This window comes from Streptomyces sp. NPDC054813, assembly GCF_053611365.1.
Genome location: NZ_JBSHAF010000008.1, coordinates 64,218 through 119,924 on the forward strand (window position 1 = coordinate 64,218; position 55,707 = coordinate 119,924).

The window sequence follows — 55,707 nt, forward strand, 5'->3', positions numbered from 1 at the left end:
GGGGGGGGGGTGGGGGGGGGGGGGGCTTCGGGGTCGCCGCCCCCCCCCCGGGCCCCCCCCCGCCCGCCGCCGCCCGCCCCCGGGACTCTATCGATATGCGGCTTCCGCCGCGTGGGCGCGACCAGCCACTGCATCGCCGCACCCGAACGACGACCGAAGCGGCTTTTTTCGGCGACCGGCGTCAGTCAGCCCTTCGTGCCGCCGGTGGTAAGCCCGGTCACCAGGTTCTTCTGCACCAGGTAGAAGAACACGGCCACCGGTATCGCGATCAGCACGGCCGTCGCGGTCATCAGGTTGCGCTGCGCGTCGTGCTCGCTGATGAAGCTCTGCAGCCCCACCGCGAAGGTGTACTTGTCGTCGCTGAGCATGAACGTGGACGCGAACGCCACCTCGCCGAAGGCGGTCAGGAAGTTGTAGAACGCGGCGACCGCGAGACCCGGCTTGGCGAGCGGCAGGATCAGCCGGGCGAAGGTGCCGAAGGGCGAGAGCCCGTCGACCCGGCCGGCCTCGTCGATCTCGAAGGGGATCGTGTCGAAGTAGCCCTTGAGCAGCCAGGCCGTGTAGGGGACGACGGTGGTGCAGTAGACCAGCATCAGGCCGAGGTAGCTGTCGATGAGGCCGAGCCGCGACAGGATCTGGTACATCGGCACGATCAGGACGGCGATCGGGAACATCTGGGTGACCAGCAGCAGCCACATGAACTTCCGGTAGCCCGGGAAGCGCATCCGGGAGACGGCGTAGCCGGTGGTGGAGGCGAGGATCAGCCCGATGACCGTCGTACCGCCGACGACGATCATCGTCGTCCTGAACCAGTCCCAGAAGCCGGTGTGCTGGAGGACGAAGGAGTAGTTGTCCAGCGTCATCTTGTGCCAGATGCCGCTCGGATGGAGGTAGTCGTCCTTGTCCGGGCCGAGGGACAGGAAGATCAGCCAGCCGACCGGGAAGAACGCGATCAGGCTCGCGACACCCAGGATGCCGTGGGTGACGGCGGTGCCGAGGGGGCCGCGCTCACCCCGGCGGCGGACACGGGGACTGCTGGTCACGGGGGCCTCCTCGGCGACCTGGGCGGAGGTCTCGACAGTGGTCGTACTCATGGAAACTCCTGCCTCAGATCGCGAGCTGCTGGTCGTTGCGGTTGAGCCAGCGGCGGTAGAAGGAGGTGAAGACGATCAGGACGGCCAGCAGCAGCATGCCGTAGGCGGCGGACTGGGCGAAGTCACGCGGCTGCTGTCCGAAGCCGAGGTAGTAGGCCCAGGTGACCAGGATCTGTGCGTCCGGGGCGGTGTTGCCGAAGAGCAGGAAGATGACGGCGAACTGGTTGAACGTCCAGATGATGCCGAGCAGGACGACCGTGGAGCTGACCGACCGCAGCCCCGGCAGGGTGACGTACCGGAAGCGCTGCCAGGCGCTCGCGCCGTCCATCTCGGCGGCCTCGTAGAGCGTGCCGTCGATGGCCTGGAGGCCGCCGAGCAGCGAGAGCATCATGAACGGCACACCGCACCAGGTGTTGACGAGGATGGCGGCGGTCCGCTGCCAGAAGGTGTCCTCCAGCCAGTCGGGTTGCGGCAGATGGAGGAAGTGAAGCGTCGCGTTGATGATGCCGCCGTCGGCGAGCATGAACCGCCAGCCGAACACGGTGACGAAGGTCGGCACCGCCCAGGGCAGCACCAGGACCATGCGGTAGAAGGTGCGGCCGCGGAACTTCTCGTTGAGCAGCAGGGCGAGGCCCAGACCGATGGTGTAGTGCAGGGTGACGCAGAGCGCGGTCCAGACGATCGTCCAGACGAAGTGCGACCAGAAGCGGTCGTAGGACGTCGGGCCGAACAGGATGTCCTTGTAGTTGTCCAGGCCGATGAACTTGTAGGTGGCGTCGATGTGGTTGACGCCGATGGTGCGGGCGGTGTTCAGGCTGTTGGCGTCCGTCAGCGTGAGGTAGAAGCCGTACACCAACGGGTAGATGACGAGTGCCCCGAGCACGACGGCCACGGGGGCGATCATCGCGTAGGCGTACCAGTACTTCTGGTAGTTGTTGCGGATCCGCCGGCCCAGCCCGGGGCGGGGCGCGCGGTCTCCGTGGCGCTTGCCGGTCGCGCGGTCGATGGCGACTGTCATGGTTCGACACCTTCTGGGTTTTCCGTGATCGGGCTGGGCACAGGCCGGTGGCCGCCGGATCCCTCCCCCCATGTCTCAGGGGGATCCGACGGCCACTCGGGGCTTACTTGCTGAAGTCGGGGACGAGCTTCTCGATCCCGAGTTCGGCGTTGCCCAGCCCCTTGTCGAGGGACTCCTTGCCGCCGGCGATCTTGGTCAGCTCGGTGCCGACCGGACCCCACAGGGAGGAGTACTCGGCGAGCGCCGGGCGCGGCTGCGCGGAGGAGAGGACGGCCTGGTAGCCGGCGATGCCCGGGTCGGCCTTGACCTCGGCGGTGTAGGCGTCGGAGCGGGTCGGCAGGGTGGAGTTCTTCAGGGCGATCTCCGTCTGGGACTTCGCGGAGGTCATGAAGGCGACGAGCTTCTCGGCGGCTTCCTGGTGGGCCTTGTCGATGCCGGCGTAGATGGAGAGGTTGTGGCCGCCGGTCGGGGCGCCCGCCTTGCCGGTGGAGCCGGCCGGGACGGTGGTGATGCCGAGGTTGGACTTGTCGCTGAACGCGGAGCCCTTGTAGAAGTTGGTGATCTCCCAGGGGCCCTCGATGGTCATGGCGACCTTGCCGTTGACGAAGGCGTCCTGGCGGTGGGCGTAGGCGTCGGCGGTGGTGTCCGCCTTCTGCAGGCCCTTGCCGGAGTAGAGGTCCAGCCAGGTCTGGTAGCCCTTCTTGGCCGCCGCCGAGGTGATGGTGATCTTCTTGGCGGAGGCGTCGACCATGTCGGTGCCCTCGCCGTAGAGGAAGGGCTGCGTGTAGTACGCGGCCTCGGGGCCCCAGTAGCCGGTGACCTTGGCCTTGGCCTGGATCTTGGCGGCGTCGGTCTTCACCTCGTCCCAGGTCTTGGGAGCCTCGGCGATGCCGGCCTTCTTCAGCAGGGCCTTGTTGTAGACGAGCGCGAGGGTGTCGGTGACCAGCGGGACGCCGTAGGTCTTGCCCTCGTACTGGGCCTGCGTCATCAGGCTGGACTGGAACTTGTCCTTGTCCGCGAGCGCGCTGGTGCCGTCCAGCGGCAGGAAGTAGCCGGCCTTGGCGAAGGCGGGGGTCCAGCCGACCTCGGAGCGCAGCACGTCGGGGGCGCCCTTGCCGGACTGGGCCGCCGTGTCGAACTTGTTCTGCGCCTGGTCGAACTGGACGTCGACGTAGTTGACCTTGATGTCCTTGTTCGCGGCTTCGAACTCCTTGACCAAGGCCTTGTACGTCGGTGCCTCATTGGTGGCGTTGGAGGTGTCCCACCAGGTGATGGTGACCGGGCCGTCCGACTTGCTGTCGCTGTCGCTCCCGCCGCACGCCGTCGCCGTGAGGGCGAGGGACGCCACCAGCGCGGAGGCCGCTATGCCACGCCGCATGAGTTCTCCTTGAGGGTGAAAAGCCCGAGTGATGCGAGGCGGCCCCGTCCGCCGTCCTCGCCGTCGTGCCGACAGCGCCGTTGCGGCGGCCGGGCGTCAGGGAACGTAACAGCGATGTAAGCGCGACGAAAGACCTTGCAGCAAAAAAGTGCAAGAGATCTCCGAAGTTATCCGGGCGTGACCTGTCGGCGACCACCGTGAGACGCTTGCTTGCTGCTTGTTTACGGCGGTAGAGCGCTACGACGGCCACTTGTGCAAGACTCTGCAAGCTCTTGCCATCACGTTTCACGAGGGAGTGCGATGACGCAGCAGCCCGCACCGGGCCGCCCCCCAGGCCGCATCAGGCGCCCGATCGGTGTGCAAGGGGACATACGGCCGGTACAGTCCAGTGCCGTGACCACACGGCTTGCCGACATCGCAGCGCAGGCGGGGGTGAGCGAGGCGACCGTCAGCCGGGTCCTCAACGGGAAGCCGGGCGTCGCCGCCACCACCCGCCAGTCCGTACTCGCCGCGCTGGACGTGCTCGGCTACGAGCGTCCGGTACGGCTGCGGCAGCGCAGCGAGGGGCTGGTGGGGCTGATCACCCCCGAGCTGGAGAACCCGATATTCCCGGCGCTGGCCCAGGTCATCGGCCAGGCCCTGACCCGGCAGGGTTACACCCCCGTGCTCGCCACCCAGACCCCCGGCGGTTCCACGGAGGACGAGCTGACCGAGATGCTGGTGGACCGCGGGGTCGCGGGCATCATCTACGTCTCCGGCCTGCACGCGGACACGACGGCCGACATGCAGCGCTACGAGCGGCTACGCGCGCAGGACGTGCCGTACGTCCTCGTGGACGGCTTCTCGCCCAAGGTGCAGGCGCCGTTCATCTCCCCCGACGACCGGGCGGCGATGACCCTGGCGGTCACGCATCTGGTGTCCCTGGGGCACACCAGGATCGGACTCGCCCTGGGCCCGAAGCGCTTCGTCCCCGTGCAGCGCAAGATCGAGGGCTTCGTGCGGGCCATGCAGGACCAGCTGGGGCTGGCGGCCGAGGTGATCGAGACCGAGCTGGTCCAGCACTCCCTCTACACCCTGGAGGGCGGTCAGGCGGCGACCACGGCGCTCATCGACCGCAACTGCACGGCGATCGTCTGCGCCAGCGACATGATGGCCCTCGGCGCAATACGGGCGGCCCGGCAGCGGGGACTGGACGTCCCCAAGGACATCTCGGTGGTCGGTTTCGACGACTCCCCGCTGATCGCGTTCACCGACCCGCCGCTCACCACGATCCGCAAGCCGGTCCCGGCGATGGGACAGGCCGCGGTGCGCACCCTCCTGGAGGAGATCGGCGGGACGCCGGCTCCGCACAGCGAATTCGTTTTCATGCCGGAATTGGTGGTACGCGGTTCCACGGCGGCGGTGCCTGGGAAGTAGTCGCCCCGCCGTAGAACATGCACCGTGAACCCAACCTTGGGATGATCTGTCGGAGACTTCTTTTCTGGCAGACTCTGTGCCTATGAGTGACTCGACCGTGACAGAGCCGGAAGGTCGCGCACAACAGACCCTTCCGCGGACCGTCACGGGCGAGGGAGAACAGGGATTCCTGCGGCGGCTGCGCACGCCGCGCCGGCCCCGGCTCTGGTTCGAGATCCTGCTGATTGCGGTGAGTTACTGGACCTACTCGCTCATCCGCAACGCGGTCCCGGAGCAGAAGGCGCAGGCGCTGCGCAACGCGGACTGGATCTGGCGCGCCGAGCACCATCTGGGGATCGCCGTCGAGGAGTCGGTCAACCACGCCGTGAACTCGGCGACTTGGCTGATCATCGGGATGAACTACTACTACGCGACACTGCACTTCGTGGTGACGCTGGGTGTGCTGGTGTGGCTCTACCGTAGCCATCCCGGCCGCTACGCGGCGGCCCGCCTCGCCCTCTTCGCCACGACGGGCGTGGCCCTCCTCGGCTACTACCTGTTCCCGCTCGCCCCGCCGCGGCTGATGAACGGCGGCGGCTTCATCGACACGGTGACGGTCCACCACACCTGGGGTTCGATGGCCTCCGGCGACCTCAAGCACATGTCCAACCAGTACGCGGCGATGCCGTCCATGCACATCGGCTGGTCCCTGTGGTGCGGCCTGACGATCTTCGCGCTGGCGTCGGTGCCATGGGTACGCGTCCTGGGCCTCCTCTACCCGACGGCGACCTTGCTGGTCATCGTCGCCACGGCCAACCACTTCTGGCTGGACGCGGTGGGCGGCATGCTGTGCCTGACCTTCGGCTTGACGCTGGCCCGCCTGTGGTACGGCGCGCTGCCCTACGCCCTGCCGAGACGGACGTAGCGCTGCGGGCTGCCCGGCCGGGGCCGACTCGGCCGGCAGCCCGTCGGTGTCGGGCACGCCGGCTCCCCGCTGTGACCGCACGGCCGGTCGCCGCCCTCTGGGGGCTGGTTCCCACGGCCGGCCGAGGCCCTGGCGGCGGTGGCGGACCGCCGCGCGGACCGGGCCTCGAGGTGGGTCCGGCAGGGCTCATGAACCACGCGCGGGCCATGCTCATCACCTGGCGGCCGCCGCCCGCAGCGCGTCGAGGAACGCCTCCCGTGCGGGCTGCGGCGGCGCGGTCTCCCGTACCGCCGCGTGGATCGCGCGCACCGGCACGGGGTCGCGCACCTCCCGTACGACCACCCCCGGATGCCGGCTGCCGAGCCCGAGCCTTGGCACCAGGCTCACCCCGAGCCCGGCGGCGACGAACCCCTGCGCGGTGACGTAGTCCTCGCTCTCCACGACGAACCGGGGCCGGAACCCGGCGGCCTGGCAGGCGTCGAGCTGTGCGTCCAGACAGGGGCCGGGCCACTCGCTGCCGACGAACGCCTCGTCCGCCAGCTCGGTCAGCCGTATGCTGCGCCGCCCGGCGAGCCGGTGCCCGCGCGGCAGCACGGCGAGATAGGGGTCGTCGAGCAGCCGCACCAGCCGTACGCCGGTCTCCTGCCGTCCCTCGGCCCGCACCAGGAGCGCCAGATCCGCCCGGCCCTCCTTCACGTCGGCCAGCGGCTCGTCCGCGTCGCGGGACAGCCGCAGTTCGATCCGCACACCGGGGTGCTCCGCGCGCAGCCGGGCGACCGCCGGGGCGACCAGGGCCGCCCCCGCCGTGGCGAAGTACCGCACCGACAGCCGCCCGGTGCGCCCCGCGAGCAGGTCGGCCAGGGCGGTCTCGGCCTCGGCGACCTGCCGGGCCACCGTGTCGGCGTACTCGGTGAGCAGCAGCCCGGCGGCGGTGGGCCGCACCCCGCGCCCGACCCGCTCCAGGAGCGCGGCCCCGGCCTCCTTCTCCAGCGCGGCGATCTGCTGGCTCACCGCGGAGGGCGTGTAGCCGAGGGTGGCCGCCGCACCGGTCACCGATCCGTCGGCCACCACGGCCCGGAGCACCTGCATCCGTCGCACATCCATCATGCAGTACATCTTAACGGTGCGTGCACAACCTTTCACTTGTCCTGATGAGTCGGTGCGGGCACGGTGGAGCCATGCCGCTCGCCTCGACCGTCCGGATGACCGCCCTTGCCCTGCTCTGGGGTTCCGGATTCCTCTGGATCAAACTCGCCCTGAACCACGGCCTGTCCCCCGCCCAGATCACGATCGTCCGCTGCGCCCTTGGCACCGCCGTCCTGGCCCTGCTGGCCCGCAGGGCCGCCCAGCGCATCCCCGGCTCCCGCGCCCTCTGGGGCCACCTGGCGGTGGCCGCCCTGTTCTGCAACGCCATCCCCTTCGCCCTGTTCGCGCTGGGCGAGCGGTCGGTCGACTCGGGCATCGCGGGCGTCCTGAACGCCACGACTCCGCTGTGGTCCCTGCTCATCGGCCTCGCCGTCGGCACCGACCGCGGCCTGTCCCGCACCCGCCTGACCGGCCTCCTGCTGGGCTTCGCCGGTACGGTCCTGATCTTCGCCCCCTGGCACCGCTCGGGCCTGCTGAGCTGGGGTGCGCTCTCCCTGCTCGGGGCGGCGGCGAGCTACGCGGTGGCGTTCGCGTACATGGCCCGCCGTCTGACCGGCCGGGGCGCCCCGTTGGCGGTCTCGGCCGCGCAACTCCTGACGGCGACGGCGTGGAGCACGCTGGGGCTGCCGTGGGCGGGCCCGGTGGACACGGACCTGACCGGCGTGCTGGCGGTCACCGCCCTCGGCGTCCTGGCGACGGGCGTCACCTTCTACCTCAACTACCGCCTGATAGCGGACGAGGGCGCGACCAGCGCGGCAACGGTCGGCTACCTGCTACCGGTGGTGTCGGTGGCCCTGGGCGCCCTGATCCTGGACGAACACATCGGCCGGCGGGTGGTGACAGGCATGGCGGTCGTGTTGACCGGGGTGGCCTTGACACGCCGCCAGCTGGAGCGCCCCGAAGGGGCGCGGGGCCGTATACATCAGCGGCTCCGCCGCGGGGCGCGACCAGCCCCAACGGCGCCGCACCCGAAACACGACCGGACTCCCCCTGGCACAACCCCTCAAGCCCCGTAGAAAAGCTCCTCCACAACCACCCGAGCCCGCCGCGCAGTCCGCCGGTACGCATCCAGCATGTCCCCCGCATGCCCGTCCCCGTACCCCAGGTACCGGCCCACCGCAGCCAACTCCCGGCTCTCCGGAGGAAACGTGTCGCCGGCCCGCCCCCGCACCAGCATCACCGCGTTCCGCACCCGGGTGGCCAGTACCCACGCCTCGTCCAGTATCGAGGCCTCCTCGGCCCCCAGCAGCCCCGCCGCGCACGCCGCGGCCAGCGCCTCCCGGGTCCGGGTGGTCCGCAGTCCCGGCTCGGCCCAACCGTGCCGCAGCTGCAGCAGCTGCACGGTCCACTCGACGTCGGACAGCCCGCCCGGCCCGAGCTTGGTGTGCAGCTTGGGGTCGGCCCCGCGCGGCAGCCGCTCGGACTCCATACGGGCCTTCAGCCGCCGGATCTCGCGGACCGCGTCCTCGCCGAGCCCCTCCGCCGGATACCGCAGCGGATCGACCAGGTCGATGAAGCGGCGCCCCAACTCCTCGTCCCCGGCGACCGGTTCGGCCCGCAGCAGGGCCTGCGACTCCCACACCAGCGACCACCGGCGGTAGTACGCCTCGTAGGCCTTGAGCGTGCGCACCAGCGGCCCGGACTTGCCCTCGGGCCGCAGGTCGGCGTCGATCAGCAAAGGCGGGTCGGCGCTGGGGATCTGGAGCAGCCGCCGCATCTCGGAGACGACCTTGTTCGCCGCGTCGGCGGCCTCCCGCTCGGCCACGCCCTCCTGCGGCTCGTGCACGAACACCACGTCCGCGTCGGAACCGTAGCCCAGCTCGTGGCCGCCGAACCGGCCCATGCCGATGATCGTGAACCGGGTCGGCAGGGTGTCGCCCCAGCCGTCGCGGACCACCGCCCGCAGGGTGCCGGCCAGGGTCGCCGCCGTCAGGTCGGAGACCGCGCCGCCGACCCGGTCCACCAGGGCGCCCTGGTCGGCCTCGGCGGGATTGGTCTCGGTGCCGTAGGAGTCGACGATGTCGGCCGCGGCGGTACGGAACAGCTCGCGGCGGCGCACGCCACGCACGGCCCGCACGCCGTCCGCGGCGTTGTCTGCGCGGCCGACGGCGGCGAGGATCTCCCTCTCCAGCGGGGCGCGTTCGCGGGGTTCGAGGCCGCCGGAGCCGCCGCCCTCGCGGGCACCGTCGCCGTCGCCGAGCAGGGCGACCGCCTCGGGGGCGCGCATCAGCAGGTCGGGGGCGAGCCGGCCGGCCGACAGCACCCGGGCGAGGTTCTCGGCGGCGGCGCCCTCGTCCCGCAACAGCCGCAGGTACCAGGGGGTCTTGCCGAGGGCGTCGGAGACCTTGCGGAAGTTCAGCAGGCCCGCGTCCGGGTCGGCGGAGTCGGCGAACCAGCCCAGCAGGACGGGCAGCAGGGTGCGCTGGATCGCGGCCTTGCGGGTGACGCCGGAGGCGAGGGCCTCCAGATGACGCAGGGCGGCCGCCGGGTCGATGTAGCCGAGCGCCTCCAGGCGTTCCCGGGCCGCCTTCGGGCTCAACCTGGCCTCGCCGGGGCCGAGTTGGGCGACCGCGTCGAGCAGCGGGCGGTAGAAGAGCTTCTCGTGCAGGCGTCGTACGACACCGGTGTGCCGCTTCCACTCGCGGATCAGCTCGGCCACCGGGTCGGTGCGCAGGCCGAGCGAGCGGCCGAGGCGGCGCAGGTCGGCCTGGTCCTCGGGGACCAGATGGGTGCGGCGCAGCCGGTAGAGCTGGATGCGGTGCTCCATGGAGCGCAGGAAGCGGTAGGCGTCGTCGAGTTGGGTGGCGTCGGCGCGGCCCACGTAGCCGCCGGCGGCGAGGGCCTGGAGGGCGACGAGGGTGGTGCCGGAGCGGACGGTGACGTCGGCCCGTCCGTGCACCAACTGGAGCAGCTGGACGGCGAATTCGACGTCGCGCAGGCCGCCGGGGCCGAGCTTCAGCTCGCGGTCGACCTCGGCGACGGGGATGTTCTCCACCACCCGGCGGCGCATCTGCTGCACGTCGGCGACGAAGTTGTCGCGCTCGGCGGCCTTCCAGACCAGCGGTTCGAGGGCGTCGATGTACTCCTGCCCCAGTTCGCGGTCGCCGGCGACCGGGCGGGCCTTGAGCAGGGCCTGGAACTCCCAGGTCTTGGCCCAGCGTTGGTAGTAGGCGAGGTGGCTGCTCAGCGTGCGGACGAGCGGACCGTTGCGGCCCTCGGGCCGGAGGTTGGCGTCGACCGGCCAGATCGAGCCCTCCACCGTGGTCTCGGAGCAGATCCGCATCATGTGCGAGGCGAGCCTGGTGGCCGAGCGCAGGGCCTTGGTCTCGTCGGCGCCGGTGGCGGCCTCGCCGACGAAGATGACGTCGACGTCGGAGACGTAGTTCAGCTCGTGGCCGCCGCACTTGCCCATGGCGATCACCGCGAGCCGGCAGGCGGCGGCGTCCTCGGGCGCGGCTCGCTCGGCGAGGGCGAGGGCGGCGCGCAGGGTGGCGGTGGCGAGGTCGGCGAGCTCGGCGGCGGTCTCGGCGACGTCGGTGGTGCCGCACACGTCCCGGGCGGCGATGGACAGCAGGCATCGCCGGTAGGCGACCCGCAGGCCGACCGGGTCGCCGGCCTCGGCCAGGCCGCGTTCGAAATCCGCCACGCCGGGGTGCAGGTCCCGGGGCTCGTAGGTGACCAGGGCCTCCCAGTCCCGCGGGTGCCGGGCCAGGTGGTCGGCGAGGGCCGCGGAGGCGCCGAGGACGCCCAGCAGGCGGTCCCGGAGCGGCTTGGCCGCTATCAGGGTGTCGAGCAGTTCGCGGTGGGCGGTGGGGCCGGGCTGGGCCTCCAGCAGCCGTACCAGGCCGTGCAGGGCGAGATCCGGGTCGGCGGTGGCACCGAGTGCCTCAAGGAGGACCGGGTCGTCGCGTACGGCCGCCAGCTCGGGGCTGTCCAGCAGGCGCTCGGCCGCCGAGGCATCGGTGAAGCCGTGCCGAAGCAGTCGCGTGAAGGTGCTGCTCCTGCGCCCCGGCGTCATCCGCGGCCTCCCCTGGGATCGAGAACCGGATCAAGGTCGTCCACGCCAGAGCCTAACCGGAGACCCGGTCACGGGCGCCGATGAGTTTCCGGCGGGATCGTGGTCTGTACCGGGTGTCCACCGACAGGAGAACCGAAGGAGGCATCATGCGCGAACCCGAGGGTGTGCTGGACGCCCGCTACAGCAGCCCCGGCACCCGGGCCCACGACTGGTCCGAGGCGGAGAAGCTGCTCACCGGCGCCGAGCTGTTCTGGCTCGCCACGGTACGGCCGGACGGGCGGCCGCATGTCACCCCACTGCTCGCGGTGTGGCACGACGGCGCCCTGCACTTCAGCACCGGCCCCGGCGAACGCAAGGCGCACAACCTCGCCGGGAACCCGCACGTCGTCCTGACCACCGGCACCAACAGCTGGGCCCAGGGGTACGACCTGACCGTCGAGGGCGAGGTGGTGCGGGTCACCGACGACGGCCGGCTGCGCGAGCTGGCGGCGGCCTGGGAGGCGAAGTACGGCCCCGCCTGGCACTACGAGGTGGCCGACGGCCACTTCCAGCACGGGCCCGGCCGGGCACTGGTCTTCGCGGTGCGGCCCCGCAAGGTCCTGGGCTTCGGCAAGGGCGAGCCGTTCAGCCAGACGAAGTGGACGTGGGCGGACCGGGCGGACCAGTGAGCGGCTTCCGGAGAAGGGGGCCCGACTGACCCACCGACAGGAGCAGTTCATCCGCTCTTCATCCGTCTGGCCGGACGCGGTGGGACGGGGGGATTATTGGCGTGTGCATGCTCTGTCCGCACCACCCCCACCCCTCCCTTCCCCAGCACCGGAGGTTGATGTGTCCGGCAGTTCCGCACGTTCGGCGATGCTGCGCCGAGCCCGTACGACGGTGGCCTCCGCCACCGCCTTCACCGCGGCCGCGATCGGTCTGTGGACCGGGCTCGGCGGCTCGTCCGCGCACGCCGCGAGTGCCGTACCGACCCCGGACCACGTGATCGTCGTGGTCTTCGAGAACCACGCCTACAGCCAGGTCATCGGATCCTCCAGCGCCCCCTACATCAACTCGCTGGCGACCGGCGGCGCCAACCTGACCCAGATGTACGCCGAGACCCACCCGAGCCAGCCCAACTACTTCGCCCTGTTCTCCGGCGCCACCCAGGGCATCACCGACGACAGCTGCTACACCGCAGGCTTCTCCTCGGCGGCGAACCTGGCCTCCGAGCAGCTCGCGGCCGGCCGCACCTGGGCCAGCTACAACGAGACCCTGCCCAGCCAGGGCTCGACCACGTGCAGCAGCGGCAACTACGCGCGCAAGCACAACCCGTGGTTCGGCTTCAGCAACGTACCGACGTCGACCGCGAAGACGTTCACCCAGTTCCCCACCGACTACACCACCCTGCCCCAGCTCTCCTTCGTGACCCCCAACCTGTGCAGCGACATGCACGACTGCTCGGTGTCCACCGGTGACACCTGGCTGAAGAACAACCTCGGCGCCTACGCGACCTGGGCAAAGACCCACAACAGCCTCCTCGTCGTCACCATGGACGAGGACAACCGCCTGGCCGGCAACCGCATCCCGACGGTCCTGTACGGACAGCCGGTCAAGGCGGGGTCGACCTCCTCCACCACCTACAACCACTACGACCTGCTGCGCACCCTGGAGGACGGCCAGGGCCTGAGCGCGCACGCGGGCAACGCGGCCTCGGCCGACGACATCACCGGGATCTGGGCGTCCTGACGTGTATGTAGCGGACAGCCGCGCGAGCACTCCGGCGGCGTCCGCGGAAGGTACCGCCCGGCCGTCACCGGCCGGGCGGTACCGCACCGCGGTCGCTCCCACCGTCCTCGCCCTCGGCACGGTCAGCCTGATCACGGACGTGTCCTCCGAGATGGTGACAGCGGTCCTCCCGCTGTACCTGGTGGCGGGCCTGGGCCTGTCGCCACTGGGCTTCGGCCTCCTGGACGGCGTCTACAACGGCTTCTCGGCGGTCGTACGCCTGGTCGGCGGCCACCTCGCCGACCGCGGCGGCGGCCGGCACAAGTGGGTGGCGGGCGCGGGCTACGCGCTCTCGGCGCTGTGCAAGCCCCTCCTGCTGGTCGCCCACACCCTGACCCCCATCGGCCTGGTCCTCGCGGCGGACCGTACGGGCAAGGGCCTGCGCACGGCTCCGCGCGACGCCCTGATCTCCCTCTCCAGCACCCCGGAGACCCGGGGCCGCGCCTTCGGCGTGCACCGGGCGATGGACACGGCGGGCGCCCTGCTCGGCCCCCTGGTCGCCTTCCTGATCCTGCGGGCGACGGTGGACGGCTACGACGCGGTGTTCACGGTGAGCTTCTGCGTGGCGGTGGTCGGGGTACTGGTCCTGGTCCTGTTCGTACCCGGAGGCGGACGCACCGGCCCGGCCCCCTCCGCCACCCGCCCCACCCTCCGCGCGGCGCTCGCCCTCCTCACCCATCGCGACCTGCGCCGTATCACCGTCTGCGCCCTGCTCCTGGGCCTGGCGACGGTCAGCGACTCCTTCGTCTACCTGCTGCTGCAACGCCGGCTCGGCGTCCCGGACCGCTGGTTCGCCCTTCTCCCTCTCGGTACGGCGGCCGCGTTCCTCCTGCTGGCCGTTCCCCTGGGCCGGCTGGCGGACCGCTGGGGCCGCTGGCGGGTCTTCCTGACCGGCCACGGAGCCCTGCTCCTGGCCTACGCCCTGCTGCTCACGTCCTGGCACGGCACAGCCCTGCCCTACGCGGTCCTCGCCCTGCACGGCACGTTCTACGCGGCGACCGACGGGGTGCTGATGGCGGTCGCGTCGGACAGCGTGCCGGAGGCGCTGCGCTCGTCGGGCCTGGCGCTGGTCCAGACGGGCCAGGCGGGGGCACGTTTCGCCTGCTCACTGGCGTTCGGCGCGGCCTGGACGCTGTGGGGCGACCGTACGGCGCTGCTGCTGGCCACGGCGGCGCTGGCCGCCTGCGCCGCCTACGCCGTGTCCCTGCGCCCCGTCCGGAAGGCCGCCGCATGACCCCGACGACCCCGCCGGCCCCGATGCCCCCGATGCCCCCGATGCCCTTGAGGTCCCGCATCCTGATCCTCCTCTCCGCGCTGGCGGTCCTGACGGCCGTCGCCCTGGCCGCCGTCCTGCACGCGTCGGCACGGGCGGAGCGCCGCGACCAGACCCAGGCGGGCGGCCCGAAAGTCTCCGCGGGGACGGTCACCCTGACCACCCCCGGCCGCATGGTCTTCCGGAACATGGCGTGGGGCCCGCACCGGGACGAACTGACGACGGTCCCGGCGACCGACCCGGCCGGCCCACGCACGGCTTCCGGCGTGAAATGCCTGCGCTTCTACGCCGCTTCAGGCACGGGCGTATGCCTCCAGGCCGTGCACGGCCCGGTCTCGGACACCTACCGCGCGTTGATCCTGGACGCGAGGCTGCACGCCACCGCCCACTTCGACGTCCCGGGCATCCCGTCCCGCGCCAGGGTCTCCCCCACCGGCCACTACGCGGCCTGGACGGCGTTCGTGGGCGGCGACTCGTACGCGGGCACGAACTTCTCCACTCGTACGGCGATCGTCGACACGCGCACGGGCGCGCTGATCCCCTCCCTGGAGGCGTTCCGCATCCTGAAGGACGGCCACGTCCACCACGCGGCGGACGTCAACTTCTGGGGCGTGACGTTCGCTTCGGACGACCGCACGTTCTACGCGACGCTGGCGACACAGGGCAGCACCTACCTGGTCCGGGGCGACCTCTCCACCCACACCGTCACCACGCTCCACCAGAACGTGGAATGCCCGTCCCTCTCCCCCGACGGCACCCACATCGCCTACAAGAAGCGCGTCAAGGGCCTCCCGAAGGACGCCCCTTGGCACCTGTACGTCCTGGACCTGCGCACGATGCACGAAACCCCGCTGGCAGAGACCCGCAGCGTGGACGACCAGGCGGTCTGGAAGGACGACCACACGATCGTCTACGCGATGCCGGGCGACTACGGGGCCGACCTGTACGAGATCCCGGCGGACGGCACGGGAAAGGCACGGCGGATCAGCGTGTCGGCGGTGTCGCCCGCCTTCCCGCGCTAGGAGCGGGGATCGGCCTTCCCGTCTTGCGTGGGCGTCCCGTGGTGCCCACGCTGGTCATCCGGATCCCCGGCGTGAAACCCGACGCCCCGAAGACCGAACGGGAGGCGGCATGACCGATCCGAGCGAGATCATCGAGCAGGCGCGCCGCGGCTTCGCACCGGTCGCCTGGCGGATCTTCACCAAGAAGCGGGGGAAAGTGTCCGGCTTCCTGCGCGGGACGTCGCACGATCCGGACCCGCTGCTGGTCATCACCCTCGACGGAGCCGTGGAGTACGTCAGCGACCGGAAGCCGCTGGAGATCGTCGAGTTCCACCGCCTGGCCGGAGTCGAGCTGCGCGTGCACGGAAGCAGCTTCTCCGACAGCACCATCGTGAGCCTGTCCGTGTGGCTCGACCTCGTCTCGCTCGACGGCGAGAAGACGAAGTGGCGGTCCTCGACGTTCCCCAACGATCTCAAGACGATCCAGGGATTCATCGAGGCGTACGGCGCCCACCGGACCCTGCGGGGAGGCTGACCGGGCGGAGCCGGCCGCGGCGAGCGACCGGCCCACCCACCGCCTTCACAGCACCGGCAGGTTCTTCCGCAGTTCGAAGGCGGTGACCTCGGAGCGGTACTCGTACCACTCCTGGCGCTTGTTGCGCAGGAAGAAATCGAAGACGTGTTCGCCGAGGGTGTCGGCGACCAGGTCGCTGCGTTCCATCAGGGTGAGGGCCTCGCCGAGGTTCTGCGGGAGGGGCTCGATGCCCATCGCGCGGCGCTCCGCGTCGGAGAGGGCCCAGACGTCGTCCTCGGCGCCCGGCGGGAGCTCGTAGCCCTCCTCGATGCCCTTGAGGCCGGCCGCCAGCAGGAGGGCGTAGGCCAGGTACGGGTTGGATCCGGAGTCGATGGAACGGACCTCGACGCGCGCCGAGCCCGTCTTGCCGGGCTTGTACATCGGGACCCGGACCAGCGCGCTGCGGTTGTTGTGGCCCCAGCAGATGTAGGAGGGGGCCTCGCCGCCGGCGCCGGCGGTGCGCTCGGAGCCGCCCCAGATGCGCTTGTAGGAGTTCACCCACTGGTTGGTGACCGCCGAGATCTCCGCCGCGTGCTTCAGCAGGCCCGCGATGAAGGAACGGCCGACCTTGGAGAGCTGGAATTCCGCGCCCGACTCGTAGAACGCGTTCCGGTCGCCCTCGAAGAGGGAGAGGTGGGTGTGCATGCCCGAGCCGGGGTGCTCGGAGAACGGCTTCGGCATGAAGGTCGCGTGCACGCCCTGCTCCAGCGCCACCTGCTTCATGACCAGGCGAAACGTCATGATGTTGTCCGCCGTGGAGAGCGCGTCGGCGTAGCGGAGGTCGATCTCCTGCTGGCCCGGGGCGCCCTCGTGGTGGGAGAACTCGACCGAGATGCCCATCGACTCCAGCATGGTGATCGCCTGGCGGCGGAAGTCCATGCCGACGTTGGTGGGGGTGTGGTCGAAGTAACCCGAGTTGTCGGCCGGGACCGGGCGGGAGCCGTCCAGCGGGCGGTCCTTCAGGAGGAAGAACTCGATCTCCGGGTGGGTGTAGAAGGTGAAGCCCAGGTCGGAGGTGCGGGCCAGGGCCCGCTTGAGGACGTAGCGCGGGTCTGCGAAGGACGGGGAGCCGTCCGGCATCAGGATGTCGCAGAACATGCGGGCCGTGCCGGGGGTCTCCGCGCGCCACGGGAGGACCTGGAAGGTGGACGGGTCCGGCTTGGCGATCATGTCGGACTCGTAGACCCGGGCGAAGCCCTCGATCGCGGAGCCGTCGAAGCCGATGCCCTCGTCGAAGGCCTGTTCCAGCTCGGCCGGGGCCACGGCGACGGACTTGAGGAAGCCCAGCACGTCCGTGAACCACAGGCGTACGAACCGGATGTCCCGCTCCTCCAAGGTCCGGAGCACGAACTCCTGCTGCTTGTCCATCTTCCGCTTCCCCATCCTTGCTGGTCAGGCCGCCTGCTCCCGGTCCCACAGGAGGCGGTCGGGCACCTGAGCATCACACCACAACAGCATTTCATGCGCGTTGCGGACCATGATCGCCCCGGCGTCCTCGGCCTGAACGGCTCCCATACGGCAGGTGTACCGCCCTGGCGCCCATCTTGCCTGCTCGCACCGACATCCGTAATGGCCGATCCGATTCCGACGCGCGTCACACCTGGCCCGTGAACATGAATATCAGATGCAAACCCATCGGAATACCAGATGCAAACCCATCGGAGGCTCAACACCCAAAACCCGACACCCCGCACCCCGCACCCCGCACCCGAGGTCGGCCACACCCGCCCGCGCCCCCACGTCCCGGTTATCGGTTTCCTGTCGAACCACCGGCATTTCCAGGTCTTTCCTGTGCCCTCCCTACGGCTGACCCCGTCTCCCGATTACGATCAGCTGGCCCACCTTTCACACCCCTTACCCCCCAGAAGGACACACCCCATGGGTTCCGCGAAGAAGAGCAGCAACGCCGAACGCAAGGCGCGCATAGAGCAGATGCGGCGCGCGGAGCAGGCGCGCGAGCGTCGCAACCGGATCCTCACGATCGCCGCGAGCGTGGTGGTCGTCGCCGGCCTCGTGGTCGGCGGTGTGGTGCTGGTGAAGAACCACTCCGGTGACGACTCCACGGCGGCCGACGCGAAGACCTCGGGGCACTTCGTGACCGGCAAGGACGGGGTGAACACCTGGAAGGGCACGCTGGGCCGGACGCACGTGACGGCGACCGTGCACTACCCGACCGAGCCTCCGGTGGGCGGCAACCACAACCCGGTCTGGCAGAACTGCAACGGCGACGTCTACACCAAGGCGCTCGACAACATGAACGCCGTGCACTCGCTGGAGCACGGCGCGGTCTGGGTGACGTACAACAGCAAGGCGAAGAAGGCCGACGTCGACGCGCTCGCGGCGAAGGTGAAGCAGACGCCGTACACGCTGATGAGCCCGGACGACAAGCAGAAGGACCCGATCATGATGACGGCGTGGGCGCACCAGCGCACCGTGACCGGGGCCGACGACCCGAACGTGGGCAAGTTCTTCGAGGAGTTCGTGCAGGGCAAGCAGACCCCCGAGCCGGGTGCCGCGTGCACGGGCGGTAAGGGCCAGTGATGCGGTCGGTTCTCATCGCGGGCTCCGCGGTGGCGGTGCTGGTCGCGGCCGGCGCGATCACCTACGCGGTCGCGGGCGAGGACGGCGACGGCGGTGGCGGTACGGTCCCGAGCGCCGACTCGGCGGACGCCGGGTTCGCGCGGGACATGGCCGTCCATCACCAGCAGGCCGTCGAGATGTCGTACATCGTGCGCGACCGCACGAAGGACACCGACGTACGGCGCCTCGCCTACGACATCGCGCAGACGCAGGCCAACCAGCGCGGCATGCTGCTGGGCTGGCTGGACCTGTGGGGGCTGCCGAAGGTGTCGGCCGATCCGCCGATGACCTGGATGGGCATGGGCGACATGGCCTCCGGCAAGGACGGTTCGCTGATGCCGGGCATGGCGACCAACACCGAGCTGAAGAAGCTGGGGACGCTGAACGGCAAGCAGGCGGAGATCTTCTATCTGCAGCTGATGACGGACCATCACAAGGGCGGTATCCACATGGCCGAGGGGTGTGTGGCCAAGTGCACCGTCGGCGTGGAGAAGAGCCTCGCCCAGGGCATGGTGGACGCGCAGCAGTCGGAGTTGACGACCATGGCGCAGATGCTGAAGGAGCGGGGCGCCAAGCCGCGCGACTGAACTGACCTACAAGGTGGGGGATTTGTCGACTTAACGGCACCGCAAGGGCTTACGGGCAATCGCAATCGATCCGTAACGTTTGGTACGCCATCGAAATCCGGTCAAAAGCCCCTAAGCAACGCTCACTTGGGGTTTCCTTGGCCTTTTCATTCCCCTGGCATGAACAGTTCACCGTAAGAGTGACGTCCATCGTGTGATCCATTCACGGGCCGTTCCGCCGCTGGCCTCCTGATGATCACGCCTGACCGACCACTCCATGCGTCGAACCGCATAGCAGGGGGCAGTATGAGATCGAACCGTGCCAAGGTGCGGGCCAGCGTGAGCATGGCAGCGACACTGCCGATGATCGCCGGCGCGCTCGCACTCGGCATACCCGCGGCGCACGCCGCGGACAGCCCGGCCCGTGACACCCTGAAGGGCACCAAGCCCACTTGGGCCACGGCCAAGGCGGACAAGGGCGCGACCTCGAACAGCGCGCAGGTCAAGGCCCGGGTCTACCTGGCCGGCCGGAACGCCAGCGGCCTCGCGGCCTACGCGAAGGCCGTGTCCGACCCCAGCTCGCCGTACTACGGCAAGTACCTCAGCGCCAAGCAGGCGCAGGCCCGCTTCGGCGCCACCGCGGCCCAGGTGAAGGCCGTCAAGTCCTGGCTGACCGCGTCCGGCCTGAAGGTCACCGAGGTCACCCAGCACTACATATCCGTCTCCGGCGACGTCTCCGCCGCCGAGAAGGCGTTCGGCACCCAGCTGCACAACTACGCCAAGGGCTCGAAGACCTACCGTGCCCCGGCGGCGACGGCGACCGTGCCGGCCTCCGTCAGCGACGCCGTCCTGACCGTCACCGGCCTGGACAACGCGCCGCACAAGGCGACCCACGACGACACGCTGCCGCCCCCGGCCGGCGTGTTCAAGAACGCCGGGCCGTTCTCGTCGTACTACGGCTCGAAGACCGCGACCACGCTGCCGGACGCGTACGGCACCAAGATCCCGTACGCCGTCGAGGGCTACACCGGCAAGCAGCTGCGGGCCGCCTACGGCGCCGGCAAGTACACCGGCAAGCACGTGCGCGTCGCGATCACCGACGCGTTCGCCTCGCCGACCATCGCCTTCGACGCCGGCACCTACGCCAAGGCGCACGGCGACTCCTCGTGGAAGACGAGCCAGCTGCACCAGGTGCTGCCCGCGAACTACACGAACACCGGCGCCGACGAGTGCGACGCCTCCGGCTGGTACGGCGAGGAGACCCTCGACGTCGAGGCCGTGCACGCGGTCGCGCCGGACGCCGACGTCACCTACGTGGGCGCCGCGTCCTGCCAGGACAGCGACCTGCTGGACGCGCTCAGCAAGGTCGTCGACAACCACCTGGCCGACATCGTCTCCAACTCCTGGGGCGACATCGAGGGCAACGAGACCCCGGACGTCCAGGCCGCCTACGACCAGGTCTTCCAGCTGGGCGCGGTGCAGGGCATCGGCTTCTACTTCTCCTCCGGTGACAACGGCGACGAGGTCGCCAACACCAAGGTGAAGCAGGTCGACACCCCGGCCAACTCCGCCTGGGTGACGGCGGTCGGCGGTACCTCGCTGGCCGTCGGCAAGGGCGACAAGTACCTGTGGGAGACCGGCTGGGGCACCGAGAAGGCCTCGCTGTCGGCCGACGGCAAGAGCTGGACCGGCTTCCCCGGCCCGTTCACCTCGGGCGCGGGCGGCGGCACCAGCAAGACGGTGAACGAGCCGTCCTACCAGAAGGGCGTCGTCCCGGACTCGCTCGCGAAGGCCAACAGCGCCTCCGGCAACCGCGTGGTCCCGGACATCTCGGCGATCGCCGACCCCAACACCGGTTTCAAGGTCGGCCAGACGCAGACCCAGGCGGACGGCACCGAGGCGTACAGCGAGTACCGCATCGGCGGCACGTCGCTGGCCGCGCCGGTCATCGCGGCGGTCCAGGCCCTCGCCCAGGAGGCGCGCGGCGGCCAGGCGATCGGTTTCGCCAACCCGCTGATCTACTCCAAGTACGGCACGAAGGTCTACCACGACGTCACGGACAAGCCGACCGGCAAGGACCTCGCGGTCGCCCGCGTCGACTTCGCCAACGGCTACGACGCCACCAACGGCCTGCTGACCTCGGTCCGCAGCCTCGGCAAGGACAGCTCCCTGTCCGCGGTCAAGGGCTACGACGACGTCACGGGCGTCGGCACCCCGGCGGCCGGCTACGTGGAGTCGTACCAGCCGAAGGCGCACCGGAAGCACTGATCCGCTGACGCGGTGAACCGCTGAGCGGCTCAGCGAAGGGGCGTGGGGTCCTGACGGACCTCACGCCCCTTCGTGTTCGACCCTGTGTGCTGCGGTCAGAAGTCCTGGTACGCGACCTGTCGGCCCGACGCGTCCAGGGGCTTCGGCGAGATCACCTTGCCGTTGGCCGGGAGCGGCCAGTCCTTCGGAATGATCTGGATCCAGTAGCGCCCCGCGGGCAGCTGCTTGCCGGCCGGGAACGGCCGGGTCGGCAGGATCTCCTTGGTCGCCACCCGGATCTGGGTGGCGCGCGAGGGCAGGGGCCCGTAGTTGACGTCGCTGTCACCGGGCCCCGGACCGCTGGCGTAGTAGCCCGACGACGGGTTCTTCTGGTCGAACCCGCAGGCCCCGGCGCTCGCTGCCCCGGAGGCCGTCGGGTCACCGGGTCCGTCGACCTCCATGCACAGCTGCCCGTCCTGCTGCCAGGCGTACACCGACCAGGGTTCGCCCTGGTAGACGCCGCTGGTCAGCAGGACGTGCGGGGTCGGCTGGGAGTGTCCCGAGCAGCCGGCCGCCAGCAGGGCGACGGCCGCGACGGCCACCGCACGTGGGCGGGCGGGCCTGGATGCGTTCACGTCCGCTCCTCGTCTCTTTCCGGGCTTCAGAACTTGGTGTGCGGAGACACGATCCACACATGCAGGTTGGGGTGGCCGGAGGCCCAGGTCTTCTGGCTGCCCTCCTTGAGCAGCGGTTCGTTTTTCCGGGTGTTGGAGTGCTGGTCGATGTAGAGGTTGCCGCCGTTGTTCTTCACGACGACGCCGGTGTGGGAGATTCCGGAGAACGAACCGCCCGACCAGTTCGCGAAGATCAGATCGCCCGGGGAGGCGTCCAGGGCGTAGCTGTAGAAGTACGAGCCTTCGATGTTCTGGAAGTTCGCCTGGTGGTAGGCGCCGGCCCACGAGTAGCTGGTGGTGGCCCCGAAGAGGCCGTGCGACTGGAACCAGTAGTGGTCGTCGGAGTGGTGCGCCGGCGGAACGCTCGGCGTGTTCTCGTTCAGCTTGCCGCCGTAGTGCAGGGCACGGGAGGCGAAGTCGGTGCAGTCGTCGGAGAACCCGTTGTACGTGCCGTCGTACCACTTGTTCGCCCAGGCGACGACGCCGGAGAGGTTGGCCCAGTGGCCACTCGACGCACTGACCGTCTCGGTGCCGGCGGTGAAGTATCCGGTACTGGAGTCGGTGGCCAGGGCGGACGGTGTGCCGGCGGGCGTTCCGTCGAGGGTGGCGGAATACGCGGTGATCTCGGAGGCGGCGGTCACCGGCTTGACGAGGGCGTCGGCGTCGGCCGCCTGGGAGATCCGCGGCACGCTGCCGGTGACGCTGAAGGTGTACGCGTCCTGGTCGATCGCCTCGCCGGGGGTGGTGTCCGTTGTGCCGGTCCTGGTGTCGACGGTGGTGAAGGTCTCGTCGGCGGTGGTGTACACGGTCACCGTGCTGCCGTCCGCCGAGAGGGCGGCGAGCGAGTTCGACAGGGTCGTGGCGTCGCTGGTCTCCGACTCGCTGTTCGCGGCCTCGGCGGTGTGCACCCCGGCGTCGGCGGCGGACTCGTAGCCGAGCCAGGTGGACACGTAGGTGGAGTAGGAGTCCGAGGCCAGTGCGGCGGCGGACGTGGCGTAGGTGCCCTTCTGCAGTCCGTCGCGGGCGTTCAGCATCTGACTGACCGCCTGGATGTACTGGGTGGGGCCGCCGGGCACCGCCTCGGGGCTGACCCCTGTGGCACTGGCCGCCGGTCCGGTGCCCACCGGGTTGGTGGCGGTGACCTTGACGGTGTAGCTCGTCCCGTTGGTCAGACCGGTCAGCAGAGCCTCGGTGGTGGTGGACGTGGTCGTAGTGGCCACGGTGCTGCCGGCGGCGTTGACCGCGCTGACGGTGTAGGAGGAGATGCCGTCGCCGGGGTCGTCGTTGTCGGTGGCGTTCTCCCCCTGCACGTAGCCGGTCGAGGCCGGTTCGGCCCAGGCCACGAGGACACCGCCGTCACCGGCGGTCGTGGTCAGCGAGGTGGGGGCGCTCGGCGCGGCAGGCGGGGTGTACGTCACCTTGATCGACGCGGCCCCGGAGGCTGCGGTCGGACCGGCGTAGCCCACCCCGGAAGTCGCGGTCGTCTCGTCCGGCGCCGACAGCAGAATGCCGTCGTCGGCGACATCGCCGTTGGCCCACTCGGTGACCAGCGTCGTGATGTCGTAGGCGCCCGCCGACTCGGTACCGCTCGCGGTAAGGGTGGTGTTCACCGCGGCGAGCGACTTGCCGTCGGTCTGCGTGGTCACGTCGTCCTGTGCCAGCCCGATGTTCAGGGTGTCGGCGGCACAGCCGTTGAGGCAGGCGGTGGACGTCAGGTCGAGGGTGGCGCTGTCGATGGTGGATCCGGCGGGGATGGCCGACAGGTCCGGTCTGAGCGCCGACACCCAGTGCGAGGTGCCGTCTCCGCCGACGTCGAGCGTGCCGGGGTTCTGGGAGAGCGCGCACGGCGAGCCGGAGCACGCGGTGGAGTCGCTCTTCGCCGTCTCGGCGGTCAGCGACGCACCGGTGATCGTCACCGAGTCCGGGCCGGTAGTCGTCCCGGGCGCGGACGTGGAGGTGGTGGGGGTGAAACTGATCGGGCTGCTGCTGGCGTGCACGCAGGCCGAGATCGACGCGGTGACCCACCACTTGTACGTCGTGCCGACGCTCAGCGCCCCGGCGGGCACCTGGTAGGTCAGGCGCTGGCCCGAGAGGACGGTACCGGTGGCCATCGGCGTGCCTGCCACCGCGTTGCCCGCGCTGTCGGTGACGAACAGCGAGCCGCTGATGCTGCCGACGCCGTTGTAGGTCTCGAGGAGTACCGACAGCACCGGGGTCGTGGTGGTGGAGCTCGCGGACTCCGGCTCCACCACGATCGGTGACTGGTCGGTCGTACCGCCGGGGCAGCTGACGGCCTCCGCACGGCCGGGTGCCACCAGCACACCCACCAGCAGGGCCAGCAACAGCAGGACAGCGCGCGACATTCGGGTCACAGGTCTCAGACGACCGGTGATATGTGACATGACATCCCCGTTCGAGGATCAATGGTGAACGGGGGCCGGATGATCCGCGCGACGGATGGTGACCGGGACAGCGCAACTCAAGGGAGTTCCGCTTGCACCGGCTCTCAACGACTGCCCCCGTACGAACTGTTACGGGGCCCGCGAGGGCAAGTTGTCATTGCCCCGTCAACCACCGCGCCCTGACCGTAACTTCAGAAGATCTTCACGCATAGGGGCGGTACGCCGTGATGACCATTCGGAGACCGCCCCTTTCCCTTTGCGTTGCGCCTACTTGAGGGAGTCGACGAAGGAGGTCCAGGCGGTGGCGGGGAGGAGGGGGGCCGTGGGGGCCGTTTTCGAGTCGCGGACGGGGACGACCTGCTGATCCGCCGAGCGAAGGGGCGTGGGGTCCTGGTGACCTCACGCCCCTTTGTGTTGGGCCGATGTGGGGGAGGTGCCGAAGGGCGCCGTGACACCCTCGACGCAGTCGCCTCCGCTGCGTTGTTGTGGCCCGGTTTCGGGACTGATGGGCTGTCGGCCGGACGACACCCGTCCTCGGGGCCGTCCGGTCGACAGGCCGTGGGATGGACCTATCCGGTCATGGAGGAGGCGAAGGGGGACAGGGGCGGGGCGAGTTGCGTGCCGGGAGTCAGGCCGAGAGCGGTGAGGGCGTCGGGTAGGCCGCACCCGGTACGGCTCGCGTCCGGCGTTCCCGGTACGGCCAGCGGGCGGCAGCTGGCGGCGATGATCTCGAACAGGTGCTGCACGCGGCCGGGCCCGCGGGGCAGCAGCTGGCCGTGGAAATCCTCGTGGTGGGCCAGCACGAGCGCCGCCAGGCCCGCGATGTGGGCGGATGCGGTGCCGGTGCCGTCGAGAGCGGTGTAGCCGCCGTCGCGGGAGCAGGACAGGACCGAAACGCCGGGGGCGGCCGCATCCACTCCGGGGCCGTGGCTGCTGAACGGCGCGGCGAACAGCCCATCCGGGCTCAACTGTGGCCCCGCGTGGGCGGCGTGGGAGGTGTCGGGCGGGCAGGTACCGAAGGCTCCCAGGGCGCCCACGGCGAAGACGGTGGGCAGCGAGGCGGGGAAGGAGACCGGTCCGCCGTTGTCACCTGCCGGAGCGATGCAGGCGATGCCTGCCGCGGTGGCGTCGGCGAGTTTGCGGGAGACCAGCGCCGAGGGGTACGGGGTCGTCACTTGGATGTGGGCGATGTCGACCTCGCGCTCGATGCAGTGGTCCAGGGCGGCGATCAGGTCGCTGAAGTGGCCGTCGGGCATCACCTGGCAGACCTCGAGCTCGGCGTCGACGGCGATGCCGATGATGCCCTTGCCGGTGTCCGCCCCGGCGATGACACCGGCCGCGTGAGTGCCGGTGCCGACCGGGTCGTGGGTCCAGCCCTCCTTCGTGCGGTGCACGATGTCGGCGCCGGAGCGCACCCCCTGCTTCAGGTCGGGGTGGTCGATGCTGACGCCCGTACCGATGACAGCGATCTTGATGCCGAAGGCGCGGAACGTGGGCGGCAGCCGGTCCAGCCGCATGGCCTGCTGGCCCCAGCCGTAACTCTGCCGCTGTTCCAGCTCCGGGTAGACCGTGGACAGCGGGGTGAGGGTGACGAGGTTGTCCTGGCCCGCCGACAGGTCGGGGCGGTGGATCCAGCGGTCCGTGTAACCGCCCGCGGGCCGGACGTACAGGGACTGGATGGACTGCGCGGTCTCCGTCACCAGGGTGAGGGTGACCCTCCCGTCGGGGCCGGTGACGCCCTGGCTCGGCCATGTCGCCCCGATCAGGAACACGCCCGCGCCGGCCAGCGGTTCGCCGTCCGGGCCGCAGACGCGAACCGAGAACTCCACGGGCTCCTCCATCGGCATGACCAGCCCCGGGTCGCGCAACGGCAGCATCCCCGCGGCGGGCGTGGCAACCGGTACGCCCGCGGACAGCGGCAGATCCGGCTCGACGTGCACATGCAGCGACCGCATCGCCGGTACCTGGGCTTCGGCGGCCTCGACGACCACGATTTCAGGGCAGGAGGGCCGCACTCCCGCCGACTGCAGTTTGTCCGACGGGGTGACCCTGCGGACCACCGTGACCTCGGGCATTCGTTCCAGCTGGTCGCACACCGCGTCGATACCGAGTTCGGGCACTCCCATGGGCAGAAGCTGCTGCGGCAGCGGGGCCACCATGTAGCGAGAGCGCCGCGACTGTACCGCGATCGGTGACCGGCCGCCTTTCTTGCGCGGCGCCGCGTCCTCGGGGCTCGGCCCGCTGGCCCCCGCGCCCTCGGATTCGCTCTGGCGGCTGCTCCGGGGCTTGCTTCCGGGCCTGTCCTTGACCATTAAATCCACCTTAACCATGCCTGCGTCGGTTCCTGCGCTTCTGATCCGTATGACCGGCGGCTCGCGCCTTCCGCGGCTGTGCGGTGTGCCCGGGAACCTGTCCCGGGCACACCGCACAGCTCACTGCCCTGTGTCAGCCGATGCCGAAGTGCTGACCCATCGGGCCGAAGCCGAAGCCGGGCTGCTGGTACTGCTGCGGGTACTGCTGGCCGAAGCCGCCGCCCCACTGCTGCTGGCCCTGCTGACCCTGCTGACCCTGCTGACCCTGCTGGCTCTGCTGGCTCTGCTGCACCAGCGTCAGGATCGCGGTCGGCAGCGCCTGCTGCACGGACTGCTCCACAGCGCTGCGCACGCCCTGCTGCAGGGTGTGATGCAGCGCGACGGCCAGGTACGGGTGGGCGTGGTGGGCGATGCCCTGCTGCTGCAGCTGCTGCTGGACCTGCTGGATCTGCTGCAGCGTCTGCTGCATGCGCTGCGCGATCTGCTGGCTCGCCTGCTGGCAGGCCTGCTGGATGGCCTGCTGGACGACCTGCGCGAGCTGCTGCTGCTGCGGCCCGGCCGTCTGCTGGCCGAACTGCTGCAGGGGCGGGGTACCGGTCATCACCGACATGAATGCTCCGTTCGATGTTCGAGGAAAGCCAACAAAAGATATGATGTTGACTTTTTCGGAATAACTCCGACGAACTGAAGCTAGGGCGGTATCGCTCCGCCCAACAGTCGAGGGGACCACTCGGGGCGAGGAATCCCCCGATTGGATCCAGCGACCGGCGAACCGGCCAGGGACACGGCAGGATGGGCCGGAGGTGTCGGACGACCACGCGGGAAGAACGCGGCACGGATCGCCTACCGGACGCTGTTCGCCGCCAGGCCCCCCAGAACTCCGATCGACAACTCCGGGCGCGCCTCCCCAGGCATCACGGAGAGCGTGAATAGCCTGGGCAACGCCCCGGCCGGCCGGTCTTCCGCGGTCTTCGGGGCGAATGGGATATGGGGTAATTGGCAGCCCAACGGTTTCTGGTTCCGTTAGTTCAGGTTCGAGTCCTGGTATCCCAGCAAACGCGGACACCACCCGTCGTCAGGGCAGCAGATCCCTGTCCGCGGTGAAGGGGTACGACGACGACGTCACAGGCGTGGGCACACCGGCGAACGGCTGCGTGGAGTCGTATCGGAAGCACGGTTCCGCTGACGCGGTGACCCGCCGAGCGGAGGGAGGGTGGCGCCGACCGGAACGCGTGCGGCGTGCTACTCGAAGGCCCGGGGCATGGCGTTGCCGGAGGGGTGGGGGTACGACGAGAATCTCGCCGAGGGGGAGGGCGGACGCGGTCAGCCGGCCTTTTTCTGGGCGGCCTTGAGGATCTGGTCGACGTCGAGGGCGACCTGGGCGCCGATCGACTCGGGCAGCGTGACGGTCTCGCCGGGCGAGTACGGGCGGTGGTGCTCGTACTTCTCCCCACTGGGATCGGTGAGCACGTGGACGCGCTGGTGCTTGCGGTCGACGATGACATAGACCGGAACCTTGGCCTGGGCGTAGGCGACGGCCTTGGTCTTCAGGTCGTCCTTCCAGTTGCTGGAGGTGACCTCCAGGACAAGACGGAAGCAGACCGGGTCATAGGCGTTGTTCTCGACGAAGTGGTCATCGATGTCGGCGTCCACGATCACGAGGTCGGCGATGGCGTAGTCCTCGGCTCCGGTGGGCAGCCGGAGGCCGACGTTCTGGAGGACCTCGGTTTCCTCTCCGTGCAGACCGGCGGCAATAAAGGGAATCATCAGGCTGGTCAGGGCACGGGCGTGAGGGGCATCCGGTGACGGGGCCACGAGGAGGTGGCCTCCGATGATCTCGACGCGGTAGCCCGGATGGCGCTCCATGATCTCGTCGGCGATGGCCGTGAGCGAGAAGGGCTCGTCGTCGAAGGGCTGCTCGATGGCTGCGGCAGACATCGCGTGCCTCCCAGGGGCTGGTGCCGAGAGCATCATCGTATGCAGACCGGACCGACGGCGTCCCGCCCGAACCGCTTCACCCGAAGGTGAGCACCGCCCCTGCCCCTTGACGGCCGGATCCGGCAGCGGCGGCCGTAGTACCCGGTACCGCGAGCGACTGCTGCTCGACCCGTTTCCGTCGGGGCCGCACGCCTGGAGCACAGCAGTTTCCCGGCCGGGCACATCGGCGCCCGGCCGGGACACGGGCGGTCAGGAGTGCACCGTCTCCGCGGGCTCCGGGACGTGCGAAGCGATGACGCGTTCCCGGGCCGTCGCAGGCAGCGCACGCCTCCGGTCCACCGCGAACGCCACGCTCGCCACGCCCAGGCCCAGGACCGCGAGGGCCGCGCCCGCCAGCGCCGGGGACGTCACGCCGAAGCCCGCTGCCAGCGCCACGCCGCCGAGCCAGGCGCCGCCCGCGTTCGCGAGGTTGAAGGCCGCCTGGTTGGCGGAGGAGGCGAGGGAGGGGCCCGCGGCGGCGCGCTCCATGACCATCAGCTGGAGGGGCGAGCCGGTGATGAACGCGGCCACGCCGAGCAGCGTCACCGCCAGGGCCGCGCTCCACTGCGCGTGCATCAGGACGGGGAAGAGGAACAGCACCGCGACCATGGAGGCCAGGCCGCCGAAGAGCGTGCCGCGCATCGCGTGGTCGGCGAGACGGCCGCCGACCAGGTTGCCGGCGGTGGCGCCGACGCCGAAGAGCGCCAGCAGCAGGGTCACGTCGGAGTCGGCGTACCCGGCGGAGTCCGTCAGCATCGGTGTGATGTAGCTGTACGCGGAGAAGAGGGCACCGAAGCCGACGACGGTCGTGGCGAGCGCCAGCCAGACCGGGAGGGAGCGCAGGGCGGTCAGTTCGCCGCGCAGGCCGGAGACCGGGGCCGGGGCGTCGGCCCCGCGGATCAGCAGCGCGACCGCGGCCATCGCGGCGACGCCGATCAGGCTCACGCCCAGGAAGGTGGCCCGCCAGCCCAGGTGCTGGCCCATGAGGGTGGCGACGGGGACGCCCGCGATGTTGGCGACCGTCAGGCCCATGAACATCAAGGAGACCGAGCGGGCCCTGCGCTCCGGTGCCACCAGGTTGGTGGCGACCACCGCGCCGACGCCGAAGAACGCGCCGTGCGGCAGGCCGCTGAGGAAGCGGGCGGCGAGCAACCAGTCGTACGTGGGGGCCAGGGCCGACAGCGCGTTGCCCGCCCCGAACAGGGCCATCAGGGAGATCAGGACCGTGCGGCGGGGCATGCGCGCGGTCAGCGCGGCGAGGAGCGGGGCGCCTATGACGACGCCGAGCGCGTACGCCGAGACCAGGTGCCCGGCGGTGGGGATCGATATGTGCAGGTCGTCGGCGACGTCGGGCAGCAGGCCCATCATCACGAACTCGGTGGTGCCGAGACCAAAAGCGCCGACGGCCAGGGCGAGCAGGGCCAGGGGCATGGGAGGGCTTTGCCTTTCAGGGAGCGGGGTTCCGTGCGGAGGTGTTTAAGTTCAGCTACGGAACAAAGCATCCCAGGCCAAGTATTCCGGCAGGTTACGATCCAGTGTCCGATTGTCCTTACAAAGACGGCGGCGCTGGCCTGACCAGGAGCTTTCGCTAATCCGATGTGGTCAGGTTCACACGGGCCGCGATCGGGAGGTGGTCGCTGCCCGTCCTCGGGAGGGTCCAGGAGCTCTCCGGTTCCACGCCCTTGACCATGATCTGGTCGATCCGGGCCATCGGGAACGCGGCCGGCCAGCTGAACCCGAACCCGCTGCCCGCCGCGCCCTGCGTGGAGCGCATCTGCGAGGTGACGCCGTTGAGGGAACGGTCGTTCATCGTGCCGTTGAGGTCACCGAGGAGGATCACCCGCGGCAGGGTCTCGTCGGCGATGGCCTCGCCCAGCGCGTCGGCGCTCGTGTCCCGCTGCCGGGCGGTGAACCCGGCGTTCATCTTCACCCTTACCGAGGGGAGATGGGCGACGTAGACCGCGAGGGCCCCCTCCGGCGTGGCCACCGTGGCACGCATCGCACGCGTCCAGCCGAGCTTGATGTCGACGGCCTTCACGCCGGTCAGCCGGTACTTGCTCCACAGCCCCACGGTGCCCTCGACCGCGTGGTACTTGTACGTCGACGCCAGCGCCTTCTCGTACGCCGGTACGGCCGATGCCTTCAGCTCCTCCAGAGCCACCACGTCGGCACCGGACGCGGCGAGTCGGTCGGCGGTGCCGGTCGGGTCGGGGTTCTCGGCGTTCACGTTGTGCGTGGCGACCGTGAAGTCGCCGCCGGTACCGGACTTGTCGGTGAGCAGTCCGCCGAACAGGTTCAGCCAGACGATCGCCGGGAGAAGGATGGCGATGAGCGCGGTCGCCGACTTGCGCAGGACGCCGAGCAGCAACAGCACCGGGATCAGCAGGCCCAGCCAGGGCAGGAACGTCTCGGTGAGACTGCCGAGGTTGCCGATGGCGTTGGGGATACGGGAGTGCATCAGCATCACGCCGGCCAGCAGCAGGGCGATGGCGGCGAGGACGAGGCCCCGGCGCCAGATGTGTGGGTCGTCGCGCCAGCCGGCCAGCAGGCGGTTCACCAGGCGCCGGAACCGGTCTCCCCGACGCTCGGGCCCCGAGCCGCCGTTGTCCGTCTCCGTCATGTACGCCTGCTGCGCCATACCGCCTGCCTCACAACCTGCCGTGCACACCGTCGTCCCCCGGGATACGACCCTAGGGGATGATCGGCTCCGATCCCGCCGTCACATGACGGCCGTACGGAAGACGAGGACGAACAAGTCGACCGGAGGGGTTCCGGTTACCGCCCGGTCGGGGTGGACTGTGACAAAACGAGCACATTCCACCGAGTGCATTCCACCGACGGCGACAACAACAACACTTACGGCTCCGGCTCGGGCTCCGGCGAGCTGACGGGCTGTAGGCCGGCCAGTACCGAGTCGACGATCTGTTCGGCCAGGCCCTCGGGGAGCTCCGCGTCCGGGCGCAGGATGGCCCTGAGCAGCATCGGGCCGGTGAACATGTCGTTGGCCAGATCGATGTCGACGTCCGCGCGGAGTTCGCCGTTCTGCTGGCCGCGGCGCAGCACCTCCTTGCCGAGTTCGCGCCGCGGGTTGACGACGTTGGCGTGGTACGCGTCCCAGATCCGGGGGCTGCTCTTCATCTGGGCGAAGACGTTGTGCAGGATCGCCGACGAACGGTTCATCAGCCCCCGCTGGCGCAGCGCTTCGAGCATCACGACGAGGTCGTCGCGCATGCCGGTGCCGGGGAGTTCGGGGTCGGGGGGCTCGGCGGCGCGCATGACGTCGACGAAGAGCTCCTCCTTGCCGTTCCAGCGGCGGTAGATGGTGGCCTTGCCGACGCCGGCGGTCCGGGCGATCCGCTCGATGGACAGCTCGGCGAGCGGAACGCCCTCCTCCAGGAGCTTCATCACCCCTTCCAGGATGGCGCTCTCCACCGCCTCGCTGCGGGGACGGCCCCGGGCCGGACCCACGGACCGCGGCCGACTGTCGGCAAGCCTCACGTCATACCGTCCTCTCACTGGCTGCGGGAATTCTCCCGCAGCCCAAGCCTCCCCCCGTGGATCCGTGCCGTACCGTGCGTCAGCTCACTCCGCGGCCGCGACCAACTCCTGTTCCCGCTCGCCCTGCTGACCGGCCGGCGGCTTGCCCGGCAGGAAGAGGGCCGTGACCACGGCGCCGAGCAGCGCGACGCCCACACCGCACAGGGCGGTCATGTGCATGGCGTGCAGGAAGGCGTCGTTGGCGGGCGTGACCAGGGCCTTGCCCTGCGCCCCGAGCTTCTGGGCGACACCCAGCGTGGCCTCGATGGACTCGCCGGCGGTCCCGCGCAGCCCGGGCGGCAGCGCGCCGAGCTTGCCCTCGATGCCGTTGCGGTACGACGTCGACAGCACCGAGCCGAGGACGGCGATACCGAGGGCGCCGCCGACCTGGCGGAAGGTGTTGCTGAGCGCGGAGGCGGAACCGGCCTTCTCCCGGGGCAGGGCCTGCATGATGACGACCGAGGTCGGCGTCATGATGTGCGCCATGCCGGTGCCCATCAGGAAGAAGACGACCTCCAGGAGCCAGATCGGGGTGTCGGCCTCGAAGGTGGCGAACATGCCCAGCATCGCCGCGATCAGCACCAGGCCCGCGGTGGTGGTGGCCCTGTTGCCGATCCGGTCCACGACCAGCCGGGCCCGCGGCGCGAAGATCAGCTGTGCGACGGCCAGCGGGAGCAGCAGCAGACCGGACTGCAGCGGCGAGTAGCCGCGCACGCTCTGGGTGTAGAAGACGGAGAAGAAGGTCACGCCCATCAGCGCGAAGAAGACCAGCGCGATGGCGGCCATGGCGGACGAGAAGACCTTGTTCTTGAAGTAGGTGACGTCCAGGGACGGGTGGTCGCTGCGCATCTCGTAGATCACGAAGCCGGCGAGCACCACGACACCGGCGATGATGGTCGCGAGCACCTTGGCGTCGGTGAAGTCGGCGAGTTCGCCGCCCTTGATGATGCCGTAGACCAGCAGGACCAGGCCGACGACGGAGAGCACCACGCCGACGGGGTCGAGGCGGCCCGGACGCGGGTCGCGCGAGTCGGGCACCAGCCACACCATCAGCGCGAGCGCGACGATCACGATCGGCACGTTGACGAGGAAGACCGAGCCCCACCAGAAGTGGTCGAGCAGCACACCGCCGGTGATCGGGCCGATCGCGATGGCGAGGCCGACGCCGCCGGCCCAGATGCCGATGGCCTTGGGCTGCTCCTGACGCTCGAAGACGTTCATCAGGACGGCGAGGGTGGCGGGCATCACGAAGGCGGCGCCGAGGGCCATCAGGGCGCGGTAGGCGATCAGCTGGTCCGCGGAGCCGGACTCGGCGGCCAGGGCGGAGCCGGCGCCGAACACGACGAGGCCGCCGATCAGCACCTTCTTGCGGCCGAGCCGGTCGCCGATGAGGCCGGAGGTGAACAGCAGGCCCGCGAAGACCAGGGTGTAGGCGTTGATCGCCCACTCCAGCTGGCTCTGGGTGGCGCCCAGGCCGGTCGGGGCGGGGGTCGAGATGGTCTTGATGGCGACGTTCAGGATCGAGTTGTCGAGCACCACGATCAGCAGGCTCAGCATGAGCACGCCGAGGATCGCCCAACGGCGCCGGTGCACTTCCTCGGGTATGCGTGGGCCGGTTGGAGCGTGGTCGGCAGGAGTTGTCATGGCGAGGAGCCTAGGCCTATTTCAATACGGCACCGTCTCGTATCTGAATTCCTTTACCGAGGCCTTACGCAAGAGGGGTGACCGATGGATCACACGACGGTCCTCTGGCCGAGGGCGGCACGAAGTGCCACCATGGAAGCGATCCGGGGACACCGTCAGGGTGCCTCGAGATGAATTGAAGGAGCCGTTGCCATGACGCAGCTCTCGGCTGCCCAGCCTGCGCAGAACAGCCCCTCCGACGGCAGCAGGACGCTGTACGGGGGAAAGGGCACCCGTCGCATCACGGTCCGCGACATCGCCCTCGCCAAGGAACGCGGCGAGAAGTGGCCCATGCTCACCGCGTACGACGCGATGACCGCGTCCGTCTTCGACGAGTCCGGGATCCCGGTGCTCCTGGTCGGCGACTCGGCGGGCAACTGCCACCTCGGGTACGAGTCGACGGTGCCCGTCACCCTGGACGAGATGACGATGCTGTCGGCGGCCGTGGTCCGCGGCACCCAGCGCGCCCTCATCGTCGGCGACCTCCCCTTCGGCTCCTACCAGGAGGGCCCGGTGCAGGCGCTGCGCTCGGCGACCCGGCTGGTGAAGGAGGCCGGTGTCGGCGCGGTCAAGCTGGAGGGCGGCGAGCGCTCGCACGAACAGATCCGACTGCTCGTCGAGTCCGGCATCCCGGTGATGGCGCACATCGGCCTGACCCCGCAGTCCGTCAACGCGATGGGCTACCGCGTACAGGGCCGCGGCGAGGAGGCGGCCCAGCAGCTGCTGCGCGACGCCAAGTCGGTCCAGGACGCGGGCGCGTTCGCGGTCGTACTCGAACTGGTCCCGGCGGAGCTGGCGGCCGAGGTGACCCGGGTGCTGCACATCCCGACGGTCGGCATCGGCGCCGGTCCCGAGACCGACGCACAGGTCCTGGTCTGGACGGACATGCTGGGCCTGACCTCGGGCCGGGTGCCGAAGTTCGTGAAGAAGTACGCGGCCCTGCGCGAGGTCATGGGCGACGCGGCCCGGGCCTACGCCGAGGACGTCGTCGGCGGAACGTTCCCGCTGGAGGAGCACTCCGTCCACTAGAGCCACTGCGGAAACACCACGGCCAGCCCGCCGATCTTCCCCCGTCGGCGGGCTGGTCGGCTTTTGCGCCTAAACCGGCGCCGCTCTCGCGGAGGTGGTTGCTCGCCGTGGGGGTTGCTCAATTGGTGGTTGCGGTGGTCAGGGGGGCGTGGTCGCGGCGGTCGTTCTGGTGTGCTCGACGCGCAGCGGGAGCAGTTCGAGCCGGTCGGTGTCGAGGGGCTGAGCAGCGGGGACGGTCGTGGCGGGCCCGGTACGCCGCCCCTTGTCGGCGGTCTGCAGGCGGGCTGTCGGCAGGAGGGCCGCCGGTGTCGGCAGCCTGTCGGCGGTTTGTCGGTGGGGCCTGGCACGGTTCTTCCCATGACGCGAATCGACAACACCGCCGTGACCGTACGGGGGCTGGTGAAGCACTACGGCGACACCAAGGCTCTCGACGGAGTTGATCTGGACGTCCGCGAGGGCACCGTGATGGGTGTCCTCGGGCCGAACGGGGCCGGCAAGACGACCATCGTCCGGATTCTGTCCACCCTGCTGAAGCCCGACGCCGGGCAGGCGACCGTCGCCGGCTACGACGTCCTGCGCCAGCCCCGCCAGCTGCGCCGGGTGATCGGACTGACCGGGCAGTACGCCTCGGTCGACGAGAAGCTGCCGGGCTGGGAGAACCTCTACATGATCGGGCGGCTGCTCGACCTGTCCCGCAGGGACGCCCGGGCCCGGGCCGACCAGCTGCTGGAGCGGTTCTCGCTGACCGACGCCGCCAAGCGGCCCGCCGGCACCTACTCCGGCGGCATGCGCCGGCGGCTGGACCTCGCCGCCTCGATGATCGGGCACCCCCAGGTGCTGTTCCTGGACGAGCCGACCACCGGTCTCGACCCGCGCACCCGTAACGAGGTGTGGGACGAGGTCAAGGCGATGGTCGACGAGGGCGTGACCGTGCTGCTGACCACCCAGTACATGGAGGAGGCCGAGCAGCTCGCCTCCGAGCTGACCGTCGTGGACCGCGGGAAGGTCATCGCCGGCGGCAAGGTGGAGGAGCTCAAGGCCAAGGTCGGCGGGCGGACGCTGCGCGTGCAGCCGGTCGACCCGCTGCAGGTGCGGCCGCTCGCCGCCATGATCGACGAGCTCGGGATCACCGGGCTCGCGACCACGACCGTGGACGCCGAGCGGGGCACCCTGCTGGTGCCCATCCTCAGCGACGAGCAGCTGACCGCCGTGGTCGGCGCCGTCACCGCCCGCGGTATCACCATCAGCTCCATCGTCACCGAACTGCCCAGCCTGGACGAGGTCTTCCTGTCCCTCACCGGCCACCGTGCCAGTGCCCCGCAGGACGCCACGCCCGCCGACGACCGCGAGGAGGTCGCCGTATGAGCGCCGTCACCACCACCCCGGCCGTCACCACCACGCCGGGCGCCGCCGACGCCCGGATCCCGCTGCGCGGGCACCTGCGGCACACCGGCGCCCTGATCCGCCGCAACCTGCTGTGGATCCGGCAGGACCCCGAGTCGATGTTCGACGCGCTGCTGATGCCGGTCGTCTTCACGCTGCTGTTCGTGTACGTCTTCGGCGGCTCGATCGGGCAGGCGCTCGGCGGCGGCCAGGACGGTTACGTCCAGTACGTCATCCCGGGCATGATCGCGATGATGAGCATGACGCTCTCGCAGGGCGTCGGCACCGGGTTCAGCCAGGACTTCAACTCCGGTGTGATGGACCGGTTCCGGTCGCTGCCGATCGGGCGCGGCTCGGTGCTGTTCGCGAAGATCTCCGTCGAGCTGGTGCGGATGCTGTTCGCGACCGCCGTGCTGATGATCGTCGCCGTGCTGGTCGGGTTCCACATCACCCACTGGGGCGGGCTGTTCGCCGCCGTGGGCCTGTCCGCGGTGTTCGCCTCCTCGATCATGTGGGTGTTCCTCACCCTGGGCGTGATCCTGAAGAGCGCGCAGTCCGTACAGGCGATGGGGTTCCTGGTGCTGTTCCCGCTGCAGTTCGGCTCGTCGATCTTCGCGCCGACGAAGTCGATGCCGGGCTGGCTGCAGGCCTTCACCGACTACAACCCGCTGTCCACGCTCGCCGACGCGGCCCGCGGACTGATGATCGGCGGCCCGGTCGCCCACGACCTGTGGATCACGCTGGCCTGGTCGGTGGCGATCACGGCGGTGGCGGCACCGTACGCGGTCTACAAGTTCCGCACCAAGAGCTGACGTTCGGCGACCCGGTCCCGGATCAGAGCAGGGCGGCGGCCTCCACGAGGGAGAGGCCGCCGCCCTCGGCGTATGCGGCCTCGTAGGCGGCGTCGTCGCCGAGTGCGGCGCGGACCCGGGCCTCGGCGCGGGCATGCAGTCTGCGTTCCATGCCGGAGGAGACATGGCCGGGCGGCTGCAGGGCGGCGGCGGCGCCCAGACAGCGGGCGGCGTCCTGGGCGCGGGCGCCGTCGTCCATGCCGGCCAGGGCGAAGGCGGCGACGGTCAGGCTGGAGGAGCCGGAGTGCGGGGTGACGGCCTGGGCCAGCGGGTCGTCGGAGTGCGCTATCGCCTCGCGCAGCTTGGCCAGGGCGTCCGTGTGGTGGCCGTCGAGGGCGTCCACCCAGGCCTCCTGGATGAGGATCATGGCGTCGAAGACGACGAAGTGCGAGATCTTGAACTGGGCGCGCAGCAGCCGGAGTTGTTCGCGGGCCTCGGCGATCCGGTCGGTCAGCAGCAGCCACACGGTGAGGAAGAGCCGGGCGGCGGGCATCGCCTCGTTGTGGCTGCTGTCATGGTCGGCGATCACCTCGCGCAGCAGCCTTTCACCGCGCTCGATCTCGCCCAGTTCGAGCAGTGCCATGCCGAGGCGGGCGTTGAGCACGGCAACCTGGGTGCGGGCGTCGAGCCGTTCGGCGCACTCGATGGCGGCCTCGTAGTCGGCGGCGGCCTCCCGGTACTCCCCCATGCGTTCCCGGGACTCGGCGCGTGCGGAGAAGGCCTCGGCGGTGCCCCAGTCGTCCCCGAGGCGCCGGAAGATCTCCAGGGCCTCGTCGGCGTCGCGGGTGGCGGCACCGGCCGAGGTGGCGAAGTTGGCGAACACGTTGGCGCGCAACTGGAGGGCGCCGGCGAGTTCCCACTCGTAGCCGGGCGTACGACGGCAGGTCTCGACGCCGGCGTCGACGATGGTGCGCAGCTGCTCCAGGCCGCCGGTCAGCATCACGGCGAAGAACCAGAACATGCCGGGGGCCCGGCAGGTCTGCGGCAGACCGGGCTCGTAGGCCTGGACGACGGCGCGCATCTTGGCCTGCGCGGCCGGCGTCTGCCAGACCTCCAACTCGGTGTCCATGCAGGCCAGATGGGCCAGATGGATGCCACGCCGGGCCTCGACGAGGACTTCTCCGGCATACGGCGGCGGGGTGTCGTGCACGCGCTGCCACACCGGTTCCGCACGGCGGACCGGCTCGGCGAAGGGGTCCGGGCCGAGAGCCATGATGTCGGCGCACCAGGTGCGGGTCTCGACCCGCTTGTCACGCAACTGCCAGTACCAGACCAGGGAGTGGGCCAGGCACAGCGCCTCCTGCTCGTCCCTGGTGGCGATGGCGTGGCGGATGGCGGTGCGCAGGTTCTCGTACTCCAGCTCCAGCCGGGCCACGGCGGCCCGCTGGCCGGAGCCGCGCAGCAACGGGTCGGTGGTGCGGGCGAGTTCGCGGTAGTACGTCAGGTGGGCGCGCTCGGCGGCGGCACGATCGCCGCTCTCGTCGAGGCGGCCGCCGGCGTACTCGGCGACGGTCTCCAGGAGCCGGTAGCGCATCCCCTGCCCGTCCGAAGGGGCGGCGACGACCAGGGACTTGTCGACCAGGGAGGCGAGCGCGTCGAGGGTGGCGGGGCCGCAGACCGCCTCGGCGGCGGCCAGGTCGCAGCCGCCCGCGAAGACGGACAGCCGGCCGAGGACGTCCCGTTCGCCGGCGTCGAGCAGGTCCCAGGACCAGTCGACGACCGCGCGCAGGGTCTGCTGGCGGGGCAGCACGGTACGGCTGCCGGAGGTGAGGAGGCGGAAGCGGTCGTCGAGCCGGTCGGCGATCTGGCGGGGCGTGAGCATCCGCAGCCGGGCGGCGGCCAGCTCGATGGCGAGGGGCAGTCCGTCCAGGCGGCGGCAGATCTCGGCGCAGGCCGCCGCGGTCTCCTCGTCGGCGTCGACCGTGAAGCCGGGCCGGGCCGCGCCGCCCCGGTCGGCGAGCAGCCGCAGCGCCACCGGATCGGGCAGCGGCTCCACCGGGCGCAGCAACTCCCCCGGGACTCCGAGGGGTTCACGGCTGGTGGCCAGGATCGTCAGGTCCGGGCAGCGCTCAAGGAGCCGGGCCGCCAGATCGGCCGCGGCGTCGACGACGTGCTCGCAGTTGTCCAGGACGATCAGCATCCGGCGCCGGGAACAGTGGTCGACGAGCCGCTCGACCGGGTCGTCGTGCCGGTCGGCGGCGGCCCGTATACCCTCGGCGCCGGCGCCGTAGAGCACGGTCTCGCGGGCGCCGAGCGCGCTGAGCACGGCCTCGGGGACGTCGGCCGGGTCGTCGACGGGGGCCAGCTCGGCCAGCCACACCCCGTCGCGGGCGGCGTACCGCACGGTCTCGGCGGCCTCCTGGGACAGCCGGGTCTTGCCGGCTCCGCCGGGCCCGAGCAGGGTGACCAGGCGGGCGTCGGCCAGGTCACCCCGGATGACCTCCAGGTCGCTCTCGCGTCCGACGAAGGAGGTGAGCCGGGCGCGCAGGTTGCCAGGCCGGGACGGCTCCTCGGAGGCCGGTGCCGGGTCGAGCAACTCGCTGTGCAGGGCGCGCAGTTCGGGCCCGGGGTCGGAACCGAGACGGTCGGCGAGCAGGTGTCGCACGTCGTCGTAGGCGGCCAGCGCCTCGGCGGTGCGGCCGCAGCTGTGCAGGGCGCGCAGCCGCAGCGTCTGGAGGGGTTCGTCCAGGGGGTGGGCGTCGCACAGGGCGGTCAGCTCAGGGAGGGCCTGTTCGGCGTGGCCGAGCGCGAGGGCGGCGGTGTGGCGGGCGCGCAGCGCGTCCAGGCGGCGGACGTCGACGCGGGCCGCCTCGGCGGTGCGGTCGGGCAGGTCGGCCAGGGCCGGGCCGTGCCACAGGGCGAGGGCGTCGTCGAGGACGGTCGCCGCCTTGGCGGGGTCGCCGTCGGCGAGCGCGCGCAGGGCTTCGCCGGTGAGCCGCTCGAAGCGGTGCAGGTCGACGTCGTCGGGGGCGGCCGCGAGCCGGTAGCCGCCGTCGGTGGAGTCGATCGCGTCCGCGCCGAGCGCCCGCCGCAGCCGGCCGACCAGCGCCTGGAGCGCGCCGGTCGCGTCGGCCGGCGGTTCGTCGCCCCACACCTCGTCGACGAGCAGCCCGGCGGGCACCCCGCGCCCGGCCCGCAGCGCGAGCACGGTCAGCAGGGCACGCAGCCGAGAACCGCCCACGGGGACGGCCGTGCCGTCGGGGCGGAGTACCTGGGTGGTGCCGAGGATCGCGTAGCGCACGGGGTCCATTGTCCCTGGGGGTGTCAGGAGCGGTCACGGGGTTCGGACGGCGGGGTGCCGAGAGCCGCCACGGGGGTCAGGGGCGCAGGACGTGCCTCGTGTCCGGGGCGGCCAGCGTGACGAGGGCGCCGCAGGTACGGCGGACCCGCCCCAGGCCGTCCACTGTGCCGAGGTCCACCTCCCCGAACCACTTCGGGCAGGCTTCGACGGACGTCGTCGTGACGGTCCCGGGCACCGGTTCCAGGCCGCGTCCGGTGCCCTGCAGCACCACCCCCTCCCCCGGCGGCGCCGGCACCGGGTCGGGCCGGTGGAAGCGGTACTCCTCCCGGACCAGGTCGACGCCGTGGACCCGGCCGGTGGTGGGGTGGTCGGGCCCGCCGTGGTTCTCCACCCAGGCCTCGGCGCCGTACCCGACGTCCTCCCGGCGGGCCTCCGCCCGGTAGGCGACGAGTTTCCAGGCCACCTCGTCGCCGACCGCGAACGGGGTGCCGCAGCACTCCATCTGCCAGTCCTCGTAGAACACCTTCAACACCCTCAACGCCTTCGGCGGTCGCATGTCCCCAGCCTTCCGGAACCGAACGGCGGTCGCGATCCGTTTTCACCTGCGCCGAGAGGTATTTCCCCAGCACCCGACGCGTTTTTTCGCCACGCCAGGTACGGTCGGACCCGCGTCGACCGCCCCAGTCCCCAGGAGCCCTGCCCATGACCGCCACCACCACCCGCCACAGCGACCGGCGGATCAGTCCCGTCTTCGTCGGGATCCTGGCCGTCACCGCCGTCACCGGGTGGGCCACCTGGTCCGGGTTCGCCGAGCAGCCCGGCGTCGCCGTGTTCCTGTTCGTGACGGCGGCCTGGATCGTGTCGCTCTGCCTGCACGAGTACGCGCACGCGCGCACCGCCCTCCACAGCGGTGACATCACGGTGGGCGCGAAGGGCTATCTGAGCCTTAATCCTCTCGCCTATACCCATGCCCTGCTGAGCATCGTGCTCCCGGTGCTGTTCGTGATCATGGGCGGGATCGGTCTGCCGGGCGGTGCGGTCTTCATCGAGCGCAGCCGGATCCGCGGCCGCTGGCGGCACAGCCTCATCTCGGCGGCCGGTCCGCTGACGAACGTGGTCTTCGCCGCCGTCTGCACCGCGCCGTTCTGGCTGCACGCCCTGGACGGCGTGCCGCGCGACTTCCGCTACGCCCTCGCCTTCCTCGCCCTGCTCCAGGTCACGGCCGCGATCCTGAACTTCCTGCCGGTGCCGGGCCTGGACGGCTACGGCGTGATCGAGCCCTGGCTGTCGTACAACATCAAGCGCCAGGTGGAGCCGTTCGCCCCCTTCGGCCTGCTCTTCGTCTTCGCGCTGCTGTGGGTGCCGTCGATCAACAGCGCGTTCTTCGACGTGATCGACGCACTGCTGCGCGGCCTGGGCGTGGGCGACTTCGACCGCTACTGCGGCCAGGAGCTGTACCGCTTCTGGCAGGGGACGAACGAGTACTGCTCGGTGGCCCAGTGAGCAGAGGGGCCTGACCGCCCTCACGCGGAGAGCGGGAACTCCTCGCCGAGCGCGCGGAACACCGCCATGTTGAGGGCGAACGCCCGCTTGCACTCGGCCACGACGCGCTGCTTCTCCAGGTCGTCGACGTGCACCGCGTCGAGGAGTTCGCGGTAACCGCGCTTGAAGGCGGCCGGGTTGGCGATGCCCTCGAAGACGTAGAAGCGGACCCCGTCGCCCTTCCTCTCGAGGCCCCAGGTCCGCTCCGCCCGGTCCCGGATGATCTGGCCGCCGGAGAGGTCGCCGAGGTAACGGGTGTAGTGGTGGGCGATGTAACCGGCGGGCCACCGCTCGGCGCACTCTCGCACCCGTGCCGCGTACTCCTCCGTCGCCGGCAGGGCCGTGAGCCCCGTCCGCCACCCGGCCCCGCGCAGATGCGCCAGGTCCCGCTCCAGCGCCGTCAGCCGGAACAGCTCGGGCCGGACGAACGGCCCGGCCACCGGGTCCGACGCCAGCCGGTCGGCCGCGCCCTCCAGCGCGTCGTACACGAACCACAGTTGCTCGGTGTAGCGGGTGTACGCCCGCACGCCGAGCCGGCCGCCCAGCAGATCGCTCATGAACGTCGAGGTCCCCACCTCCACGTGCTGCTCGTGGGACGCGCTGCGGATGAGTGTCGAGAAGGAGTCCATGGGCAACATCCCCTAAGGTAAGGCTTACCTAAATCAATGCTCTTACCGGCACCCTGTCGGGAACGTTACCGACACGCTGTCGGTAAAAGCGTACCCGAAAAAAGGCCCGCCCTCCGAGGGGAGAGCGGGCCCGGTGCCACGGCGGGGCTACGGCAGGGTGAGGATCTCCGCGCCGGTGTCGGTCACCACCAGGGTGTGCTCGAACTGGGCGGTCCGCCTGCGGTCCTTGGTGACGACCGTCCAACCGTCGTCCCACATGTCGTACTCGTGCGTCCCGAGCGTCAGCATCGGCTCGATCGTGAAGGTCATCCCGGGCTGCATCACGGTCGTCGCCTGCGGGCTGTCGTAGTGCGGGATGATCAGCCCGGAGTGGAAGGAGGAGTTGATGCCGTGGCCGGTGAAGTCACGGACGACTCCGTAGCCGAAGCGCTTGGCGTACGACTCGATGACCCGGCCGATGATGTTGATCTGCCGGCCCGGCTTGACCGCCTTGATCGCCCGGTCGAGGGACTCCCGGGTCCGCTCGACCAGCAGCCGGCTCTCCTCGTCGACGTCCCCGACCAGATAGGTCGCGTTGTTGTCGCCGTGCACGCCGCCGATGTACGCCGTCACGTCCAGGTTGACGATGTCACCGTCCTGGAGGACGGTCGAGTCCGGAATGCCGTGGCAGATGACCTCGTTGAGGCTGGTGCACAGGGACTTGGGGAAGCCGCGGTAGCCGAGCGTGGAGGGGTAGGCCCCGTGGTCGCACATGTACGCGTGCGCGACCTTGTCCAGCTCGTCCGTGGTCACCCCCGGCGCGATGATCTTCGCGGCCTCCGCCATCGCCTGGGCGGCGATACGGCCGGCGGTCCGCATCGCCTCGATGGTCTCCGGGGTCTGCACCTCGGGCCCGGTGTACGGGGTCGGCGCGGGTTTGCCGACGTACTCGGGGCGGCGGATGTTTCCGGGTACCGGACGGGTGGGAGAGAGCTCCCCTGGTACGAGCAGCGACTGGCCAGACATGCCAGCGAGTCTAACCAGCGGGCATGGGGGAACATGTGGATGGCGAAAGGAGCCGGTCATGGCCCTGTTCAAGAAGCGGACCGTCGGCAAGCCGGGCGAGTGGTACTACTGCCTGGAGCACAAGAAGGTCGAGGAGGGCCCCGAGTGCCCTGCCAAGGACCGGTTCGGCCCCTACGCCAGCCGGCAGGAGGCCGAGCACGCGATGGAGAGCGCGCGGGAGCGCAACCTCCAGTGGGAGAACGATCCGCGCTGGCACGACGCCCCGGCGGGTGACTCCTCCGAAGAGGGGTGATCAGAGCTGGGTCGGTGCGGCCGTGCGCTGCGCGCGCAGCCGCACGGCGTGCTTGTCGGTCCGGGCGTCGTACGACATCAGGGCGGGTCGGTGGCGTCCCGGTCTCCATCTCCGCTTCTTCGGGGCTGTCGGAGGCAGGTAGTCGACCGAGTCGGTTGGGCGGGTGGGGAACTACCAGGGGGTGGGGGGCGGGGCCGTCACTGTTTCGGCCAGCCTGGAGAGGCGGTCTCGGAAGCGGCGGTGGTTTCTCGGGGAGGGGCCGTTCTCCCCCGTCGCCGCGCTGACCAGGTGCTGGACCGTGTCCAGGTCCAGTTCCGCGCCGTCCGGGACCGTGAGCGTCTCGTGGGCCATCGCCGTCAGCGCGTCGTCGGCCGTGGCGGACAGCGCCAGCACCGTCACCCCGGCCCGGCGGGCGGTGTGCACGTGCTCCAGGAGCGGTGCCGATCCTGCCGGCGCCACCACGAGCAGCGTCTCTCCCCGGCGGGCCGCCTCGATACGGCCGGGGCCGACCGCGAGGTGCGCCGGGTCGGACGCGCGCGCGTCGTGCCGTACGAGCGTCGGCGCAAGTTCCGGCGTACCGGACCACGCGGCCTCGTCCACCAGGTGCGCGGCGAGATGCCACGGCTCGTACTCCGGGGTGCCGAGCAGCAGCAGTCCGCCGCCGTGCGTCACCACCGAGCCGCGCAGCGCGCCCGCGAACCTCCGCGTCGCCCCCAACCACTCGGTCCCGGCGAGCACTTCACGCAGCAACGCGACCCGTACGGCGTCCATGCCCCCGCATACTGCCGCAATCGGTCACTCGTGACGCGGAGTTCACCCCGAATTCGCCCGACCAGGGGAGAAGGCGGCCCATGAGCGACGTAGAAGCAAGCATTCCCTTTCGCGCGGGCACCGAGGGCTACGCCAGTTTCCGGATCCCGGCCGTGGTGGTCTCCCGGGCGGGCACCGTGCTCGCCTTCTGCGAGGGGCGGGTCAACTCCAGCGCCGACTACGGGCGCATCGACGTGGTACTGAAGAGGTCCGGCGACGGTGGGCGTACCTGGGGGGCGCTCCAGGTCGCCGCCGGCAACGGCAGCGACCTCGCCGGCAACCCCGCCCCGGTCGTCCTGGACACCGGCCGGATCCTGCTCGTCCACGTCCGCAGCGCCGCCTCCGCCACCGAGGACGCCATTCTGCGCGGGCAGGTCCCGGACGCCGACGGGCGCCGGGTGTGGGTGCAGCACAGCGACGACGACGGGGTGACGTGGTCCGCTCCGAAGGAGATCACCAAGACGGTGAAGAAGGCCGGGTGGCGGTGGTACGCGACCACACCCGGGCACGCCATCCAACTGCGCACCGGGCGGGTCGTCGTGGCCGCGAACCACACCGTCGCGCCCACCGGGACCGACAACGGCACCGAGGGCAAGTACAACAGCGGCCACTGCCTGCTCAGCGACGACAGGGGCGAGACCTGGTACCTCGGCTACATCGACGAGAACACCAACGGCTACATCAACGTCAACGAGACCACCGCCGCCGAACTCCCCGACGGGCGCGTCTACTTCAACACCCGCAACGACTCGCCGTCCCCGGGCAACCGGGCCGACGCGCACTCGGAGGACGGCGGGAAGACGCTGGTGAAGCCGTTCCGGCCGCAGGCCGGGCTCACCGCGCCGGTCTGCGAGGCCTCCGTGCTCCAGCTGCGGGATCCCGATCTGCTGCTCTACTCGGGCCCCGCGGACCCCGCCACCCGCGCGCTGATGACGATCCGTGCGTCCGGCGACGGCGGTACCACCTGGCGCCCCGTCCACCCGCTCGACGGCCTGCCCGCCGCGTACTCCGACCTGACCCGGATCGACCCGGCCACCGTCGGACTGCTGTACGAGACCGGGGACTTCGGCGCGTACGAGACGATCACCTTCCGCCGGGTGCCCGTGAACCGGCTCACCTGACCGGGTACCGCCGCCACCACGGACGTAGAGTCGGCCCATGACCTCTTCCGACACTTCCGACAGTGCACAGCAGGCGGCGGCCGAGAAGGCCCCCGCCAAGGATCCCTGGGACCTGCCCGACGTCTCCGGACTGGTCGTGGGTGTACTCGGCGGCACCGGCCCGCAGGGCAAGGGCCTCGCCTACCGGCTGGCCCGGGCCGGCCAGAAGGTGATCATCGGCTCCCGGGCCGCCGAGCGTGCGCAGGCCGCCGCCGACGAACTCGGGCACGGTGTCGAGGGCGCCGACAACGCCGAGTGCGCGCGCCGCAGCGACCTCGTGATCGTCGCCGTACCGTGGGACGGACACGGCAAGACGCTGGAGTCGCTGCGCGCGGAACTGGCCGGGAAGCTGGTCGTGGACTGCGTCAACCCGCTCGGCTTCGACAAGAAGGGCGCCTACGCGCTCAAGCCGGAGGAGGGCAGCGCGGCGGAGCAGGCCGCGGCGCTGCTGCCGGACTCGCGGGTCACAGCGGCCTTCCACCATCTGTCGGCGGTGCTGCTCCAGGACCCGGAGGTCGAGGAGATCGACACCGATGTGATGGTGCTGGGCGAGGTGCGCGCGGACGTGGAGATCGTGCAGGCGCTGGCCGGGCGGATCCCGGGGATGCGGGGCATCTTCGCGGGGCGGCTGCGCAACGCCCACCAGGTGGAGTCCCTGGTCGCCAACCTGATCTCGGTCAACCGCCGCTACAAGGCACACGCCGGGCTCCGGGTCACGGACGTCTGAGCGGATGGGGGACACTGGTCGCTGCGACCGGTGTCCCCCCTCGACCGATTCGACTGATTCGACCGATCCGAAAGCGACTGCTATGCCCCGCCTCGCCCTCTACGCTCTCGTCGTCTGCGTCCTCGCCGTCGCCGCCGCCGTCGTCTCGTTCGTCCAGGGCAGCTGGCTGATGGGCGTCGTCTGGGTGCTGCTGACGGGGCTGTCGTCGAACATGACCTGGTACTACGTGCGGCGCGGGCGCGAGGACAAGCCGGCCGCCGGCTGAGACGGCCACCGGCCGAGACTGCTACCGGCCGAGACCACCGCTAACCGAGACTGCCGCTAACCGAGACCGGGTTGCCACTCGGCGCCCTCCAGGAGGACCCGCCCGCCGATCTCCACCCAGCCGTACGGCTGCGGTGCCGTGAGGATCTGCGAGCCCCTGCCCTGGGTGATGTTCAGGGCCCGGCCCAGCCGGTCGGTGAGCAGCAGTGCGGCCGCCCCGGTCGCCTCGTCCTCGTCGATGCCGTCGCCGCGCCCGGGAAAGGCGCGGGCGCGCACCCGCCCGGCCGACTCGTCCTCCCATGCCCAGGCGTAGATCCACTCCCCGGGCTGCGGCACCGGCAGGGCGTCCACCTCGGCGGCCGTGGCGTACTGGCGCAGGGTGCGCGGCGGGGCCCACTCGGGGCGCGCCTCGATCCAGCTGAACTCCCCGTCCAGCCGGGCGCCGACCACGCCGGCCGGTGTGACCAGTTCGGGCACGTCCAGCAGCCAGGCGGCACCGACGCAGGGGTGGCCGGCGAAGGGCAGCCGCAGGGTGGGGGTGTAGATGTCGACCACCCCGCGCTCGGGGTCGTCGACGAACACGGTCTCGCTGAACCCGAGTTTGGCCGCCAGCGCCTGCCGGTCCTCCCGCTCGGGCAGCACCGAGCCGTCCCGGACGACCCCGAGTTCGTTGCCGTAGCCGCCGTTCGCCGCGCAGAAGACCCGCAGCACGTCGTAATCAGTCACTCCGGCATTCAAGCACTGCGGCGGCGGCCGGGCCGTCCCAGGCACGGAGGACGACCCGACCACCGACGGGGGACGTCCGGCTTGTCGCCGACGGGGGACGCCCGACGGGGATCACGCCTCGGTACGGCGCCTGCCCATCGCGAACACCACGCCCGCGCCGGCCGCCACGGTGACCGCGGCCGCCGTGCCGAGGGCGGCGGCCGTGAGGGCCGAGCCGGTGGCGGCGAGGCTGCCGCCGGTATCTGTGATCTTTCTGTGTCTGGTCAATCCCGACCCCGGCGGGTATCAGTGAGGTAAGCCTCATGTAAGTTAGGCCAGCCTCACCACACCTCCCCCGCTTGGAGTCTGCATGCGTGCCGTCCGACTCACCGTCACCGCCGCCGCCACCGCGGCAGCTCTGACCGCCCTATCGGCCTGCACGGCGAAGAGCGACGCCAAGGGCGGGGACGCGATCCAGGTCACCGCCGCCGACTCCAAGTGCGAGACGTCGGCCAAGTCCGTGCCGGCCGGTCACGTCACGCTCGCCATCGAGAACAAGGGCTCCAAAGCCACCGAGGTCGAGATCCTCTTCCCGGACGACCGGATCGTCTCGGAGAAGGAGAACATCGGCCCGGGTACCAAGTACACGCTCACCGCCGAGGTGAAGCAGGGGTCGTACGAGATCGCCTGCCGGCCCGGGATGAAGGGGCACGGCGTCCGGCAGAAGCTGACCGTCACCGGCTCCGGCGCGGTCGCCAAGCGCAACCCGACGCTCGACAAGGCCGTCGCCGACTACCGCGAGTACGCGCAGGAACAGGCCGACGCGACGATCCCGAAGGTGGAGACGTTCGTCAACGCCATCAAGGCCGGTGACCTCACCGCCGCGAAGAACGCCTACGCCCCCTCCCGCGTCGGCTGGGAGAGCACCGAGCCGATCGCCGAGTCCTTCGGGGACATCGACCCCAAGACGGACACCCGCGCCGACGGCCTGGAGAAGGGCCAGAAGTGGACCGGCTGGCACGCGCTGGAGAAGGCACTGTGGCAGGACAAGAAGATCGGCGCCGAACAGAAGACCCTCGCCGACGAACTGCTCACCGACCTGAAGGACTGGCAGAAGCGGGTCGGCAAGGCCGAGATCACCCCCACCTCCATGGCCAACGGCGCCAAGGAACTCCTCGACGAGGTCGCCACCGGCAAGGTCACCGGTGAGGAGGACCGTTACTCCCACACCGACCTCAGCGACTTCAAGGGCAACGTCGACGGCGCGCAGAAGGCGTACGAGCTGCTGAAGCCGGTCGCCCAGAAGAACGACGCGGCCCTGGCCGCCGAGCTGGACAAGCAGTTCGCCGCGCTGAACACGCTGCTCGACAAGTACCGCACGACCTCGGACGGCTTCGTGTCGTACGACAAGGTCACCAAGGACCAGCGCAAGGAGCTGTCCGACGCCGTCAACGCCCTCGCGGAGCCGCTGTCCAAGCTCGCCGCGACCGTCGTCAAGTAAGGGGCGGGACATGACCGAGAAAATCAATCCGTCGCGACGCGCGCTCATCGGCTGGGGCGGGGCCGGGCTCGCGCTCGGCGCCGCCGTGGCCGGGGGCGCGGTGGCGATGGCCGAGGCGGGCGACGACATGGACCCGACCGCCGCCGACGCCGGTGGCGCGGTGGAGTTCCACGGCACCCACCAGGCCGGTATCGCCACCGCCGTCCAGGACCGGCTGCACTTCGCCGCGTTCGACGTGAAGACCGACGACCGGGCCGAGTTCGTCCAGCTGCTGAAGGACTGGACGGCCGCGGCCCGGCGGCTGACCGCCGGGAAGGCGATCGGCGACGGCGCGTTCGGCGGGCTCGCCGAGGCGCCCCCGGACGACACCGGCGAGGCGCTCGGGCTGAAGCCGAACCGGCTGACGCTGACGATCGGCTTCGGACCGTCGTTCTTCGAGAAGTTCGGACTCAAGGACAGCCGCCCTGCCGCCCTGGTCGATCTGCCGCAGTTCCCGGGCGACAACTTCGACTCCGCCCGCACCGGCGGCGACCTGTGCGTCCAGGCCTGCGCCGACGACCCCCAGGTCGCCGTGCACGCCATCCGCAACCTCGCCCGTATCGGCTTCGGCAAGGTCGCCATCCGCTGGTCCCAGCTCGGCTTCGGGAAGACGTCCTCGACCACGCCGGACGCGCAGACCCCGCGCAACCTCATGGGGTTCAAGGACGGCACCCGCAACATCGCGGGGACCGAGACCGACCGGCTGAAGAAGTTCGTGTGGGTGGGCGACGGCGACGGTCCGGCGTGGATGAGCGGGGGATCGTATCTCGTCGCCCGGCGCATCCGGATGAACATCGAGACCTGGGACCGGACCTCGCTCCAGGAGCAGGAGGACGTCTTCGGGCGGGACAAGGGCGAGGGCGCCCCGGTCGGCAAGGCCAAGGAGCACGACGCGCCGTTCCTGAAGGCGATGAAGCCGGACGCCCATGTGCGGCTCGCGCACCCCGACTCCAACGACGGGATCACCATCCTGCGCCGGGGTTATTCGTTCACCGACGGTACGGACGGGCTCGGCCGGCTCGACGCGGGCCTGTTCTTCCTGGCATACCAGCGTGACGTACGCAAGGGGTTCATCCCGCTGCAGCGCAGGCTGTCGGCGTCGGACGCACTCAACGAGTACATCCAGCACGTGGGTTCGGCGGTCTTCGCGGTCCCGCCCGGCGTCCGGGACAAGGACGACTGGTGGGGCCGGACGCTGTTCTCCGAGTCCTCCAAGGGGGCGTGATCCGTGTTCTCCAACTACCTGATCGGGCTGCGCGAAGGCCTCGAGGCCTCGCTCGTCGTCTGCATCCTCATCGCCTACCTGGTCAAGACCGGGCGCAGGGACGCCCTGCGGCCGATCTGGATCGGCATCGCCGTGGCGGTGCTGATCGCCATGGGCTTCGGCTGCGCCCTCGAATTCGGCTCCCAGGAGCTGACGTTCCAGGCGCAGGAGGCGCTCGGCGGGTCCCTGTCCATCGTCGCGGTCGGTCTGGTGACCTGGATGGTGTTCTGGATGCGGCGCACCGCCCGGCACCTCAAGACGGAGCTGCACGGCAGGCTGGACGCGGCCCTCGCGATGGGCACGGGTGCGCTGGTCGCCACCGCGTTCCTCGCCGTGGGCCGCGAGGGACTTGAGACCGCCCTGTTCGTGTGGGCGTCCGTGCACGCGGCCAGCGACGGCACCCCGCGCCCCCTGGTCGGCGTCGCCCTGGGCCTGGCCACCGCGGTCCTGCTCGGCTGGCTCTTCTACCGCGGCGCCCTGCGGATCAACCTCGCCAAGTTCTTCACCTGGACCGGCGGCATGCTGGTCGTGGTCGCCGCCGGCGTGCTGGCGTACGGCTTCCACGACCTCCAGGAGGCCGACTGGATCCCGGGCCTGACCAACCATGCCTTCGACATCAGCGGCACCATCCCGCCGGACAGCTGGTACGGCACCCTCCTCAAGGGCGTCTTCAACTTCCAGCCCGACCCGACCGTGCTCCAGGTCACGGTGTGGCTGCTGTACCTGATCCCGACGCTCGCACTCTTCTTCGCCCCGGTAGGGTTCGGCTCCGGGAAGGGGAAGGTGAAGGCACCTGATGACGCACCTGACGACCAGGGATCGCGGCCCTCGGCGGCTCCGCAGACTCCGCAGGCGTGATCGGAACGCGCTCCTGGCGGTCTCGCTGACCGCCATGTCGCTGACGGCGAGCGGATGCGTGGTGGTGCACGGGGAGCGCGAGGTGCTCCCCACCACCACCCGCGCCGAGGCCGCCAAGTCGCTGAAGCAGTTCACGGACGCCTACAACAAGGCCGACGAGGCCTACGACGGCTCCCTGGACGCCGACCACACGACCGGCGCCCTCGCCGACATCGACTCCGCGCGCCTGAAGGCCGGGCACGTGAACAGCCCGAGCGGCAACTCCGGCCACTCGGCGCTGGAGTTCGACGACGTCACCTACACCATCCCCAAGAAGGCCGGCTGGCCGCGCTGGTTCCTCGCCGACGCGCACGGCAACAAGGGCGGCGACGACCGCTGGCTGCTGGTCTTCACCCGCAACAGCCTCTCCGAGCCGTTCCAGGTGGCGTATCTGACGCTGGTCGCGCCGGACGCCGTACCGAAGTTCACGACCGACAAGGACGGGTGGGCCGAGGCCGTGCCGGCCAACAGTGCCCAACTGGCCGTCTCCCCCGCCGACCTGGGCCAGGACTACGCCACGTACCTGAAGAGCGGCGGCGCCGTCTTCGCGGAGGGCGCGCACACCAGCGGCTGGCGCACGGACCGCAAGAAGTCGACCAAGCCGGGCCTCGCGACCCAGTACATCGACGAGCCGCTGACCAACGGCGACTACGCGCCGCTCGCCCTGCGCACCGCCGACGGCGGCGCGATGGTGTTCTTCACCACCCGCTACTACGCCAAGGAGACGGCGGCCGCGGGCACTTCGGTGCCGACGCCGAACCAGGACGTGAAGGCTCTCACCAAGGGCGAGATCAAGCAGTCGCTGACCATGGAGTTCGTCTCCAACCAGGTCGCCCTGGACCCGGCGGGCACCGGGAAGGTCTCGGTCCTAGGACGCATCCAGGGCCTGACCTCCGCGGAGGGTTCCTGACCTAACGGCGGACCGGCCAGGCGGCGCCCACCTGGTCGGGCTCCTCGTCGGCGTGCCGGGCGCCGGCGTCGGTGAGGATCTCCAGGAGGGTCAGCGGGTCGGGCAGCGGGTGCTCGGGGCCGCGTACCCAGTGCACCCGCCGGTCGCCGTCACCGGGCAGCCGGGCGGGCGGTACGAGGACGTACGACCCCCGGCAGTGCCAGCGCAGGCCGGGGTGCTCGTCCATGGTCTCGGGGCGGCAGTCCAGCTCGCACGGCCACCACTCGTCCTCGTCCTCGGGGGTGCCGCGGGTGAGGGTGAAGAACAGCATGCGGCCGTCGTCGCTCTCGGCGACCGGACCGACCTCGACGCCGTTCGCGAGCAGACGCTCCAGCGCCGGCCGGCCGGCCTCCACGGGGACGTCCAGGACGTCGTGCGTCATGCCGGTCGCGGTGATGAAGTTGGCCTGCGGCTGGTGCCGGGCCCAGCGCTCGATCTGGGCGCGGTCGGTGGTGGACTGCGTCTGCCACGCGAACGACACCGGGTGCCGGGCCGGGGTGGGACAGCCGACGCGGTCGCAGGAGCAGCCGTAGCCGGGGGCGGGATGCGCGGCGGGGGCCAGTGGGAAGCCCGCCTCGGCGGCGGCGAGCAGCTGGGCCGCACGGCTGTCGTCGTCGGTGGCGGCGGCTTCCCTGGGCCGCCTTCCGAGCAGCCACTGGGAGAGCTTGCCCTGCCGGCCACTACGGCCGCGGAACGTCCGGCTCATGAATCGCCTCGCCTTGCTGTCGTCCGGACAGCATGCCTTATCGTCCCTTCTGGGCGTGAAGGGGGGTACGCGTGGGTCGAGGACCCGGGCGGGACAAGGGGCGGGAAGGTCTCACCGGGGCGATAGGCGGTGGCACAAGTTACACCCTTGCACCAGGGTGATAAAGGCTCGCGGGAGTTACGCCCTCGAACCGGGTGGCGGCCACTCGTCGCCCCAGTCCGCGTCCCGCGCCGCCTTGTACAGGTCGCCGTGGCGTTTGGTGATCGTCGTCCGGCGCAGCTGTTCGTCCCTCTCGCACAGGTCGAGGAGGACCTGGCCCTTGCGGATCTGCGGGCGCCGGACCACCCGGGCCGGCGCCGGGGCGGCCGGCAGGCGGGTGGCGGCCACGTAGCTGAACTTCTCGTCCTCGTAGGCAAGTGATCCGCCCTTGACCTGCCGGTGCAGGGAGGAGCGGCTGACCCGGGCCGAGAAGTGGCACCAGTCCGTGCCGGGGACGATCGGGCAGGCGGCGCTGTGCGGGCACGGCGCGGCGATGCGGAAGCCGGCGGCCACCAGGCGGTCGCGGGCCTCGATGACCCGGGCGTAACCCGCCGGGGTGCCGGCCTCGACGATGACGACGGCCTGCGCGGCGGTCGCGGCGGCGTCGACGAGAGCGGTACGAGCGGCCTCGTCGAGTTCGTTGAGGACGTACGACACCGTGACCAGATCAGTGCTCTCGATGGTGAGCGCCGCTCCGATCCGAGAGCGCTGCCACACCGCCTCCCGCAGCTCCGGGTTGGCCGCGGCGATCTCCCGGCCGAGGGCCAGCGCCGGCTCGGCCCAGTCGAGGACCGTCACCGGCCGCACCCCGGCCCAGGTGTCGGTCACCGCCCAGGTCGCCGCGCCCGTCCCGCCGCCGACGTCCACATGGCTCCCCGGCACCCAGCCCTCCGGCGCCGCGTCGGCGAACGCCGCCAGCGCCGCCCGTACCGCCTCGAAGGTGGCCGGCATCCGGTAGGCCGCGTAGGCCACCACGTCCGCCCGGTCCCGCAGGATCGGCGCGTCGGTCGGGGTGGCCCCCCGGTAGCTGGCGATCAGCCGCTCGACGGCTCCGGCGGCCTGCTTGGGAGGAAGGCCGTCGAGGAGTTCGGCGAGCGTGGCACGGAGCCGGTCGGCCGGGGATGCGGGGTGGTTCACCCGGCGATTGTAGGGGGCTCCGGCGCCACGACGACCGCCCGCCGGCCCGCACCCTCACACCCCCGACGGACTGAGGAACACCGCCCTAGCCAGCCGGGTGGCCGCCGCCGCTCTCGGGGCGCTGTCGCCCGGCCGCCGCCGTGGATGCACGGTGTTGGCCAGCAGGACCAGGAACGTGTCCGTCGCCCGGTCCAGCACCAGGCTCGTCCCCGTGAACCCGGTGTGCCCGGCCGCGCCCCGGCCCGCCAGTTCGCCCATGAACCACCGCTGGTCCACCAGGAACCCCAGACCGGGCGGGTCCAGCAGCAGGTCCACGAAGTCGGGGCCGAGGATGCGCGCCGGGCCGTACGCGCCGCCGGCCAGCAGCGCCCGGCAGAAGACGGCCAGGTCCCGGGCCGTGGAGAAGAGGCCCGCGTGCCCGGCCACCCCGCCCAGCGCCCAGGCGTTCTCGTCGTGCACGACACCGCGCAGCATGCCCCGGTCCGCCTTGGCCCACGGCCGCCGCTGGTCCTCGGTGGCCGCCGCGCCGGGGCAGGGGCCGAAGTCGGTGGCGGTCATCCCGAGCGGGCGGGTGATGCCCTCGTGGATCAGGACGTCGAGGGTGCGGCCGGTGATCCGCTCCAGGACGGACTGGAGGAGGAGCATGTTGAGGTCCGAGTAGCGGTAGGCGCCGATCGCGCTGCTCGGGGCCTCGGCACGGAGCAGGTCGAGGCGGGACGCGTCGTCGGGGCAGTCGTGGAGCGGGAGTTCGGGACGCAGGCCGGAGGTGTGGGTGAGGAGCTGGCGGACGGTGATGCCGTGCACGGCGGCCGCCCGGAAGTCGGGGAGGTAGGCGCCGACCCGGGCGTCGATGCCGAGGGTGCCGCGTTCGAGTTGCTGCACGGCGGCGACCGCGGTGAAGAGTTTGGTGAGAGAGGCCAGGTCGAAGGGGGTGTCGACGGTCATCGGGACTCGGGCGGCGGGCAGCAGTTCGACACCGGCGTCGGCCTCGGCGTCGTACGCGGACCAGCGCACAGCCCAGCCGGCCGCGTGCTGTACGGCGATCACGGGACCGCGTCCGGCGACCACCACGGCTCCGGCCGCCCAGGGCCGCTCACCGACGGTGAGGGCCTGCACTTCGCCCACGAGGTGCCTGAGTTCCGCGGGGTCGAGCCCGGCCCGTTCCGGTGTCTCGACGCGCAGTCTCGGTACGCTCAGCTCTCCGCTCCCTCCATCCCCGCACGTGTGTTCCCACGTGTTCTCCAGGGACGGCACATTCCCACGAAGCAGGCCAGTGCCACCAGTGCCCCCGCCAGTTGGACGATCGCCATGGGCACGGCGGTTCTCTCCCCGGCGATCCCCACCAGCGGCGAGGCGACCGCGCCCACCAGGAACGAGGACGTCCCGAGCAGCGCGGACGCGGTTCCGGCGGCGTGCCGGGTGCGCAGCAGGGCGAGGGACTGGGCGTTGGGAAGGGTGAAGCCCATCGCGGACATCAGCACGAAGAGAGCGGTGGCGACGGGGGCGAGACCGACCGGGCCGAAGACCCCGGTCGACATGAGGAGCAGGGCGGTCGCGGCGAGCACGGTCACGGCCAGGCCCGCGCCCAGCACCCGGTCCAGGCTGACCCGGCCGACCAGCACCTTGCCGTTGATCTGTCCGGCGATCACCAGCCCGACCGAGTTGAGCCCGAAGAGCAGGCTGAAGGTCTGCGGGGAGGCGCCGTAGATCTCCTGGACGACGAAGGGCGAGGCCGATATGTAGGCGAAGAGCGCGGCGAAGGCGAAGCCGCCGGCGAGCATGTAGCCGGTGAAGGGGAGGTCGGCGAGCAGGGCGCGCATGGCGCGGACCGCGGCGGCCGCTCCCCCGGCGTGCCGGTCGGCCGCCGGCAGGGTCTCCGGGAGCTTCGTCCACACCGTCGCGGCGAGGACCGCGCCGACGACCGTCAGGACGACGAACACGCCCCGCCAGTCCGTCACCCGCAGGATCTG

50 protein-coding genes, 1 tRNA gene and 1 pseudogene (1 of these 52 cut by a window edge) are annotated in these 55,707 nt (G+C 70.8%); 24 read left to right on the forward strand and 28 right to left on the reverse strand.

What is annotated here, in order from left to right:
* Window positions 1–185: 185 nt before the first annotated feature.
* The 3 genes from ACWGJB_RS17695 to ACWGJB_RS17705 all read right to left on the reverse strand — a co-directional run bounded on the left by ACWGJB_RS17695 (window position 186) and on the right by ACWGJB_RS17705 (window position 3,490).
* Entirely contained in the window at window positions 186–1,094 is a 909-nt protein-coding gene (locus ACWGJB_RS17695) for a sugar ABC transporter permease (protein ID WP_453381062.1), read from the reverse strand.
* 13 nt (window positions 1,095–1,107) lie between these two features.
* A complete protein-coding gene (locus ACWGJB_RS17700; RefSeq protein ID WP_453381063.1) occupies window positions 1,108–2,112 on the reverse strand; it encodes a carbohydrate ABC transporter permease in 1,005 nt (334 codons plus the stop codon).
* A gap of 103 nt (window positions 2,113–2,215) precedes the next feature.
* Window positions 2,216–3,490, reverse strand: coding sequence for an extracellular solute-binding protein (locus ACWGJB_RS17705; protein ID WP_453381064.1), 1,275 nt, complete (start codon window positions 3,488–3,490; stop codon window positions 2,216–2,218).
* Window positions 3,491–3,883: 393 nt separating this feature from the next.
* On the opposite strand from ACWGJB_RS17705, the gene ACWGJB_RS17710 reads away from it, so the two are divergent.
* Window positions 3,884–4,906, forward strand: a complete 1,023-nt coding sequence (locus ACWGJB_RS17710) for a LacI family DNA-binding transcriptional regulator (RefSeq protein ID WP_453381065.1) — start codon at window positions 3,884–3,886, stop codon at window positions 4,904–4,906.
* 82 nt (window positions 4,907–4,988) lie between these two features.
* Entirely contained in the window at window positions 4,989–5,810 is an 822-nt protein-coding gene (locus tag ACWGJB_RS17715; RefSeq protein ID WP_453381066.1) for a phosphatase PAP2 family protein, read from the forward strand.
* Window positions 5,811–6,023: 213 nt separating this feature from the next.
* Here ACWGJB_RS17715 and ACWGJB_RS17720 read toward each other — a convergent pair whose 3' ends face one another.
* Entirely contained in the window at window positions 6,024–6,917 is an 894-nt protein-coding gene (locus ACWGJB_RS17720) for a LysR substrate-binding domain-containing protein (protein WP_453381067.1), read from the reverse strand.
* Between the two features lie 71 nt (window positions 6,918–6,988).
* Here ACWGJB_RS17720 and ACWGJB_RS17725 point away from each other — a divergent pair, with 71 nt between their 5' ends.
* A complete protein-coding gene (locus tag ACWGJB_RS17725) occupies window positions 6,989–7,972 on the forward strand; it encodes a DMT family transporter (protein WP_453381068.1) in 984 nt (327 codons plus the stop codon).
* On the opposite strand, the gene ACWGJB_RS17730 is transcribed toward ACWGJB_RS17725, so the two are convergent.
* On the reverse strand, window positions 7,960–10,974 hold the full coding sequence (locus ACWGJB_RS17730) for a bifunctional [glutamine synthetase] adenylyltransferase/[glutamine synthetase]-adenylyl-L-tyrosine phosphorylase (RefSeq protein ID WP_453381069.1): 3,015 nt from the start codon (window positions 10,972–10,974) through the stop codon (window positions 7,960–7,962). The genes ACWGJB_RS17725 and ACWGJB_RS17730 overlap by 13 nt on opposite strands.
* A gap of 146 nt (window positions 10,975–11,120) precedes the next feature.
* Between ACWGJB_RS17730 and ACWGJB_RS17735 the strand changes: the two genes are divergently transcribed.
* From ACWGJB_RS17735 to ACWGJB_RS17755, 5 genes are all read left to right on the forward strand, one after another.
* Window positions 11,121–11,642: a pyridoxamine 5'-phosphate oxidase family protein gene (locus tag ACWGJB_RS17735; protein WP_453381070.1), complete on the forward strand. Its 522-nt coding sequence runs from the start codon at window positions 11,121–11,123 to the stop codon at window positions 11,640–11,642.
* Between the two features lie 187 nt (window positions 11,643–11,829).
* Entirely contained in the window at window positions 11,830–12,702 is an 873-nt protein-coding gene (locus ACWGJB_RS17740) for an alkaline phosphatase family protein (protein WP_453381352.1), read from the forward strand.
* 1 nt (window position 12,703) lies between these two features.
* On the forward strand, window positions 12,704–13,975 hold the full coding sequence (locus tag ACWGJB_RS17745) for an MFS transporter (RefSeq protein WP_453381071.1): 1,272 nt from the start codon (window positions 12,704–12,706) through the stop codon (window positions 13,973–13,975).
* A gap of 41 nt (window positions 13,976–14,016) precedes the next feature.
* A complete protein-coding gene (locus ACWGJB_RS17750) occupies window positions 14,017–15,036 on the forward strand; it encodes a TolB family protein (protein ID WP_453381072.1) in 1,020 nt (339 codons plus the stop codon).
* 109 nt (window positions 15,037–15,145) lie between these two features.
* Window positions 15,146–15,550 (forward strand): hypothetical protein, encoded by a 405-nt coding sequence (locus ACWGJB_RS17755; protein WP_453381073.1) that lies wholly within the window; start codon window positions 15,146–15,148, stop codon window positions 15,548–15,550.
* A 45-nt stretch (window positions 15,551–15,595) separates the two neighbouring features.
* Here the strand turns inward: ACWGJB_RS17755 and ACWGJB_RS17760 are convergent, their stop codons facing one another.
* Both ACWGJB_RS17760 and ACWGJB_RS17765 read right to left on the reverse strand, forming a co-directional pair.
* On the reverse strand, window positions 15,596–16,957 hold the full coding sequence (locus tag ACWGJB_RS17760) for a glutamine synthetase family protein (protein ID WP_453381074.1): 1,362 nt from the start codon (window positions 16,955–16,957) through the stop codon (window positions 15,596–15,598).
* A gap of 24 nt (window positions 16,958–16,981) precedes the next feature.
* The gene (locus tag ACWGJB_RS17765) at window positions 16,982–17,104 is read right to left on the reverse strand and encodes a hypothetical protein (RefSeq protein ID WP_450759735.1); all 123 of its coding nucleotides are present in this window, start codon (window positions 17,102–17,104) and stop codon (window positions 16,982–16,984) included.
* A gap of 363 nt (window positions 17,105–17,467) precedes the next feature.
* Here ACWGJB_RS17765 and ACWGJB_RS17770 point away from each other — a divergent pair, with 363 nt between their 5' ends.
* The 3 genes from ACWGJB_RS17770 to ACWGJB_RS17780 all read left to right on the forward strand — a co-directional run bounded on the left by ACWGJB_RS17770 (window position 17,468) and on the right by ACWGJB_RS17780 (window position 21,003).
* Window positions 17,468–18,130, forward strand: coding sequence for a DUF3105 domain-containing protein (locus ACWGJB_RS17770; protein ID WP_453381075.1), 663 nt, complete (start codon window positions 17,468–17,470; stop codon window positions 18,128–18,130).
* Complete coding sequence (locus tag ACWGJB_RS17775) at window positions 18,130–18,756, forward strand: DUF305 domain-containing protein (protein WP_453381076.1); 627 nt, start codon at window positions 18,130–18,132, stop codon at window positions 18,754–18,756. The genes ACWGJB_RS17770 and ACWGJB_RS17775 overlap by 1 nt, the downstream gene beginning before the upstream one ends.
* A gap of 285 nt (window positions 18,757–19,041) precedes the next feature.
* On the forward strand, window positions 19,042–21,003 hold the full coding sequence (locus ACWGJB_RS17780) for a S53 family peptidase (protein WP_453381077.1): 1,962 nt from the start codon (window positions 19,042–19,044) through the stop codon (window positions 21,001–21,003).
* A 95-nt stretch (window positions 21,004–21,098) separates the two neighbouring features.
* On the opposite strand, the gene ACWGJB_RS17785 is transcribed toward ACWGJB_RS17780, so the two are convergent.
* The 5 genes and pseudogenes from ACWGJB_RS17785 to ACWGJB_RS17805 form a co-directional block, all read right to left on the reverse strand.
* A complete protein-coding gene (locus ACWGJB_RS17785; RefSeq protein ID WP_453381078.1) occupies window positions 21,099–21,617 on the reverse strand; it encodes a hypothetical protein in 519 nt (172 codons plus the stop codon).
* A 26-nt stretch (window positions 21,618–21,643) separates the two neighbouring features.
* On the reverse strand, window positions 21,644–24,019 hold the full coding sequence (locus ACWGJB_RS17790; protein ID WP_453381079.1) for a DNRLRE domain-containing protein: 2,376 nt from the start codon (window positions 24,017–24,019) through the stop codon (window positions 21,644–21,646).
* A gap of 306 nt (window positions 24,020–24,325) precedes the next feature.
* A pseudogene (locus ACWGJB_RS17795) lies at window positions 24,326–24,415 on the reverse strand (DUF397 domain-containing protein); the annotation flags it as partial.
* Between the two features lie 212 nt (window positions 24,416–24,627).
* Entirely contained in the window at window positions 24,628–26,184 is a 1,557-nt protein-coding gene (locus tag ACWGJB_RS17800) for a S8 family serine peptidase (RefSeq protein ID WP_453381080.1), read from the reverse strand.
* Between the two features lie 319 nt (window positions 26,185–26,503).
* Entirely contained in the window at window positions 26,504–26,980 is a 477-nt protein-coding gene (locus ACWGJB_RS17805; RefSeq protein ID WP_453381081.1) for a hypothetical protein, read from the reverse strand.
* A gap of 371 nt (window positions 26,981–27,351) precedes the next feature.
* Here ACWGJB_RS17805 and ACWGJB_RS17810 point away from each other — a divergent pair.
* A tRNA-Gln gene (locus ACWGJB_RS17810) sits at window positions 27,352–27,423 on the forward strand.
* A 270-nt stretch (window positions 27,424–27,693) separates the two neighbouring features.
* On the opposite strand, the gene ACWGJB_RS17815 is transcribed toward ACWGJB_RS17810, so the two are convergent.
* The 5 genes from ACWGJB_RS17815 to ACWGJB_RS17835 form a co-directional block, all read right to left on the reverse strand.
* Window positions 27,694–28,308 carry a Uma2 family endonuclease gene (locus tag ACWGJB_RS17815; RefSeq protein ID WP_453381082.1) on the reverse strand — a complete coding sequence of 205 codons (615 nt, stop codon included), beginning with the start codon at window positions 28,306–28,308 and terminating at the stop codon, window positions 27,694–27,696.
* Between the two features lie 249 nt (window positions 28,309–28,557).
* Window positions 28,558–29,778 carry an MFS transporter gene (locus tag ACWGJB_RS17820; RefSeq protein WP_453381083.1) on the reverse strand — a complete coding sequence of 407 codons (1,221 nt, stop codon included), beginning with the start codon at window positions 29,776–29,778 and terminating at the stop codon, window positions 28,558–28,560.
* Between the two features lie 157 nt (window positions 29,779–29,935).
* Window positions 29,936–30,985 (reverse strand): endonuclease/exonuclease/phosphatase family protein, encoded by a 1,050-nt coding sequence (locus ACWGJB_RS17825; RefSeq protein WP_453381084.1) that lies wholly within the window; start codon window positions 30,983–30,985, stop codon window positions 29,936–29,938.
* Between the two features lie 218 nt (window positions 30,986–31,203).
* Entirely contained in the window at window positions 31,204–31,845 is a 642-nt protein-coding gene (locus ACWGJB_RS17830; RefSeq protein ID WP_453381085.1) for a TetR/AcrR family transcriptional regulator, read from the reverse strand.
* A gap of 84 nt (window positions 31,846–31,929) precedes the next feature.
* The gene (locus ACWGJB_RS17835; protein WP_453381086.1) at window positions 31,930–33,528 is read right to left on the reverse strand and encodes an MFS transporter; all 1,599 of its coding nucleotides are present in this window, start codon (window positions 33,526–33,528) and stop codon (window positions 31,930–31,932) included.
* Window positions 33,529–33,720: 192 nt separating this feature from the next.
* Between ACWGJB_RS17835 and panB the strand changes: the two genes are divergently transcribed.
* From panB to ACWGJB_RS17850, 3 genes are all read left to right on the forward strand, one after another.
* Window positions 33,721–34,596: a 3-methyl-2-oxobutanoate hydroxymethyltransferase gene (panB, locus tag ACWGJB_RS17840; RefSeq protein ID WP_360493532.1), complete on the forward strand. Its 876-nt coding sequence runs from the start codon at window positions 33,721–33,723 to the stop codon at window positions 34,594–34,596.
* A 357-nt stretch (window positions 34,597–34,953) separates the two neighbouring features.
* A complete protein-coding gene (locus ACWGJB_RS17845; protein WP_453381087.1) occupies window positions 34,954–35,961 on the forward strand; it encodes an ATP-binding cassette domain-containing protein in 1,008 nt (335 codons plus the stop codon).
* Window positions 35,958–36,791, forward strand: a complete 834-nt coding sequence (locus ACWGJB_RS17850) for an ABC transporter permease (RefSeq protein ID WP_360493526.1) — start codon at window positions 35,958–35,960, stop codon at window positions 36,789–36,791. The genes ACWGJB_RS17845 and ACWGJB_RS17850 overlap by 4 nt, the downstream gene beginning before the upstream one ends.
* Before the next feature lie 22 nt (window positions 36,792–36,813).
* Here the strand turns inward: ACWGJB_RS17850 and ACWGJB_RS17855 are convergent, their stop codons facing one another.
* Window positions 36,814–40,080 carry a BTAD domain-containing putative transcriptional regulator gene (locus ACWGJB_RS17855; protein WP_453381088.1) on the reverse strand — a complete coding sequence of 1,089 codons (3,267 nt, stop codon included), beginning with the start codon at window positions 40,078–40,080 and terminating at the stop codon, window positions 36,814–36,816.
* A gap of 67 nt (window positions 40,081–40,147) precedes the next feature.
* Complete coding sequence (locus ACWGJB_RS17860) at window positions 40,148–40,627, reverse strand: DUF6578 domain-containing protein (RefSeq protein ID WP_453381089.1); 480 nt, start codon at window positions 40,625–40,627, stop codon at window positions 40,148–40,150.
* 146 nt (window positions 40,628–40,773) lie between these two features.
* Here ACWGJB_RS17860 and ACWGJB_RS17865 point away from each other — a divergent pair, with 146 nt between their 5' ends.
* Window positions 40,774–41,574: a site-2 protease family protein gene (locus ACWGJB_RS17865; protein ID WP_453381090.1), complete on the forward strand. Its 801-nt coding sequence runs from the start codon at window positions 40,774–40,776 to the stop codon at window positions 41,572–41,574.
* 20 nt (window positions 41,575–41,594) lie between these two features.
* Here the strand turns inward: ACWGJB_RS17865 and ACWGJB_RS17870 are convergent, their stop codons facing one another.
* Window positions 41,595–42,242 carry a biliverdin-producing heme oxygenase gene (locus ACWGJB_RS17870; protein WP_453381091.1) on the reverse strand — a complete coding sequence of 216 codons (648 nt, stop codon included), beginning with the start codon at window positions 42,240–42,242 and terminating at the stop codon, window positions 41,595–41,597.
* Window positions 42,243–42,389: 147 nt separating this feature from the next.
* Window positions 42,390–43,247, reverse strand: a complete 858-nt coding sequence (map, locus tag ACWGJB_RS17875; protein ID WP_453381092.1) for a type I methionyl aminopeptidase — start codon at window positions 43,245–43,247, stop codon at window positions 42,390–42,392.
* A 58-nt stretch (window positions 43,248–43,305) separates the two neighbouring features.
* Here map and ACWGJB_RS17880 point away from each other — a divergent pair, with 58 nt between their 5' ends.
* On the forward strand, window positions 43,306–43,539 hold the full coding sequence (locus tag ACWGJB_RS17880; protein WP_360493507.1) for a hypothetical protein: 234 nt from the start codon (window positions 43,306–43,308) through the stop codon (window positions 43,537–43,539).
* Between the two features lie 171 nt (window positions 43,540–43,710).
* Here ACWGJB_RS17880 and ACWGJB_RS17885 read toward each other — a convergent pair whose 3' ends face one another.
* Window positions 43,711–44,310 (reverse strand): hypothetical protein, encoded by a 600-nt coding sequence (locus ACWGJB_RS17885; RefSeq protein WP_453381093.1) that lies wholly within the window; start codon window positions 44,308–44,310, stop codon window positions 43,711–43,713.
* A gap of 80 nt (window positions 44,311–44,390) precedes the next feature.
* Between ACWGJB_RS17885 and ACWGJB_RS17890 the strand changes: the two genes are divergently transcribed.
* From ACWGJB_RS17890 to ACWGJB_RS17900, 3 genes are read left to right on the forward strand one after another with little or no spacing between them, the layout of a single operon-like run.
* Window positions 44,391–45,470, forward strand: a complete 1,080-nt coding sequence (locus tag ACWGJB_RS17890) for a sialidase family protein (RefSeq protein WP_453381094.1) — start codon at window positions 44,391–44,393, stop codon at window positions 45,468–45,470.
* A 37-nt stretch (window positions 45,471–45,507) separates the two neighbouring features.
* Window positions 45,508–46,236: an NADPH-dependent F420 reductase gene (npdG, locus tag ACWGJB_RS17895; RefSeq protein ID WP_453381095.1), complete on the forward strand. Its 729-nt coding sequence runs from the start codon at window positions 45,508–45,510 to the stop codon at window positions 46,234–46,236.
* 4 nt (window positions 46,237–46,240) lie between these two features.
* Window positions 46,241–46,501, forward strand: coding sequence for a hypothetical protein (locus ACWGJB_RS17900; RefSeq protein WP_453381096.1), 261 nt, complete (start codon window positions 46,241–46,243; stop codon window positions 46,499–46,501).
* Window positions 46,502–46,557: 56 nt separating this feature from the next.
* Here the strand turns inward: ACWGJB_RS17900 and ACWGJB_RS17905 are convergent, their stop codons facing one another.
* Complete coding sequence (locus tag ACWGJB_RS17905) at window positions 46,558–47,226, reverse strand: PhzF family phenazine biosynthesis protein (protein WP_453381097.1); 669 nt, start codon at window positions 47,224–47,226, stop codon at window positions 46,558–46,560.
* A 111-nt stretch (window positions 47,227–47,337) separates the two neighbouring features.
* Window positions 47,338–47,493, reverse strand: a complete 156-nt coding sequence (locus tag ACWGJB_RS17910; protein ID WP_453381098.1) for a hypothetical protein — start codon at window positions 47,491–47,493, stop codon at window positions 47,338–47,340.
* 82 nt (window positions 47,494–47,575) lie between these two features.
* Here ACWGJB_RS17910 and efeO point away from each other — a divergent pair, with 82 nt between their 5' ends.
* Genes efeO through ACWGJB_RS17930 form a run of 4 tightly spaced genes read left to right on the forward strand, consistent with a single transcriptional unit; the run spans window position 47,576 to window position 51,816 of the window.
* The gene (gene efeO / locus ACWGJB_RS17915; RefSeq protein ID WP_453381099.1) at window positions 47,576–48,706 is read left to right on the forward strand and encodes an iron uptake system protein EfeO; all 1,131 of its coding nucleotides are present in this window, start codon (window positions 47,576–47,578) and stop codon (window positions 48,704–48,706) included.
* A gap of 10 nt (window positions 48,707–48,716) precedes the next feature.
* A complete protein-coding gene (efeB, locus tag ACWGJB_RS17920) occupies window positions 48,717–49,970 on the forward strand; it encodes an iron uptake transporter deferrochelatase/peroxidase subunit (protein ID WP_453381100.1) in 1,254 nt (417 codons plus the stop codon).
* A 3-nt stretch (window positions 49,971–49,973) separates the two neighbouring features.
* Complete coding sequence (gene efeU, locus ACWGJB_RS17925; RefSeq protein ID WP_453381101.1) at window positions 49,974–50,867, forward strand: iron uptake transporter permease EfeU; 894 nt, start codon at window positions 49,974–49,976, stop codon at window positions 50,865–50,867.
* Window positions 50,806–51,816, forward strand: coding sequence for a hypothetical protein (locus ACWGJB_RS17930; protein WP_453381102.1), 1,011 nt, complete (start codon window positions 50,806–50,808; stop codon window positions 51,814–51,816). The genes efeU and ACWGJB_RS17930 overlap by 62 nt, the downstream gene beginning before the upstream one ends.
* 1 nt (window position 51,817) lies before the next feature.
* Here ACWGJB_RS17930 and ACWGJB_RS17935 read toward each other — a convergent pair whose 3' ends face one another.
* The 4 genes from ACWGJB_RS17935 to ACWGJB_RS17950 all read right to left on the reverse strand — a co-directional run.
* A complete protein-coding gene (locus ACWGJB_RS17935; protein WP_453381103.1) occupies window positions 51,818–52,561 on the reverse strand; it encodes a bifunctional DNA primase/polymerase in 744 nt (247 codons plus the stop codon).
* A 177-nt stretch (window positions 52,562–52,738) separates the two neighbouring features.
* Complete coding sequence (locus tag ACWGJB_RS17940; RefSeq protein WP_453381104.1) at window positions 52,739–53,737, reverse strand: small ribosomal subunit Rsm22 family protein; 999 nt, start codon at window positions 53,735–53,737, stop codon at window positions 52,739–52,741.
* Window positions 53,738–53,791: 54 nt separating this feature from the next.
* Entirely contained in the window at window positions 53,792–54,991 is a 1,200-nt protein-coding gene (locus tag ACWGJB_RS17945) for a serine hydrolase domain-containing protein (protein ID WP_453381105.1), read from the reverse strand.
* On the reverse strand, window positions 54,931–55,707 hold the 3' portion of the coding sequence (locus tag ACWGJB_RS17950; protein WP_453381353.1) for a multidrug effflux MFS transporter. Its footprint extends 528 nt past the window's final position; only the last 777 of its 1,305 coding nucleotides appear in the window; the start codon falls outside the window, past its right edge; it ends in the stop codon at window positions 54,931–54,933. The genes ACWGJB_RS17945 and ACWGJB_RS17950 overlap by 61 nt, the downstream gene beginning before the upstream one ends.

Coding starts and splice junctions, on each gene's coding strand:
- efeO (WP_453381099.1), top strand. CDS start 47,576: ATGCGTGCCGTCCGACTCACCGTCACCGCCGCCGCCACCGCGGCAGCT.
- ACWGJB_RS17790 (WP_453381079.1), bottom strand. CDS start 24,019: ATGTCGCGCGCTGTCCTGCTGTTGCTGGCCCTGCTGGTGGGTGTGCTG.
- ACWGJB_RS17850 (WP_360493526.1), top strand. CDS start 35,958: ATGAGCGCCGTCACCACCACCCCGGCCGTCACCACCACGCCGGGCGCC.
- efeB (WP_453381100.1), top strand. CDS start 48,717: ATGACCGAGAAAATCAATCCGTCGCGACGCGCGCTCATCGGCTGGGGC.
- ACWGJB_RS17800 (WP_453381080.1), bottom strand. CDS start 26,184: ATGGGAGTGCCCGAACTCGGTATCGACGCGGTGTGCGACCAGCTGGAA.
- npdG (WP_453381095.1), top strand. CDS start 45,508: ATGACCTCTTCCGACACTTCCGACAGTGCACAGCAGGCGGCGGCCGAG.
- panB (WP_360493532.1), top strand. CDS start 33,721: ATGACGCAGCTCTCGGCTGCCCAGCCTGCGCAGAACAGCCCCTCCGAC.
- ACWGJB_RS17900 (WP_453381096.1), top strand. CDS start 46,241: ATGGGGGACACTGGTCGCTGCGACCGGTGTCCCCCCTCGACCGATTCG.
- ACWGJB_RS17725 (WP_453381068.1), top strand. CDS start 6,989: ATGCCGCTCGCCTCGACCGTCCGGATGACCGCCCTTGCCCTGCTCTGG.
- ACWGJB_RS17815 (WP_453381082.1), bottom strand. CDS start 28,308: ATGTCTGCCGCAGCCATCGAGCAGCCCTTCGACGACGAGCCCTTCTCG.
- ACWGJB_RS17720 (WP_453381067.1), bottom strand. CDS start 6,917: ATGATGGATGTGCGACGGATGCAGGTGCTCCGGGCCGTGGTGGCCGAC.
- ACWGJB_RS17715 (WP_453381066.1), top strand. CDS start 4,989: ATGAGTGACTCGACCGTGACAGAGCCGGAAGGTCGCGCACAACAGACC.
- ACWGJB_RS17935 (WP_453381103.1), bottom strand. CDS start 52,561: ATGAGCCGGACGTTCCGCGGCCGTAGTGGCCGGCAGGGCAAGCTCTCC.
- ACWGJB_RS17750 (WP_453381072.1), top strand. CDS start 14,017: ATGCCCTTGAGGTCCCGCATCCTGATCCTCCTCTCCGCGCTGGCGGTC.
- ACWGJB_RS17730 (WP_453381069.1), bottom strand. CDS start 10,974: ATGACGCCGGGGCGCAGGAGCAGCACCTTCACGCGACTGCTTCGGCAC.
- ACWGJB_RS17780 (WP_453381077.1), top strand. CDS start 19,042: ATGAGATCGAACCGTGCCAAGGTGCGGGCCAGCGTGAGCATGGCAGCG.
- ACWGJB_RS17930 (WP_453381102.1), top strand. CDS start 50,806: ATGACGCACCTGACGACCAGGGATCGCGGCCCTCGGCGGCTCCGCAGA.
- ACWGJB_RS17865 (WP_453381090.1), top strand. CDS start 40,774: ATGACCGCCACCACCACCCGCCACAGCGACCGGCGGATCAGTCCCGTC.
- ACWGJB_RS17885 (WP_453381093.1), bottom strand. CDS start 44,310: ATGGACGCCGTACGGGTCGCGTTGCTGCGTGAAGTGCTCGCCGGGACC.
- ACWGJB_RS17825 (WP_453381084.1), bottom strand. CDS start 30,985: ATGGCGCAGCAGGCGTACATGACGGAGACGGACAACGGCGGCTCGGGG.
- ACWGJB_RS17755 (WP_453381073.1), top strand. CDS start 15,146: ATGACCGATCCGAGCGAGATCATCGAGCAGGCGCGCCGCGGCTTCGCA.
- ACWGJB_RS17870 (WP_453381091.1), bottom strand. CDS start 42,242: ATGGACTCCTTCTCGACACTCATCCGCAGCGCGTCCCACGAGCAGCAC.
- ACWGJB_RS17740 (WP_453381352.1), top strand. CDS start 11,830: ATGCTGCGCCGAGCCCGTACGACGGTGGCCTCCGCCACCGCCTTCACC.
- ACWGJB_RS17855 (WP_453381088.1), bottom strand. CDS start 40,080: ATGGACCCCGTGCGCTACGCGATCCTCGGCACCACCCAGGTACTCCGC.
- ACWGJB_RS17820 (WP_453381083.1), bottom strand. CDS start 29,778: ATGCCCCTGGCCCTGCTCGCCCTGGCCGTCGGCGCTTTTGGTCTCGGC.
- ACWGJB_RS17705 (WP_453381064.1), bottom strand. CDS start 3,490: ATGCGGCGTGGCATAGCGGCCTCCGCGCTGGTGGCGTCCCTCGCCCTC.
- ACWGJB_RS17695 (WP_453381062.1), bottom strand. CDS start 1,094: ATGAGTACGACCACTGTCGAGACCTCCGCCCAGGTCGCCGAGGAGGCC.
- ACWGJB_RS17700 (WP_453381063.1), bottom strand. CDS start 2,112: ATGACAGTCGCCATCGACCGCGCGACCGGCAAGCGCCACGGAGACCGC.
- ACWGJB_RS17890 (WP_453381094.1), top strand. CDS start 44,391: ATGAGCGACGTAGAAGCAAGCATTCCCTTTCGCGCGGGCACCGAGGGC.
- ACWGJB_RS17760 (WP_453381074.1), bottom strand. CDS start 16,957: ATGGACAAGCAGCAGGAGTTCGTGCTCCGGACCTTGGAGGAGCGGGAC.
- ACWGJB_RS17835 (WP_453381086.1), bottom strand. CDS start 33,528: ATGACAACTCCTGCCGACCACGCTCCAACCGGCCCACGCATACCCGAG.
- ACWGJB_RS17770 (WP_453381075.1), top strand. CDS start 17,468: ATGGGTTCCGCGAAGAAGAGCAGCAACGCCGAACGCAAGGCGCGCATA.
- ACWGJB_RS17860 (WP_453381089.1), bottom strand. CDS start 40,627: ATGCGACCGCCGAAGGCGTTGAGGGTGTTGAAGGTGTTCTACGAGGAC.
- ACWGJB_RS17735 (WP_453381070.1), top strand. CDS start 11,121: ATGCGCGAACCCGAGGGTGTGCTGGACGCCCGCTACAGCAGCCCCGGC.
- map (WP_453381092.1), bottom strand. CDS start 43,247: ATGTCTGGCCAGTCGCTGCTCGTACCAGGGGAGCTCTCTCCCACCCGT.
- ACWGJB_RS17845 (WP_453381087.1), top strand. CDS start 34,954: ATGACGCGAATCGACAACACCGCCGTGACCGTACGGGGGCTGGTGAAG.
- ACWGJB_RS17805 (WP_453381081.1), bottom strand. CDS start 26,980: ATGTCGGTGATGACCGGTACCCCGCCCCTGCAGCAGTTCGGCCAGCAG.
- ACWGJB_RS17880 (WP_360493507.1), top strand. CDS start 43,306: ATGGCCCTGTTCAAGAAGCGGACCGTCGGCAAGCCGGGCGAGTGGTAC.
- ACWGJB_RS17765 (WP_450759735.1), bottom strand. CDS start 17,104: ATGGGAGCCGTTCAGGCCGAGGACGCCGGGGCGATCATGGTCCGCAAC.
- ACWGJB_RS17775 (WP_453381076.1), top strand. CDS start 18,130: ATGCGGTCGGTTCTCATCGCGGGCTCCGCGGTGGCGGTGCTGGTCGCG.